Here is a 57,671-nt window from a genome sequence, read left to right as displayed (position 1 = left end):
AAGCTTCCCAGTTGCCTGCGCAGCTTGTCGTCGGCCACCGCACTGCCCAGCAGCTGACGCAGGGTGAAGCCAGCCAGCGGATCATAATGCACGGCATCGCGCTCGATCTCGGCGATGCGGCTGACCGAGCGTATGCGCGGGCAGGGAATGCCGCGTTTGATCAGCGTTTCACAGTTGTCTGCGAAGCGCTGCGCGTAGGGGTACCAGGCTGCGGAGCTGACAATGCGTTTGCGCCGAAACAACTTCAACATGGAGCCGTCACGCAGACGGAGTACTTTGTCGCCCGTGCCGTCGGCTTCAAGCACTTCGGCACCTTGAACCAGTTCAAGGTAATGGGCGTGGTCAAACGCTTGCATCGATACTCCGGTTTTTACGCCCCAGGGGTTCCTGGTCGTCATACAGAAGCCAGACGTGCAGGCTTCAGGCAGCGATCAGAACCCCCGGGGAATGGACGAGCCGCCTATGTTACCGCAGCAGGCAGCCGCGAAAACTGCTGTGATACAATTCGGCCTCTTTTTAACACGACGGATTCTCATGACAACCTCCGAATCGTCCACAACCTCCAGCGTGAAAATCTATTTCCGCCTGTTGTCTTATGTGCGTCCGTATGTGGGCATTTTCCTGCTCAGCATCATTGGTTTCGTGATCTTCGCCTCGACCCAGCCGATGCTCGCCGGCATCCTGAAATATTTCGTCGACGGCCTGACCAATCCCGAAGCGGTGCTGTTTCCCAATGTCCCTTATCTGCGCGAGTTGCAGCTGTTGCAGGCCGTGCCGCTGCTGATCGTGCTGATCGCCGCATGGCAGGGGCTGGGCTCGTTTCTGGGCAACTATTTCCTGGCCAAGGTTTCCCTCGGGCTGGTGCATGATTTGCGCGTAGAGCTGTTCAACAAGCTGCTGGTGCTGCCCAATCGCTACTTCGACACGACCAATTCCGGCCATCTGATCTCGCGCATCACCTTCAATGTCACGATGGTGACCGGCGCTGCCACCGATGCCATCAAGGTGGTGATTCGCGAAGGCCTGACCGTGGTGTTCCTGTTCATCTATCTGCTGATGATGAACTGGAAGCTGACGCTGGTGATGCTTGCAATTCTGCCGTTGATTGCCGTCATGGTCGGCACCGCGAGCAAGAAATTCCGCAAGCAGAGCAAGAAGATCCAGGTGGCGATGGGCGATGTCACGCATGTTGCCTCGGAAACCATTCAGGGCTATCGCGTAGTCCGCAGCTTCGGTGGCGAGTCCTACGAGCAGGCGCGCTTTGCCCAGGCCAGCAACAGCAACACCAAAAAGCAACTGCGCATGACCAAGACCGGCGCCATCTACACGCCGATGCTGCAACTGGTGATCTACAGCGCCATGGCGGTGCTGATGTTCCTGGTGCTGTTCCTGCGTGGCGACGCGACTGCAGGTGATCTGGTTGCCTATATCACCGCTGCGGGCCTGCTGCCCAAGCCGATTCGTCAGCTGTCGGAAGTCAGTTCGACGATCCAGAAAGGTGTCGCTGGTGCCGAGAGCATTTTCGAACAGCTGGATGTGGAAGAGGAAGTCGATACCGGCACCATCGAGCGTGATCGCGTGACCGGCCACCTCGAGGTGAAGAACCTCAGCTTCTTCTACCCGCAGACTGCGCGTCAGGTGTTGAACGACATCAGTTTCTCCGCTGCGCCGGGGCAGATGATTGCCCTGGTAGGGCGTTCCGGCAGCGGCAAGTCAACCCTGGCCAACCTGATCCCGCGTTTCTACGGGCACGACATGGGCAACATCCTGCTCGATGGCGTTGAAATCAACGATTATCGCTTGCGTAACCTGCGCAGGCACATTGCTCAGGTCAATCAGAATGTCACGCTGTTCAACGACACGATTGCCAACAACATTGCCTACGGCGATCTGGCTGGCGCGCCGCGTGCCGACATCGAAGCGGCTGCCGCTGATGCGTATGCCAAGGAATTCATCGACCAGTTGCCGCAGGGTTTCGATACCCAGGTGGGCGAAAACGGGGTGCTACTGTCCGGCGGTCAACGCCAGCGTCTGGCCATTGCCCGCGCGCTGCTCAAGAACGCTCCTTTGCTGATTCTCGACGAAGCCACCTCGGCGCTGGACACCGAGTCCGAACGGCACATTCAGGCGGCGCTGGATCACGTCATGAAGGGCCGTACCACGCTGGTCATCGCCCACCGCCTTTCGACCATCGAGAAGGCCGACCTGATTCTGGTCATGGATGCCGGGCAGATCGTCGAGCGCGGTACGCACTCTGAGCTGCTGGCGCAGAACGGCTATTACGCCCGCCTGCATGCCATGGGGCTGGACGAGCCTTCGCCTGTCGGCGCTGTCTGACCTGACGTTCACCGGGCGGACCCAGGCGGTCCGCCTGCCTTTTGGGTGGCGTGATTCAACAGCCTGTCGGTTGCAAACCCCTGTGCTAAGATTCCGCCCCTGTCCATTTTTCAAGTACGGGTTGTTCCATGAAGCTATCCATGCCGCGCTTTGATCAGGCCCCTGTCCTGGTGGTTGGCGATGTCATGCTCGACAGATACTGGCATGGTGGTACCTCGCGTATTTCCCCCGAAGCGCCAGTGCCTGTGGTCAAGGTCGATCAGATCGAGGACCGTCCGGGCGGTGCTGCCAACGTGGCCTTGAATATCGCTGCGCTGGGCGCCCCCGCTTCGCTGGTCGGTGTGACGGGGGATGACGAGGCGGCTGAAAGTCTGACCAACAGCCTGAAGGCTGCTGGTGTGCTGGCGCGCTTTCAGCGCATCGCCGATCAGCCGACCATCGTCAAACTGCGTGTCATGAGTCGCCACCAGCAATTGTTGCGCATCGATTTCGAAGAACCGTTCAGGACCGACCCGCTGGCCCTGAGCGCAGAGGTTTACAGCTTGCTGGACGGCATCAAGGTGCTGGTCCTGTCCGACTACGGCAAGGGCGCACTGAAAAACCATCAGGCGCTGATTCAGGCCGCCCGCAAGCGCGGCATTCCGGTGCTGGCCGATCCCAAGGGCAAGGATTTCGCGATCTATCGCGGCGCGAGCCTGATCACGCCGAACCTCAGCGAATTCGAGGCCATCGTCGGTCATTGTGTCGATGAGGCACAACTGGTCACCAAGGGTGCGCAGTTGATGCAAAAGCTCGATCTCGGCGCGCTGCTGGTGACCCGTGGCGAACATGGCATGACCCTGTTGCGTCCTGATCAGCACGCGCTGCACCTGCCGGCCCGTGCCCGCGAAGTGTTCGATGTGACCGGCGCTGGTGATACGGTGATCTCTACCCTGGCGGCAGCGATTGCTGCCGGCGAGGAGCTGCCACATGCGGTGGCGCTGGCCAATCTGGCGGCGGGCATCGTGGTCGGCAAGCTGGGCACTGCGGCCATCAGCGCCCCCGAGCTGCGCCGGGCGATTCAGCGCGAAGAGGGCTCCGAGCGCGGCGTGCTGGGGCTGGAGCAACTGCTGCTGGCGGTCGATGATGCGCGCGCGCACAAGGAAAAGATCGTCTTCACCAATGGCTGCTTCGACATTCTCCACGCAGGTCATGTGACCTACCTGGAGCAGGCGCGTGCCTTGGGTGATCGCCTGATCGTTGCGGTCAACGACGATGCGTCTGTCAGCCGCCTGAAAGGGCCGGGCCGACCGATCAACAGCGTTGACCGGCGCATGGCGGTGCTGGCAGGTCTGGGGGCCGTGGACTGGGTGATCAGCTTCCCGGAAGGAACCCCGGAAAACCTGCTGACCCACGTCAAGCCCGACGTGCTGGTCAAGGGCGGTGATTACGGTGTCGATCAGGTGGTCGGTGCCGATATCGTTCAGGCTTACGGCGGCGAGGTACGTGTGCTGGGGCTGGTGGAAAACAGCTCCACCACCGCGATTGTCGAGAAGATTCGCGCCCAGTAACCGCAACGTTGCCGTTTGAATGCCGGCGCGCTCAAGGTTTCAGTGCCTTGCAGCCGCTGGCCGACTTACTTGCTCAGGCTGCCACGCGCCATCTGCAGCAGCTCCCGGGCCTTGCCGGTCAGGCGTTTGAGCCCTGACTTCTTCGCCGGTGGGGCCATGCCCTGCTGACGCAGCCAGTCCTTCCAGCGAATCCGCTCTTCACGCACCACCCAGCCATCCTGCGCAGCGAAGCTCTCGGCCAGGTACAGCCCTCTCGTGCCGGCCGGACTCAGCTTGTCACGCTTGAGCGTGTACAGCTCGGGCAGAGGGGCGCCGTTCTCCAGCGGCATCAGGTACAAGTCAGGTTTGCTACGGTTGAGGCGGGCGACCAGTTGATCGTTTTCCAGAGCTTCGTCGACATGGAAAAGGCTGACCGGGCGCGCTTCCTTGGGGATTTCCAGGCGCATGTCGTAAATCAGCTGCAAGGACGCCGTGGGCAAATGCACATAGGCCCGTGGACGTTCCAGCAGGGTCAGGCTGCCGGTTCGCACCGGTCTCGCGGCGCCGGAGAGCGGGCTCAGGCGAAAGGGCATAGCCTCGCGATAATGCAGCGCGGCGGCGTAGGGCGCAGGCAGCCAGGTCTCCTTGAACAGCCCGCTGAGCCAGCCCTGCGGTGTTTCGATCAGGCACTCTTCGGCCACTTCCTGAATCGCGGTGTGCAGCGGCAGCGTCAGCTCATGGGCCGGGACATAACCCGAGATCAGCTTGAGCACGACGTCGCCGCGATCCTGACGACGCTGGCGGACCAGCACCCAGTAGTCGCGGTTCTGCCAACTGACGGTCAGGCGAACGGAGACCCCCAGATTGGCCAGCTCGGTGGCGAAATGTTCGGTGTCCGGCACGTCGATCTTGCGCCGCCGCTGCAAGGTCTGCGCGAAGTTCATCGGCATGCCGACGCTCTGGTAGCTCAGACTTTCCGCAGTGGCCTCGACAAACAGCGGCAGGGTCTTGAAGTTGCTGGGATTCTTCCGGATCAGTGTTCGCGGCATAACGGCTCCTTCTTGCGTTGGGGTCGGCCGCCTTAATCAGGCTTGACGGCAAATCACGGCAGCGGCAGTTGCAACGTTGTGTGCCAGGTGCAACGGGTTGATGGTGCCGACAATAGCACTGGCAACCGCCGGATGTTCAAACAGTAGCTGGAAACTGGCGTGGACCGGATCCATGCCGGGTGTCAGGCAGACATGACCACTGGCCAGTGCCTTCTTCACCAGAATGCCTTTGCCATGAGCCTGCGCGTAATCCAGTACCGGCTTTTCATCCTGTTCGTTGAGATTGTAAGTGACCATTGCGCAGTCACCCTCACGCAGCGCCAGCAGGCCGCCTTCGACGGTCTTGCCGGAAAAGCCGAAGCTGCGAATCTTGCCTTCGCGCTTGAGATCAGCGAGTGTCTGGTACACCTCGGCGTCGTTGAGAATCGCCAGATCGTTGCCGTCCGAATGCACCAAGACCAGATCGAGAAAGTCGGTTTCAAGACGTTTCAGGCTGCGCTCGACCGATGTGCGTGTATGGGTGGCGCTGAAGTCATGGCTCGACTGGCCGTTGACGAACTCCTCGCCAACCTTGCTGACGATCACCCAGTCCTGGCGCTGACCGCGCAGCAGCGGTCCCAGGCGCTCTTCGCTGTTGCCATAGGCAGGTGCCGTGTCGATCAGGTTGATGCCCATGTCGCGGGCCATGCGCAGCAGCATCTGCGCCTGCTGGTCATCGGGAATCTTGAAGCCGCTGGGGTATTTGACGCCCTGGTCGCGCCCCAGTTTGACGGTGCCCAGCCCCAGCGGCGATACGTTCAGGCCGGTACTGCCCAGCGGGCGATGCAGATCGTGCAGGGTTTTCAGGCTCATGGCAGCAGCTCATCCCAGACAGGTATGGCCATTGGAGGCCGTGGCACATCACTCAGCGGAGCTTGCGGGGTCGGGTGGATACCGTCTCTGGACAGCTGCGACAGGACTCGGTCGGCGAAGTCCGGAGCCAGGGCCAGCTTGGTCGGCCAGCCGATCATCAGACGTTGTTGGCTGTCGAGGAAGGCGTTGTCCGGGCGCACCAGTCCTGATTGAGCAGGCTCGGCACGATCAACACGCAGGGTCGCCCACTGCGCCTGACTCAGATCGACCCACGGCAGCAGCGCCTCGAGCTCTTTGCGCGCAACGGCGATCTGCTCGTCCGGTTGGCGCGCCACACCATCGGCTTCGGCCAGGTCGCCGCCCAGATACCACACCCACTGGCCATCTGCTGCCGGATGCGTGGTCACGGTGATGCGTGGCTTTGGCCCGCCGCCCAGGCAGTGAGCGAACAGCGGCTTCAGGGTCGGCCCCTTGACCAGCACCATGTGCAACGGGCGGCGCTGCATCTGCGGTTGCGATACGCCAAGCGCGTTCAGCAGGTCGGCATTACCGCCGCCGGCACTGAGTACGATGCGCTGCGCATGGATATCGCGACCGTCGACGCGCAGACCGATCAGTTCATCGCCCTCGAAGAGCGGCTCGATGTGCTGACCGGCCAGCAGGCTGTCACCGGCCAGTTCGGCGAGACGCCCGATCAGACTGGGTACATCGACCACCAGCTCGGCAAGTCGATAGACCTTGCCTTTGAATTTGGGGTTTTGCAGGGCTGGCGGCAGTTGCTCGCCCTTGACCTGATCCACGCGACCGCGCACGGCCTTGCTGGCGAAGAAACTGGTGAGATTGCCGGCGATGGTGCCTGGCGACCACAGGTAATGGGCCTCGGACAGCAGGCGTACACCGGAAAGATCCAGCTCGCCCTTGCCATCGAGGGCCTCACGCCAGCGACGCGGCATGTCGGCAATGGCTTCGGAGGCGCCGGACAGCGCGCCGTGCAGCGCGTACTTGGCGCCGCCGTGGATGATCCCCTGAGACTTGAGGCTTTGCCCGCCACCCAGGCTGGCGCTTTCTACCAGCACTGTCGAGAACCCTTGACGACGCAACCGGGCATTGAGCCAGAGACCGGCGACGCCAGCCCCGACAATCAGCACGTCAGTGGAAATAACCGATGGCATGAGCACCTCAGTGAGCGAAAAGTACGAGCATTATAAAGGATCGGGTTTTCAATGCCCGGCGGTTTTCGAGAACAGCTGAATGACCGCCACGCCTGCCACGATCATGCCCATGCCCAGCAGCGCGGGCAGGTCGAGTTTCTGGCCGTAGATGAAGAACGCGGCGATGCTGACCATGACGATGCCCATGCCCGACCAGATGGCGTAGGTGATGCCCACCGGGATCGTGCGCATTACCAGAATCAGCATCCAGAACGCGATCGCATAGCCGGTAATCAGTAGCAACAGGGGCAGCGGGGTACTGAATCCCTTCACGGCTTTCATGGACGTGGTAGCGATGACTTCCGCGCAAACGGCGATAGCCAGTAGGTAATAAGCGTTCATGGTGCATTCCTTTTCGTCAGGCTGCGCATTCTAGCGGCTTGTGATGGCGGGCTGATAAACTCCGCGCCCATGAATAGAACTCTTTATACCGTACTGTTTCATCTCGGCCTGCCGCTGGTTGCCCTGCGTCTGTGGTTGCGTGCGCGCAAGGCTCCGGCGTATCGCCAGCGCATCGGCGAGCGCTTCGCCCGCGGCTTGCCGGTCATGCAGCGGGGCGGTATCTGGGTGCATGCGGTGTCGGTGGGTGAAAGCATCGCCGCAGCGCCGATGATTCGGTCGCTGCTGGTGCAATATCCGCAGTTGCCGATCACTGTGACTTGCATGACGCCCACAGGTTCGGAGCGAATCAAGGCGCTGTTCGCCAGTGAGCCGCGAATTCAGCATTGCTACCTGCCCTACGACCTGCCGTGGGCGGCTGCTGGTTTTCTCGATCAGGTACAGCCACGGCTGGGGATCATCATGGAAACCGAGCTGTGGCCCAACCACATCCATCAGTGTTCCCTGCGCGGGATTCCTGTGGTGCTTGCCAACGCCCGGCTGTCGGAGCGTTCGGCGCGGGGTTACGCACGCTTTGCCGGGCTGACGCGACCGATGCTGGCGGAAATGGCCTGGTTTGCGGTGCAGACTGAAGCTGAGGCGCAGCGCTTTCGTGATCTGGGCGCACGTCCCGAGTGCGTGGCGGTGACCGGCTCGATCAAGTTCGACCTGAGCATCGACCCGCAGCTTCTGCAGCGTGCCGCCCACCAGCGCGAACAATGGCAGACCACGCAGCGGCCTGTCTGGATCGCGGCCAGCACACATGCGGGCGAGGATGAAAGCGTGCTGGCGGCTCATCGCACGTTACTGACCAGTCACCCCGATGCGCTGCTGATTCTGGTGCCGCGTCACCCCGAGCGTTTCGACAGTGTGCATGCGTTGTGTCAGCAGCAGGGCTTTGCGACGGTAAGGCGCTCATCCGCGCAGGCTGTCACGTCTGACGTCTCGGTGCTGATGGGCGATACCATGGGGGAATTGCTGTTTCTCTATGCACTGGCTGACATCGCTTTCGTTGGCGGCAGCCTGGTGCCCAATGGCGGACACAACCTGCTGGAGCCTGCGGCACTGGCCAAGCCGGTGCTCGGCGGCCCGCACCTGTTCAACTTCCTCGAGATCGCCGCCATGCTGCGCAAGGCTGGTGCGTTGCAAGAGGTCAACGATGCAGCAGCGCTGGCCACCGCCGTGCAGGGTCTTTTCGACCAGCCGCAGCAGGCACGCAACATGGCCGATGCCGGGCTTGAGGTGATGAAGGCCAATCAGGGCGCACTGCAACGCCTGCTCGACGGGATCGGGCGGTTGATGGGCAGGCGCTGAATCGGGGAGGACGCATAGCGTCCAGAACGGCATGCCGACGCAGAGCGTCGGCACGATAGTTGAGCTCGTCCAGACGCCTATCGTTCCTCACGCTCCAGCGTGGGAATGCCTTGGGTGACGCTCCGCGTCACAAATCTGCGTCGCGCTGCATGACTTGAAGTCGGGCGCAGAGCATCCAGATCGGTCAGCAATCTCAGCGCTTTGCAGGTCGCTCGAAGTTCTTCTGCGCGGCAGTCGCCAGGTCCGGCGGCAGGAAGTCCTTGTCCGGGTTGTAGTCGGCCTTCAGGTAGCGCGACAGGTCCTGCAGGTCGCCCGGGTTCAGGGTGCCTGCTGCCTGCTTGAGACGCAGGTTGTCGAGGATGTAGTCGTAACGCGTGTTGTTGTAGTCACGCACCGAGGCATATAGCTGGCGTTGCGCATCCAGCACGTCGACGATGTTGCGGGTGCCGACCTGATAACCGATTTCCGTGGCTTCCAGCGCGCTCTGGTTGGAGATGATCGACTGCTTGCGGGCCTGGACCTGCTCCACATCGGTATTCACCGCGCGATGCAGGTTGCGCGTGTTTTCCACCACCTGACGACGTAGGCTTTCACGGCGTTGCTCGCTCTGGCTCAGGCGCGCATAGGCTTCGCGTACCTGTGAACTGGTCAGGCCGCCGCTGTAGATCGGGATATTCAGCTGCACGCCGATGCTGCGCTGCTCGACGTCGCCGCCGTAGTTGCGGCCGGTGTAGTTGGGGTTGCTGAAACCCAGTGCATCGTTATCGCCACGCTGATAGGTCGCCACGGCATCGAGCGTCGGCGCGTGCCCGGCCTTGCGCTGACGCAGGGTTTCTTCGGCGGCACTGACTGCGTAGTTGCTGGCCAGCAGATTGAGGTTCTGCTGCGCGGCAGTATCGACCCAGGCCTTGGCGTCATTGGGCGTCGGCGCCAGCACCGGCAGGGTATGTACGATGCCTTCGATCGAGTTGTATTCGCGGTTGGTCAGCGTCACCAGCGCCTGAAAGGCGTCGTCGACCTGACGCTGGGCAATCAGTCGGCTGGCGCGTGACGTGTCATAGCTGGCCTGCGCCTGCAGCACATCGGTCTTGTCCGACAGGCCGACATCGAAGCGCTCGTTGGCCTGATCCAGCTGGCGCTTGAAGGCCGCTTCCTCGGCTTTGGTCGAGGCCAGATTGTCCTGTGCACGCAATACGCTGAAATAGCTTTGCGCCGATTGCAGGATCAGATTCTGCTCGGTAGCCGACAGTTCCAGTGCTGCCTGTTCGTTGCTCGCTTCGGCAGCCTGCAACTGGAACCAGCGGTCAGCGCGGAAGATCGGCTGGCTCAGCGTGGCCTGATAGAGGTTGCCGCTGCGGGTGGCCACGGCTCTGGGCTGATCGATGCTGGTGCGGGTGCTGCTGTTCTGGGCGCTGCCGGAAATATTCGGCAGCAAACCGGCGCGGGCCTGCGGCACGGCTTCCTTGCGCGCATCGTAATCGGCGCGCGAGGCTGCGAGGTCGGCGTTGTTGTCCACAGCCTGCTGATAAACGCTCAACAGCCCTGTCTGCGTTGGCATTGGCAATTCGGCTGCCCAGGTCAACCCGCTGGACGCAAACGAAACAGCCACGACCAACGAAAGTTTGCGCAACATGAGGCATTCCCTGTTCATGAAGAAAATAATTACAGTTCGGGTTGAAGAGAAACCGGGCTAGGGAGTGTAGAGCCAGACGCTTTTGGCAACAATCGTCGATTTGCGCCATTTATCGAACCCCGTGCAAATAGGCTGGCGTTGCGACGGCACCCCGTCATAGACTGGCGGCGTTCTTGTCGGGGTGCCTTGCTATGAGGCTGAGATCGGTTAAACCGGATCCCGTTGAACCTGATCAGGTTAGCGCCTGCGTAGGGAACAAGATTTCTCGTCTCCCGGCGAGTCCTCTTGAGTGCCGTCCGGGGTCGATTGTTCAAATAATGAACAGTTTCGCCTCCTTTCGATACTCAGCACCAGCACTGGTGCACCCGTCCGTCATGTCAGGTCACTCCGACAATAAATCCGCAACTGGATGTCTGGAGAGCCGTGATGAGTATAAAAGCAAAAAACGCAGCCCATTTGAGCGAGTCGGCGCAAGTCGATTCCGGATCGGTACAGCCGTTTACCCGTTCGCAGAAAATCTACGTTCAGGGTTCGCGCCCGGACATCCGCGTGCCCATGCGCGAAATCACCCTGGACGTCACCCCGACCGACTTTGGCGGCGAGATCAACGCCCCGGTCACGGTCTATGACACCTCCGGCCCCTACACCGACCCCAATGTGATCATCGACGTGCGCAAAGGCCTGGCTGACGTGCGTTCGCCATGGATCGACTCGCGCAATGACACCGAGCGTCTGCCGGGCCTGAGTTCCAGCTTCGGCCAGCAACGCCTGAGCGATGCCGAACTCACCGCGCTGCGTTTTGCCCATGTGCGCAACCCGCGCCGGGCCAAGGCCGGCGCCAACGTCAGCCAGATGCACTACGCGCGTCAGGGCATCATCACCGCCGAGATGGAATACGTCGCCATCCGCGAGAACATGAAGCTTCAGGAAGCCCGCGCCGCAGGTCTGCTGACCCAGCAACATGCCGGGCACAGCTTTGGCGCGAGCATCCCGAAGGAAATCACTGCCGAGTTCGTGCGGGAAGAGATTGCCCGGGGCCGCGCGATCATCCCGGCCAACATCAACCACGTCGAGCTTGAGCCGATGATCATTGGCCGCAACTTCCTGGTGAAGATCAACGGCAACATCGGCAACAGCGCATTGGGTTCTTCCATCGAAGAAGAAGTCGCCAAGCTGACCTGGGGTATCCGCTGGGGCTCGGACACGGTCATGGACCTGTCCACTGGCAAGCATATTCACGAAACCCGCGAGTGGATCATCCGCAATTCGCCGGTGCCGATCGGTACGGTGCCGATCTATCAGGCGCTGGAAAAGGTGGGCGGTGCAGCCGAGGACCTGACCTGGGAGCTGTTCCGCGACACGTTGATCGAGCAGGCCGAGCAGGGCGTCGATTACTTCACCATCCACGCCGGTGTGTTGCTGCGTTACGTGCCGCTGACCGCCAAGCGTGTCACCGGTATCGTCAGCCGTGGCGGTTCGATCATGGCCAAATGGTGCCTGGCGCACCACAAGGAAAACTTCCTTTACACCCATTTCGAAGAAATCTGCGAAATCATGAAGGCCTACGACGTCAGCTTCTCGCTGGGCGACGGCCTGCGTCCAGGCTCGATTGCCGATGCCAACGATGCGGCGCAGTTCGGTGAGCTGGAAACGCTGGGCGAACTGACCAAGATCGCCTGGAAGCATGATGTGCAGACCATGATCGAAGGCCCTGGCCATGTGCCGATGCAGTTGATCAAGGAGAACATGGACAAGCAACTGGAGTGCTGCGATGAAGCGCCGTTCTACACACTGGGCCCGCTGACCACCGACATCGCGCCGGGTTACGACCACATCACCTCGGGCATCGGTGCCGCCATGATCGGCTGGTTCGGCTGCGCCATGCTGTGTTACGTCACGCCCAAGGAGCATCTGGGGCTGCCGAACAAGGATGATGTCAAAACCGGGATCATCACCTACAAGATCGCGGCTCATGCGGCGGATCTTGCCAAAGGCCATCCGGGTGCGCAGATCCGCGACAACGCCTTGAGCAAAGCGCGTTTCGAGTTCCGCTGGGAAGACCAGTTCAACCTCGGCCTGGACCCGGACACCGCGCGTTCGTACCACGACGAAACCCTGCCCAAGGATTCGGCCAAGGTCGCGCATTTCTGCTCCATGTGCGGGCCTAAATTCTGCTCGATGAAGATCACTCAGGAAGTCCGCGAGTACGCCGCCAATCAGCGCATCGAGGCGGTAGACGTCGATGTTGCTAAAGGCCTGGCCGAGCAGGCCGAGCGCTTCAAGCAGGAAGGCAGCCAGTTGTACAAGAGGGTGTAGGGGGCGACAGGTGCACGACAGAGCACCGCTAGCGGTTATCGCTACGCTCCAGCATTGGGCTTTACGACTCGGAGCGTCGCACGATAGTTGAGATTATCGTTCCGCACGCGCCAGCGTGGGAATGAAGTTCTCGACGCTCTGCGTCGTCAAGAGGACGCGGAGCGTCCAGAACGGCATGCGACGCAGAGCGCCGCACGATAATTGCGATGATCCCACGCTCTGCGTGGTGGCGCTGTTCTGGAAGCTCCGCGTCCGATCCCGAATCACCGATCAACACCCCATACGAGACACAAACGTGAACACACCCGGCACCTATTCTCCTGACACCCCTGTACCCGCCAGCCAGCGGGTGTTCGGCGCGCGGGATCTGTTTTCCCTGTGGTTTTCCCTCGGCATCGGTCTGATGGTGTTGCAGACCGGGGCCTTGCTGGCGCCGGGGCTGGGCATGTCCGGCTCGATGCTGGCGATTTTCCTCGGCACGCTGGTGGGCGTCTTGCTGCTCGCCAGCGTTGGTGTGATCGGCAGCGATACCGGCCTGTCGTCCATGGCCGCGCTCAAGCTCAGCCTGGGCAGCAAGGGCGCGTCGCTGCCAGCGGTATTGAACCTGCTGCAACTGATCGGTTGGGGCTCGTTCGAGATCATCGTCATGCGCGACGCAGCCAGTCTGCTCGGCGCGCGGGCTTTTGCAGAGGGCAGCCCGTGGAGCAGTCCGCTGCTCTGGACGCTGTTGTTCGGCGCACTGGCCACGCTGCTGGCAGTCAGCGGGCCATTGACCTTCGTGCGCCGTTTTCTGCGCAAGTGGGGCCTGTGGATACTGCTGACGGCGTGTGCATGGCTGACCTGGAATCTGCTGGCCAAGGCTGATCTGACCGCGCTGTGGGCAACCTCCGGCGATGGTTCGTTGCCGTTTGCCTCGGGGTTCGACATTGCCATCGCCATGCCGCTGTCCTGGCTGCCGCTGATTGCCGACTACTCACGTTTCGGGCAACGCGCGAAAAGCGTCTTCGGCGGTACGGCTGCAGGCTTTTTCATCGGCAACTTCTGGTTGATGAGCCTGGGTGTCGCCTACACCCTGGCGTTCGCCCCGAGCGGTGAGGCCAATGCTTTGCTGCTGGCACTGGCCGGCGCAGGTCTGGGGATCCCGCTGCTGCTGATTCTGCTGGACGAAACGGAAAACGCGTTCGCCGATATTCACTCGGCTGCGGTCTCCACTGCTCTGCTGTCACGCATCAAGGTCGAGCATCTGGCGTTGGTGATTGGCGTGATCTGTACGCTGATTGCCTGTCTGGCACCGCTGGCGCAGTATCAGAACTTTCTGTTATTGATCGGCTCGGTATTCGCGCCACTGTTCGGCGTCGTGCTGGTTGACCATTTCATTCTGCGTGGTCGCAGTGGTCAGGCAACGGAGGGCGGTTTGCGCTGGATGAGCCTGCTGGCGTGGCTCGGCGGGCTCAGCACCTATCATCTGCTGGCCAATCTTTATCCCGAAGTGGGCGCAACACTGCCAGCGCTCATTGTCGCTGGCGTGTTGCAGCTGCTGATCGGCGGTGCGATCAGCCGCGGCCGGGGAACAGTTCCGGCTTGAGGATGCCATTGAGCTGAGGATAAGGAATCTTCAGCTCGATGTGGCCCATCGAATACGGCGCGATGGTGTCGACCGAGTACTTGAGGATCACTGCGCCGTAGGTCAGCGCAATATGCGGCGTGCGCTTGAACGGCCAGGTCTTCATGAACTCGCTGTCTTCATTCATCTTGGTCGATACCAGCCAGCCCTGGTGGGCCAGTTGGGCTTTCTGCCAGAACTCGCTTTCCTTGCCCGGGATGATCATGTCAGCCAGGGTCAGGACTTTCTGCTGCTGACGCGAATAGTTGATGAACGCCCGGCCAGGGTTGCCGTGGGCACCGCCGGTATCCAGATAGCTGGACAGTTCGACCACTACGATACCGTCATGCTGTTCGCGTACCTTGGCCTGCAGATAGCTGCTGTTGCGACCCTGGGCCTGGCTCAGGAACTGTTCCTGATAGGCTTTGATCGACGCAGGCGGCGATGCGCTGCTGTCGGCAACGGTCAGTTGCAGCAACGTCTTCTGAACGATGGCGTCCAGTCGCGGCTCATCGGGGAAGTGCACGGTATCGATGTTCACCAACGGGCAGTCGGCCGTGGTGCAGCCCGGCTTGATCAGCTCGGAAGCATCGCGCTGGACTTGCAGCGGTGTGCGCATGTTGGGCGTGAAGAGGCTTTGGCAGGCGCCGAGCAACAGGGCCAGGCAAGCCAGTGAAGTGATCCTCAATAACGACATGTTGATCCTTGGCAGTGTCAGTAAAGGCGGTTGCGTTGTACGTATGCAGGCTGGTTGGACTGTAAACAACGTCTTCGGTTCGATCATGGCAGATTAGAATTGTTTTAAGCCCCGGCCGTCTACCCTGCATGTTCAAGGGGGCTGCATCTGACTGCCGATGCGCGTTAGGATGGCCCGATGTCAAAAACGGCGGCAAGCGAGAAACCCATGACCCAGACCACACGATCTGCACCAAGCGCTTTTGAAACCATAAAGCGTGAAAACTGCTTCAAGGGCTTCTATAAGCTGGACAAGCTGCATGTGCGCCACGAATTGTTCGCGGGCGGGATGAGCAAGGAAATCAGCCGCGAACTGTTCGTTCGCCACGACGCCGTCTGCGTGCTGCCTTATGACGCCAAACGTGACGAAGTCGTGCTCATCGAGCAGTTCCGCGTAGGCGCCATGAAAAAGACCAACAACCCCTGGCTGATCGAGCTGGTCGCAGGTCTGATCGACAAGGATGAACAGCCGGAAGAAGTTGCTCATCGCGAGGCAGAAGAGGAAGCTGGGCTGAAGTTCGAGGCATTGTGGCCAATCACCAAATACTTTCCCTCGCCGGGTGGCAGCGACGAGTTCGTTCACCTGTTTCTGGGGCGTTGCAGCAGTGAAGGGGCGGGCGGATTGCACGGGCTTGAGGCCGAAGGTGAAGACATCCGGGTAACAGTCTGGTCATTCGATGACGCATTGCAGGCGATGAAAGACGGAACAATCAAGAACGCATCAACGATCATCGCCTTGCAATGGCTGGCGCTGAATCGTGCAGAGATAAGGGGTTTATGGTCGTGAATCCAGTGCGCGAACGCTACCGTGTCGATCTTGCCGGACTGCAGGCTGCGTGCGAGGCCAACTACGCGCGCCTGATGCGCCTGCTGCCCGACATGCGCAACGAACAGCGCTCCCGCCGCGTCGCCGTTACCCAGGGTGATCAGATGCTGGGCGTGCTGGCAGTCGAAGTGTTGCTTGACTGCCCGTACACCACCACCTTGCAGGTCTGCCAGGAGCACAGCCTGCCTTGGCTGCCGGTGCCCAAGCTCGAAGTACAGGTCTACCACGACGCCCGCATGGCCGAAGTCATCGGCGCCGAACATGCGCGGCGCTTCCGGGGCATCTATCCCTACCCCAACGCCGACATGCACCAACCAGACGAAAAGGCCCAGCTCAACCTGTTTCTCGGTGAATGGCTGAGCCACTGCCTGGCGTGTGGGCATGAGTTTGAAGCGGTGCGCTGATCGCCCCCCGATACACTGATGGTTCTTGCCACCCAGGACCGTGAATCAGCAAATGTGACCAAATGCTCGTCTGCACGCACTTTCCCGGTTTACCCGCCCGTTGCCACATCACATAATCGCGCTGAATCCTCTCTGGGAGACGGTCTTGCCGAGCGCAGCCCTTTCATCGTCAGTTTTGCTGGTGCAGATATCCGACAGTCACCTGTTCGCCGAGGCGGACGAGGCGTTGTTGGGCATGAGCACGCGGGACAGTCTGGAAAAAGTCGTTGATCAGGTGCTGGCCGAGCAGCCGCACATTGATCTTGTGGTCGCCAGCGGCGATATCTCGCAGGACGGCAGTGTCGAGTCTTACGAAGCGTTTCGTCGGATAAGCGGGCGGATCGACGCGCCTGCGCGCTGGTTCGCCGGTAATCACGACGAACTGCCGCAGATGGAGCAGGTTGCGCAGCCTAATGGGTTGCTCGACCCAGTGGTGGATATCGGCCAGTGGCGGGTGACGCTGCTGGATTCGGCAGTGCCCGGTTCGGTGCCTGGTTTTCTCGCGGCTACGCAATTGCAGTTGCTGGAGCAGTCGCTGAGCGAAGCGCCTGAGCGGCATCACCTGATCTGCCTGCACCATCACCCGGTGGCGATTGGTTGTGAGTGGATGGCGCCGATCGGCTTGCGCAATGCCGATGCGTTGTTTGACGTGCTCGATCGTTTTCCGCAGGTTCGCGCCATACTGTGGGGCCATGTGCATCAGGAATTCGATCAGATGCGTAACGGCGTGCGCCTGCTGGCGTCGCCTTCGACCTGCATTCAGTTCGCCCCGGGCAGCGTGGATTTCAAGGTCGACACCACGGCGCCGGGCTATCGCTGGCTACGACTGCATGACGACGGGCGGCTGGAAACGGCTGTTTCCCGAGTGGTCGGCCTGGAGTTCGAGGTCGATTACGGCGGCACCGGTTATTGATTGGTCTGGCGGATACGTTTCCGGTGAGGTGTTGTAGCGTAAGTCCCTGTAAACTACACGGCTTTGCCTTGCACTCGGGAGCGACAGCGTGACGAGCGACACACCTTCACTGCTATACATCCATGGCTTGAACAGCTCGGCCCTGTCGAGAAAGGCCTGTCAGTTGAGTGCGCTGATGAAGTCTCTGGGTCTGGCTGATCGTCTGCAAGTCCCTGAACTGCATCACCATCCGCGCCAGGCCATGCTCCAGCTTGAAGCGGCTATCACGGCGCTGGGACGGCCATTACTGGTCGGCAGCTCCCTCGGCGGCTACTATGCGACTCATTTGGCGCAGCGGCACGGCCTCAAGGCGGTGCTGATCAACCCGGCAGTCAATCCGCATCAGCTGTTCGACGGGTTTCTCGGCGTGCAACAGAACCTGTACACCGGCGAGCAGTGGCAGTTGACCGAAGACCATATTCGGGCGCTGGCCGAGCTGGAAGTACCCGCGCCGCAGGACCCGCAGCAGTTTCAGGTGTGGCTGCAGACCGGTGACGAGACGCTCGATTATCGTCGCGCCGAGAAGTTTTACCGGGCCTGTGCCTTGCGCATTCAGGCGGGCGGCGACCACAGTTTTCAGGGCTTTGCCGAGCGCATGCCGGCACTGCTGACGTTTGCCGGATTTGCTCCCGATCTGTTGCAGAAGATCGACCTGTCGGCGCTGTAAGTGCGGCAGGTGATGGATGCCCGGTCACATGAATGCAAGAACATTGAACCCCCGAAATTCCATGAAAGATTGATAACGAGAACCCATGGCCAATCCCAGCGCTAGCTCTTATAACGCAGACGCCATCGAAGTCCTCTCGGGCCTCGATCCGGTTCGCAAACGTCCGGGCATGTACACCGACACCTCGCGGCCCAACCACCTGGCTCAGGAAGTCATCGACAACAGCGTCGACGAAGCCTTGGCCGGTCACGCGCGTTCGGTACAGGTCATCCTTCATGCCGACAATTCGCTCGAAGTGTCGGACGACGGCCGCGGCATGCCGGTGGACATACACCCGGAAGAAGGCGTGTCCGGCGTCGAGCTGATCCTCACCAAGCTTCACGCAGGCGGCAAGTTCTCCAACAAGAACTATCAGTTCTCCGGCGGCCTGCACGGCGTGGGCATTTCCGTCGTCAACGCGCTGTCCACCCAGGTTCGGGTGCGGGTCAAGCGTGATGGCAACGAATATGAAATGACCTTCGCTGACGGCTACAAGGCCACCGAGCTGGCGGTCGTCGGCACTGTCGGCAAGCGCAACACCGGGACCAGCGTCTATTTCGCCCCCGATCCGAAGTATTTCGATACGCCGAAGTTTTCCGTCAGCCGTCTCAAGCATGTGCTCAAGGCCAAGGCGGTTCTGTGCCCGGGCCTGCTGGTCAGCTTCGAAGACAAATCCAGCGGCGAGAAAGTCGAGTGGCATTACGAAGATGGCCTGCGCTCCTACCTGCAGGACTCGGTCACCGAATTCCTGCGCCTGCCGGACGAGCCGTTCTGCGGCAGCTTCACCGGTAACAAGGAAGCGGTCGACTGGGCGCTGCTCTGGCTGCCCGAAGGGGGCGACAGCGTTCAGGAAAGTTACGTCAACCTGATCCCGACTGCGCAGGGCGGCACCCACGTGAACGGCTTGCGCCAGGGCCTGCTGGATGCCATGCGCGAGTTCTGCGAGTTCCGCAACCTGTTACCGCGTGGCGTGAAGCTGGCCCCGGAAGACGTCTGGGAACGCATTGCCTTCGTCCTGTCGATGAAAATGCAGGAGCCGCAGTTCTCCGGGCAGACCAAAGAACGTCTGTCGTCCCGTGAAGCGGCGGCCTTCGTCTCCGGTGTGGTCAAGGACGCATTCAGCCTGTGGCTCAACACGCACTCCGAACTGGGGTTGCAACTGGCCGATCTGGCGATCAACAACGCCGGTCGGCGCCTCAAGGCGAGCAAAAAGGTCGAGCGCAAGCGCATCACTCAAGGGCCGGCGTTGCCGGGCAAGCTGGCCGACTGTGCCGGGCAGGACCCGGCGCGCTCCGAACTGTTTCTGGTCGAGGGTGATTCTGCCGGCGGTTCCGCCAAACAGGCGCGCGACAAGGAATTCCAGGCGATCCTGCCGCTGCGCGGCAAAATCCTCAACACCTGGGAAGTGGACGGCGGCGAAGTGCTTGCCAGTCAGGAAGTCCACAACATTGCCGTGGCCATCGGGGTTGACCCGGGCGCAGCCGATATCAGCCAGTTGCGTTACGGCAAGATCTGCATCCTGGCGGACGCTGACTCGGACGGTCTGCACATTGCAACGCTGCTGTGTGCGTTGTTTGTGCAGCACTTCCGCCTGCTGGTCGACGCCGGGCATGTGTATGTCGCCATGCCGCCGCTGTACCGGATCGACCTGGGCAAGGAAATCTACTACGCGCTGGACGAAGCCGAGCGTGACGGGATTCTGGACCGTCTGGTCGCTGAAAAGAAACGTGGCAAGCCGCAGGTCACCCGATTCAAGGGCCTGGGTGAGATGAACCCGCCGCAGTTGCGCGAAACCACCATGGACCCGAACACGCGTCGTCTGGTGCAACTCACGCTGGATGATTTCGCGGCCACCTCGGAAATGATGGACATGCTGCTGGCGAAGAAGCGTGCAGGTGATCGCAAGTCCTGGCTCGAGTCGAAGGGCAACCTTGCCGAGGTTCTGACTTGATACGAGCCTGGCTCGCCGCCCTGATCCTGGTTGCCACGCCGGTTGTCGCTGCGCCACTCGAGGCCCTGAAGCTGCAATCCGAGCACCCGGTAGACGATATGGCCGGTGGCAATCTGTCAGGTCTGGCGATGTGCAACGGCCAACTGTGGACCGTGTCCGACCGTGACGATGATGTGCTGTACAGCCTGGATGTGTCGCAAGACATCTGGAAGGCTCAGTCACATCACATTGACGCACCTGCGCCACAAAGCTATCTGCCGTTGAAGTTGCGTTTCATGGCGGGTCTTTCCGCGCTGATACGCGGTGGCAGTCTGGATTTCGAAGGTGTCAGCTGTGACGCCGCTGGCAATCGCTACCTGGTCAGCGAGGCCTACGGCACGGTGCTCAAGGTTCCGGTCAGCGGTAAACCGGTCTGGCTGGATTTGCCGCAAGCGCTGGTGGATCAGGCGCGCGCTCAGGGCATGTTGCAGCGCTTCAACGCGATTTTCGAAGGGATTGCCGTGAGTCCTGCGGGCGACCGTCTCTGGCTGGCGGCCGAACGCGAGAAGCGTGGCTTGCTGGTGGTGCAACGCGACAAGCAGCAGTGGACCTGCGGGCAAAGCTGCGTGCTGCTGTCCGAGTCCGGTCTGGACGCGTTGCCGCCGGAGCAGGGCAGCAAAAAGGTGTCCACGGATTTTTCCGATGTGTCGCTGTACAACGGCAAGCTGTTCACGCTGGAACGCGCGGTGTACCGCATCTGTCGGCGTGATCTTGAGACAGGGCAGGTCGAGCGTTGCTGGTCGTTCGCCAAAGAGGCGATGGTGCCGTCGCGTCGTTACGATCAACCCTACGGCCTGACCGAGGCACTGGTGGTCGACGAGAAGGGCGCATGGATCGGCATCGACAATAACTTCGGTGCACGCGCCGACGGTGAGAAACGCCCGATCGTCTGGCGCTTCGCTGCACCTGAGGCGGGCTGGAGTGCTGGGCAATGAGCGACGTGCAGCCCGGCAAGCGCGCCGGCAAGGTGTTGATGATCGTGGCCTGGGCGGCCGGTCTGTTTCTCGCGACGCGCTTTTTCGGCGATTGGGAAGACCGGCAGCAGAACCCCAACACCGTGGTCACCTCGCAACACGGTGACGGCTATATAGAGGTGCAGCTGGCAGGCAATCGTCAGGGGCACTTCGTCACGACCGGCCAGATCAACGGCCGGACAGTGGAATTCATGATCGACACCGGGGCGACCGATGTGGCCGTACCCGGTGACATGGCTGACCGCCTGGGGCTCAAACGTGGCTATCCGGTCACGGTCAGCACGGCCAATGGCACCAGTCAGGGTTTTCGGACCACGCTTGAGCGCTTGCAACTGGGCGATATCGTCCTGACCAATGTGCGTGCCCTGGTGGCACCCGGCCTGGACGGTGAGCAGGTGCTGCTCGGTATGAGCGCAATGAAACAACTCGAATTCACACAGCGTGGCGGCAATTTGCTGCTGCGCCAGTCAACGAAATGATGAGGCCCGCATGAGCGACTCCCTTGACCTCAGCCTGGATGGTGTAGAACGCCGATCATTGGCTGACTTCACCGAACAGGCCTACCTCAACTACTCCATGTACGTGATCATGGACCGTGCCTTGCCGCATATCGGTGACGGCCTGAAGCCTGTTCAGCGACGTATCATCTACGCGATGAGCGAACTGGGCCTGGGTGCCGACGCCAAGCACAAGAAGTCGGCGCGTACCGTCGGCGATGTGCTCGGCAAGTTCCACCCGCACGGTGACTCGGCCTGTTACGAGGCGATGGTGCTGATGGCGCAGCCGTTCAGCTACCGCTACACGCTGGTAGACGGGCAGGGCAACTGGGGTGCGCCGGATGATCCCAAATCCTTTGCGGCCATGCGCTACACCGAGGCGCGCCTGTCGCGTTACTCGGAAGTCCTGCTCAGCGAGCTGGGCCAAGGCACTGCTGACTGGGTGCCGAACTTCGACGGCACCCTGGATGAACCTGCGGTGTTGCCGGCACGTTTGCCGAACATCCTGCTCAATGGCACCACCGGCATCGCCGTTGGTATGGCCACCGATGTGCCGCCGCATAACCTGCGCGAAGTCGCCAGTGCCTGCGTTCGTCTGCTGGACGATCCCAAGGCCACGGTTCCCGAGCTGTGCGAGCACATTCTGGGGCCGGACTATCCGACCGAAGCGGAAATCATCACGCCGCGTGCCGACCTGCTGAAAATCTACGAGACCGGGCGTGGCTCGGTGCGTATGCGCGCGGTTTACCGCATCGAAGATGGCGACATTATCGTCACTTCACTGCCGCATCAGGTATCCGGTGCCAAGGTGCTGGAACAGATCGCCGCGCAGATGCAGGCCAAGAAGCTGCCGATGGTTGCCGACCTGCGCGATGAGTCGGACCACGAGAACCCTTGCCGTATCGTGATCATCCCGCGCTCCAACCGGGTTGAGCTGGACGAACTGATGCAGCATCTGTTCGCGACCACCGAGCTGGAATCCAGTTACCGGGTGAACATCAACATCATCGGCCTGGATGGCAAGCCGCAGCTCAAAAACCTCAAGACATTGCTCGGCGAATGGCTGACGTTCCGTATCGGTACGGTGCGTCGCCGTCTGCAATTCCGTCTGGACAAGGTCGAGCACCGTCTGCACCTGTTGGACGGTTTGCTCACGGCGTACCTGAACCTCGATGAAGTGATTCACATCATCCGTACCGCCGAGCACCCGAAGGCGGAGCTGATCGCGCGTTTCGATCTGTCGGAAATTCAGGCCGATTACATCCTCGACACCCGTTTGCGTCAGTTGGCGCGTCTGGAAGAGATGAAGCTGCGCAGCGAGCAGGATGCCTTGCGCAAAGAGCAGGCCAAGCTTCTGGCGCTGCTGAGCAGCGAGTCCAAGCTGCGCAAGCTGGTGCGTGCCGAACTGATTGCCGACGCTGAAACCTATGGCGACGACCGTCGTTCGCCCATCGTTGCCCGTGCCGAAGCCAAGGCGCTGTCTGAAAATGAACTAATGCCCACCGAGCCGGTGACTGTCGTCCTGTCGGAAAAAGGCTGGGTACGCTGTGCCAAGGGGCACGACATCGATGCGACCGGGCTTTCCTATAAAGCCGGGGACGGTTTCAAGACCTCGTCCATTGGCCGCTCCAATCAGTTCGCCGTGTTCATCGACTCGACCGGGCGCAGCTATTCGGTTGCCGCCCACACCCTGCCCTCCGCGCGAGGCCAGGGCGAGCCACTGACGGGCAAGCTGCAACCGCCACCGGGTGCGACCTTCGAGTGCGTATTGTTGCCGGAAGACGATGCGCTGTACGTGATCGCGTCGGATGCCGGTTATGGTTTTGTCGTCAAAGGCGAAGACCTGCAAGCCAAGAACAAGGCGGGTAAGGCGCTGCTGAGCCTGCCGGCCGGGGCGAAAGTCATCCTGCCTCGCCCTGTGCCTGATCGTGAGCAGAACTGGCTGGCAGCCGTAACCACCGAAGGCCGTCTGCTGGTGTTCAAGATCAGCGATCTGCCGCAGTTGGGCAAAGGCAAGGGCAACAAGATCATCGGTATTCCGGGCGAGCGAGTAGCCAGCCGTGAAGAGTATGTGACTGATCTTGCGGTGATCGGGCAAGGCGCTACGCTGGTACTTCAGGCGGGCAAACGAACGCTGTCGCTGAAACCTGAAGACCTCGAACATTACAAGGGCGAGCGTGGCAGACGTGGCAATAAACTGCCAAGGGGCTTCCAGAGGGTCGATGCATTATTGGTGGAAAATAGCTGAAAACATTGATCTGGCACCAAGGTTCTTCGTTTTGCCATGAAGTACGATGCATAATCGCTGGAGTCATGGTGCATATTCACGGATGATATGGGGTCTTGGGGTGCATGCGTGGCTCAGTGCCTGCATGGGTCTTGAAAGTACTAATACTGTGGCCTGTCTCTGGACGGCCACCTGGATGGGATGATGAATTTTCTACGCCTTCCCTTGATCCTGCTGATGACTGGCGTTCTGGGTCTGGCTGGTTGCAGTGTGCGCCAGCCGACCGCGCTTTATCAGCTCGATAGTGGTGAGCCTGGTCAGCCGAAACAGAGTAGTGGTCTGGCAGTATTGCTGGGTCCTGTTTCGGTGGCCGACTATCTGCAACGCGAAACACTGCTGCAACGCCAGCCTGACGGCACCTTGACCGCTTCGTCCGATGGGCGCTGGGCGGGCAACCTGTCTTCGGATATCGACCAGTTGCTCTTGCGTCAGCTGGCCTGGAAGCTGGACAGCCAGCGCGTCGTCATGGCGCCTGCGACGGCCAGCTTCACGCCCGATGTTCAGGTCGTGCTGTCCATCACCCGCCTGGACTCCGGTGCCAAACAGCCCGCGGTACTGGACGCGCAATGGCGACTTCTGGACCGCAAGGGTCACGTCCGGGACAGCCGGCTGGTGCACCTGGAACAAGTCCATGCCGGCAGCTCTGCCGATCAGGTCAAGGCTCAGGGCGTGCTGTTGCAGCGCCTGGCTGATCAGGTCAGCACTGCGATCAAACCGATTTCCTGGCAGGCGCTCGACGAGCCGAAAAAAACGCCTGTCGCCAAGGCCAAAGAGCCGGACAAGCCAAGAATTCCACTGGCGTCCCCTATACGCACCGATCTTGAAGTGTTCCGCTTCTAGGGTCGGCCCAACAAAAAGCCCGCAGCGATGCGGGCTTTTTGTTGGGCGCTCATCTGGTTCTCACACTCCGGCGTTCCTGACGCGCTGCACAGTCAGGATAGGACGCAGAGCGTCCAGAACGGCATGCCCACGCTGGAGCATGGGCACGATGGTGGTCTTGCGGACGCCTATCGCGCCTTACGCTCCGGAACGGCATGCCTGCGCTGGCGCAGGGGTACGATGGTGGTCTTGCGGGCACCTATCGTTCCTCACGCTCCGCGTGGGAATGCAGGTCGTGACGCTCTGCGTCACCTGATTGCGCCGGACCAGGTCGGTCAGGATCGGACGTCGAGATCCCAGAACGGCGTGCCCATGCAGAGCATGGGCACGAGAGGAGAGTGAGCGGAGGAGAAAATCAGGCCTTGTTGGATTCGTGCATGCGCGCCAACTGGCGTTCGAGCATCGAAGGGTAAGGCTCCATCAGGCGTTCTACGCAGCAGGCACCTTCAGGGCTGGCGATCGGGCGGATGCGGGCGCGTTGACGGATCAACGGGTCGTCGTTGATGCGGCGTTCGACCAGCAGCAGGTTGCGGCTGTGCTGAGACAGCGCCAGTGCATCCTGCGCGGTTTCGGTCAGCAACAGATCGATCTGGCTCAGACCGCTCAAGCCTTCGCCCAGCGTCAGGCCCAGTTGCAGTTGCAAGGTGATGCCGCTGTCGGCCACCTCGATCTGCAAGGCATGGCTGAGTGCGCGTAACAGCTCACCGCAGCAGATCGCGTTGGTCAGGTAGTCATCACCGCTTTCGTGGCTGTGGAACAGCATCAGCGTGCTGCCGTCATTCAGCGTGTGCAGCTCGCTTTCATACAGCGAGGCGGCCTGATCGAGGCAGTCGCGGTAGCGTTGCAGCAATTCGGTCAGGCGTGCGCGCGGCAGGCGGCGCAATTGATCCTGCGCGCCCAGTTGCACGGCCAGCACTGCACTGTTGTGCGGTTCGACCGGCGCTACCGAGGCAGCCGCCGGGCGAACGGCTGGCGAGTTGTCCGAGTGGTCGCGCAGATCGGCGAACGGATCCTCCTCATCGTCGTCTTCATCTTCCTCGGCAACGATGCGGCGCTGCACCGGTGGTGCCGGCAGGCGCGGTTTTGCTTCGCTGCTGCGTGCCGAAACCTTTGGTGCGGGCTTCTCTTCCGGCTCCAGATAAGGATCTTCGCTGTCGTCTTCCTCGCCGTCATACTCGGGCTCGGGCAGCGGTTCTGGCTCCGGCACCGGCGGCGCGAACGAGGTGCGCAGCTGGCGCGCCAGATCGCCGATTTCATCCTGGCGATCAGTGGCTGGTGTATACGGGTCAATATCCCGCAGCCAGATACGCATCTGCATCAGTGGCGTGGAGATGTGGCGGCCAAGACGCAGGCTCAGCGCCAGCGCCAGGGCCAGCAGGATACCGGCCAGAATGCCCATGCTCTGCAGGCTGATGGTCATCGGCTGCTGGAACTGCGACATGTCGAGGCTGATGCGCAGATGGCCCGCCATCACGTCCTGGAACGTGATCTTGATTTCATACAGACCCTGAGCTTCCCCCAGCAGACCGTTTTTCGGACGCTGGCCGGCCTCCGCGAGGATGCGGTTATCCACACTGTAGATAGCGGCATGCGCTACCAGCGGGTTCTTGACCAGATTGCCCAGCAGCACGTTGAGACTGAGGATGTCGTTGGACACCAACAGCTCGGTAGCCGAGGTGGCGGTCTGGGTGGTCAGGGCCTGCCCCAGCGCATCGGCCTGTTCATGCATGGCCTGCTTGAACTGCAGGCCCATGACACCGGCGTAGATCACCAGCGCCAAAGCGACCAGGATCACGTTATGGCTGGCAATGCGCAAAGCGATCGGTACACGGCGATGACGCAGGGCACGAAAGATGAGCAGGAAGAAATTATCGGTTTTAACGGGCGTGGGCCGGTTCACAGAGCACGGCTCTTTCGGTGAAGTTGTCGCGCAGTATAACGAGCGACCCAGTGGCGGCAAAGCGCTGCCTGTGCCCGGTGGTCACTGAATGTGGTTAGAATGCGGTTTTTTTCCACTGCGGGGGTGCGCCTTGCGCGAAATCGTCCTGATTAACATCACTGGTGTCGACCGTCCCGGTCTCACTGCAGCCATCACCGGCGTCCTCGCCCAGGGTGGCGTGAACATTCTCGATATTGGTCAGGCGGTGATCCACGACACCCTGTCGTTCGGCATCCTGGTTGAAATTCCGGATACGGTGCAGGGATCCTCGGTGCTCAAGGACATCCTGTTCACCGCCTACGAACTGGATCAGCAAGTCCGTTTCACTGCGGTGTCCGAAACCGACTATCAACACTGGGTCGAAGGCCAGGGCAAGGCGCGTCACATCGTTACGCTGCTGACCCGTAAGGTCACGGCCGAGCAATTGCAGTGCGTCAGCGCCATTACTGCCAAGTACGGGCTGAATATCGATCAGATCGATCGGTTGTCCGGTCGTATGCCGCTCGACACCCCGGCCGACAAAGGCAAGGGCTGCATCGAGTTCACCGTGCGCGGCGAGCCTGCCGACCCGAAAGCCATGCAGGCCGAATTTCTCGCGGTTGCCCAGGATCTCAACGTCGATATCGCGTTCCAGCAGGATTCGCTGTTCCGTCGTAACCGGCGCCTGGCGGTGTTCGACATGGATTCGACCCTCATCGAGGCCGAAGTCATCGATGAACTGGCCAAGGCAGCAGGCGTCGGCGAGCAGGTTTCCGAGATTACCGAGCGTGCCATGCGCGGCGAACTGGATTTCAGCGAAAGCTTCAAAGAGCGTCTGGCCCTGCTAAAGGGGCTCGATGTGAGCGTGCTGGATGAAATCGGCGCGTCTCTGCGCTTGACCGAAGGCGCTGAAACGCTGTTCTCCGAGCTCAAGCGGCTGGGTTACAAGACGGCGATTCTGTCGGGTGGCTTCACCTATTTCGCCAAGCAGTTGCAAGCAAAGCTGGGCATCGATTACGTCTTTGCCAATGAACTGGAAGTGGTTGACGGCAAGGTCACCGGCGTAGCGGTCGAGCCGATTGTCAATGCGCAGCGCAAGGCCGACCTGTTGCGCGAACTGGCTCACAAGGAAGGGTTGAGCCTGGAGCAGACCATCGCGGTCGGCGACGGTGCCAATGACCTGCCGATGCTGGCGATTGCCGGGCTGGGTGTAGCGTTCCGTGCCAAGCCACTGGTCAAGCAATCGGCCAAACAGGCCATTTCGACGCTGGGACTCGATGGCGTGCTGTATCTGCTGGGTTTCCGCGACCGCGAAGGAAAGCGCTGACGCTCAGGCCGTGGTGGTTTGCCCCTGATGGCGAGGAGCCAATCGCGACGGCTGTCGCAGTGATCGCTACAGCGTGCCCCACAAGGAATCGAATTCCTGATCCGGCCTGGCCTTTTCGGTTTCGGTCGCTTTCGGGGCGTCGTACATCTGATACTCGAACTGATTGTAACTGGCGCTACTGACCTGCCGGTTGCTCAGTGACGCGCGGCGTTCTTCACCGGCGACGTTGATCATCACCTTGTTGCCCTCCTGAAAAGGCAGACGCGGTGCGAGCACGGTGGGCGGTTTTTCCATGGCGCGTACTTCCGGCAGCATCAGGGTTCGCAGGTACTGGCTGTTCTGCTGTTCGCGAATCAGCTGCATGCCGCATGGCTGGGCAAACGGGGCGATCAGTTCGATCCCCATCTGTGTGCCGCCGCTGCGTACCTGGCGGATCCAGCGCACGATGGCAATGCTCCAGCCCTGGCCGGCGTCATCCTGAATACCCACCAGTTCGCCAGCCTGCAACTGCTGAGGTACGTCCTTCTGCCACGCCAGGCAGTATCCGCCCGGGCTGTGGTTGACAATATTCAGGTCGAAGGTCGGAAACGTATGCTGGTTGTTGGAAAGCGAGTCGCTGTCGCCGTCGTTTTTCGGGTATTCGATCTCTTCGTAGGGCAGCAGAACGGATGAAGTCTTGCCGCGCTGAGTGTCGAAGGCAGACGCCCACGGATCGTCCGCGTCATCATTGGCCATCTTCAACGAAAAGCTCGCTGCACTGGTGGCGCTGTTCAACTGCAACAGCTCGCTGAACGACTTCTGGCCAGCGACATAGAAATGCAGCGCGCTCATGCCGATGCACAGTTTCAGCGTGCCCTGACCGGGCGTGCGTTGAAAGGTGCGTTCGGCCACATCACCCCAGGCGACCGCCAGATGTTGCAGCAGGTCGGTGTTGATACCGGTTGGAATCAGCAACGGCGAAGGGGTGCGCTGGTCATCCGGCAGGGCCAGGTACTGATTGATCGCTTCAGCCAGCGCGTAGGTATTGATACCCAGCAGCCGAGGAGATTGTTCGTCGCTGAACAGGGTGCGGTACAGCGGCGGTTTGTCGACCGTCGGGTCCAGGGCGAAGAGGCTGCTTTCAGTGGCCGGCAATTGCAGCTTTACCAGAGGGCTCCAAGCCTCCAGCGCATCGGCCAGTTTGCCGATGTTCAACTGACGCATCTGGTTGCAGCGTGAGCAACCCATCAGCAGCGCGATCACGTAGGTCTGTTCCACGCTCAGCACTTTGCTGTGATGGGCCAGGGGCTCTTCGACCGGCGTGTTGTGCAACTGGTACTGACGGGCAATCTGGTAGATCTGATGCAGCTCGAGCCACAGGCCGTCCTGAACCGGACAGTAAAGCTGGTTGGCGCGTATCAGTGGCCCGTTGAGACCATGCAGTGCGCGTTGCAGCGCAGTGCTGAACAGCCCGGCCTGGTCTCGGGTATAGCGCGGGGCGACCTGCTGAATGATCTGCTTGTAACCGGTTGCGAGATGGTTTTGCAGCGCCTGGCAAAGGTTGGCCACCTTGCGTGGTCGCTCGTCCAGCACAATGGCCTGATTGAGAAAGTGACGTTCAAGGTGCTTGCAGACGAAGTACACCTCGGGCCGCAGCAACTCAAGCAATTGCAGGCGGTTCTCGCTCGGGGTGATCAACTGGTTCAGCTCGGTCAGCCCTTGATAGAGCTGGCGCGCCATTTCTCCGAGGTTCGCCTTGGGCAATCTGGAGATCCAGCGTTTGAGGTCGCGGGGGTTGGCTTCACTGAATGTCAGGCTCGACTGCGTCGGCGTGGGGGCACGCAATAGCAGAGGGAGGCTAAAATTACTCATGTGACAGGCAAGCTCCAACAACTCACTGGCGCGGACGATGGCTTCAGATGGGGGGCCGAGGTTATCGCGCACCCGCGATGTGCCGAGCATACGCCCATGAAAGTGAGAAGTATCCTACAGCATCGATGTAACGACTTTACCAGTATCGACATCACCCCGCAGCAACTATGGCCTCATGCTATTACCGTCCGGCGGCACGTTGCATGAGCGCCAATATCCATCATCGGACGCTCATGCAGCGAGGCTCAGGCCGCGATCATGCCTGGGCAGGAACAGCCAGTGCCTGTCCCATTTGAACCTTGGAACCCGCCGTCAGTTGTTCGGCCCATTTCACCTGACCTGGACCGAACAGCACGATGGCGGTAGAGCCCAGCTTGAACCGACCCAATTCGGCACCTTTTTCCAGGTGGATCGGCGCGCGCGCCGCTTCGTCGTACCTGAACGTTTTCAGTTCACGCTTGGGCGGTGTGACCAGCCCGGCCCATACCGTTTCGACAGACGCCACGATCATCGCGCCGACCAGCACCACTGCCATTGGTCCGCGCTCGGTGTCGAACAGGCAGACCACTCGCTCGTTACGGGCGAACAGCTCGGGTACGTTTTCAGCCGTGGTCTGGTTGACCGAGAAGATGCGGCCCGGCACGTAGACCATTTCACGCAGCGTGCCAGCCAGTGGCATGTGGACGCGGTGATAGTCCTTCGGCGACAGGTAGACGGTTGCGAACTCGCCGCCCATGAAGGGCGCTGACAGCTTGGGGTCACCGCCGAGCAGTTCCAGTACGCTGAAGCTGTGGCCCTTAGCCTGGAAGATCCGGCCGTGGTCGATAGAGCCCAACTGGCTGATGGCGCCGTCGGCTGGCGAAAGAATCGCGCCCGGCGTGGTATCGAGCGGGCGGGCGTCGGCTTTCAATGCGCGGGTGAAGAACGCATTGAAGTGCTCGTAGGACGTCAGGTCTTCGACCATGGCCTGCGACATGTCCACTTGATAACGGCGGGCAAACCACGCGGTGAAAGCGTTTTTGAACCAGCGTACGCGGCATTCGGCAACGCAGCCTGCCAGTCGGGACAGCAGGTGGTGCGGCAGCAGGTACTGGCTGATGATGAACAAGCGGTCTTTCATTGAGGGTCCTGAGGATGAGTGTCCTGAATATTTCTGCGAGGCCTGTCGCGGCTCGCTAGAGCGGACAGGTTCGACGGTTTCGGCTGGTGCTGGCTGCGCAGGCGCGACGGGTTGCGCAACCTCGACTGACTCGGCGGGCGCGGCGGCCACTTCCGGAAGTTCTACCGGTGTCTCCGGGTGATTGCCCCATTCACCCCACGAGCCGGCATAGGCCTTGACCCTTGGGTAGCCCAGCGCCTTGGCCACCAGGTAGGTGAAGCCCGAGCGGTGATGGGTCTGGCAATGCGTGATGATTTCCTTGTCGGGCGGGATGCCCAGGTCGCGAAGGATCTCCGGCATGTCCTGGCGAATACGCAGGTTGCGCGCCTTGTCCATGCCCGCCGTCCACTCGAAATTGACGGCGCCGGGTATATGCCCGCCTTTGGCCGCGACCACTTTTTCGCCCGAATACTCGGTCGGTGCACGAGCATCCCAGATCGCCAGATCGGCGGCGCCCAGACGGCTTTGCAGGTACTCGAGTGTGGCGGTAGGTTCGTCGTGCAGCGTCAGCGTTACCGGGGTATCGGCAGCAGGCGGAACGTCGGTGCTCAGTGGCAGCAATTGCGCTTCCCAGGCCAGCAGTCCACCGTCCAGATAGTGATAACGGCTGTGGCCGATGACATCCAGCAACCAGATGAAACGCCCGGCCCAGCCGCCGCCTTCGTCATCGTAGACGACATACACGGCATCGGGGTTGTGGCCCAGTTCGCCGAACAATTGCTCAAGGCTGGCAGTGTCGGGCAGCAGGCCGGGGGCCGGAGGCTTGCCCAGTTGCGTACGTTTCGGATCGACGAAGCGGGCACCGCGAATGTGCCCGGCTTCGTAGCGAGCGCTGCTGGTCAGATCCACGAGGATCAGTTCCGGGGCGTCTAGACGCTCAAGCAGATCGTTGGGTTCGATGACCAGCGACAAGCCAGTGAATGCGGACATTTGCAGCCTCCGATGAAAGGAAAGGGGCGAATTGTACGCCAGGCCTCATGCTTTGCGATGACTAAAGATGCCCAGTGCCCGTTCAATACATTGCGCGGTTTTTCCGAATGCCTGGACGGAAATTTCCGACAAGGCCCCGCCGCCCTGGTCGGCGACCACCAGCAGCATGACTTTGCCGTTGTTGCTCAGAGAGCGAATCAGCCAGTGCTGACCACTGAACAGGGTTTTCAGCGGCGGGGGCAGCAGGGCGGCAAATTGCGCACTGTTGGCGGGGGGCATGCGTAACTGTGTCGGCTGTGTGAGCAGGCGCTGCAGTACGGTGCTTTCCTTGATGAACAACTGCAAGGTTGCGGCGTCCTTCGGCAGCCCGGCAGTCTGATTGACGCGCAGCACCGTTGACGTCTTGTCCAGCATCAGCAGCATGACCCGCTCCATGCCACACGAGATAAATGCATCGCGCGCCGACGTGGTCAGGTGCATGGCGTTGATGAACGGGCTGGGATCCTGCAGCAGCTCGGCACACTGCTTGCGCCACAGTTGCAGGGCGTCTGCCGATGGCGGCGGTGCAGGTTCATTGTCGCGCCTTACGCGGCGTGCGTCCCACGGCCAAATCAGCGATTCGGCCGGGTGCCAGAGGTCTTTTTCCGCATGGATGCGGGCGCTGCTCGCGGCATTCTGGTGCGCCTGTTGCTGTACTTCGCCGATCGACTGTTGCAGGTAAAGGCTGGTCAGCCGTTCCCAGCGCAGGCAGTGCGGGCTGTTCCAGGCATTTTGCGCCGCCAGCGCCAGGCCATTGCCCAGCAACACGGTATTGGCGGGCTGGTTCAGCCAGCGCCGCAGGTTGGGGTCGTCGTCCATGAGTTGTTGCTGGTGCAGCGGGCTGTGTTCTTCGCGGGCGATACGCAACGCCTTGGCCAGATCGCGTCGCTCGTTGATCAACAGTTTATAGCCGCGCGTGACCCAGATCGGCAGGCGCCAGAACTCGGCGAGTGCCAGGCATAATTCCAGCAGGTTGACGCCGAACAGCTCTTTTTCCACGGCAACGCTGGAATGGCCCTTGTGGATAACCCGCAGTTCCAGTTCTTCGAGCAGCTTCGGATAGGCCAACGCCATCGGCCAGAGCGGTGACAGAAACAGCAGGCTGCCCATGTGGATGTCCTGCCAGAGTCGCGCAAGGCGGCTGGCAAACAGGCCGTTGGCCTGTTGCGTGGCGTGCTGACTGACCAGAATCAGCTGGCGATAGGCCGCAGGAATTTCTTCAGGCGGCTTGGCCGGCAAACGGCCCAGAAGGACTTCGGTGCGCGCCAGACCCAGACGATTGATCGCAATCTCAAGGCTCTCGGCCTGCTCGGTCAAACCGTGCGTGTGGTGATTGGCCTCGCGCATCACGCTCAGCACCAGCGCAGGACTTTCCTGCATCATTTCAGCGATTTCACGCAGTGAGCGACGACTGTCGTTCAAGGCGGAGCGGACGTGTCCATGATTGACGGCAGGGACCGGCAACGCGATACCGTCAAGCAGTTTGACCCAGGCATCCAGCGTCTTCGGAACGAGGTGATGTGCTGCGTGTACTGTCGGCATTCGAGGGCCTGTGCTGCTGATTATCTGAGCTGGAAAACCGCCAGCGTACGGGGCGCTGAGGCCAGTTTCCTCCTTTTATGGAGGCGCATAAATGGGTTTTTCAAAAGAACCGGCTATAGTCTGGCCCAGTTAGGCCGATAAGGAGAAGAAGAGATTCAACAACTTCCGGACTGTCCCTGAACCCGACTCAGTAAAGTATTTTTTCCTATGGCTAAAATCATCGGCATCATTGTCGTTCTCGCAAGTGTCATCGGCGGATATGTGCTGTCCCATGGCAAGGTCATGGCGCTGTTCCAACCTTACGAGGTCTTGATTATCGGCGGTGCTGCACTGGGCGCGTTCCTTCAGGCCAACCCTGGCTACATGTTCATGCACGTGTTCAAGAAGTCGCTGAAGATGTTCGGTTCGCGCTTCACGCATGCCTATTACCTCGAAGTGCTGGGCCTGGTTTATGAAATCCTCAACAAGAGCCGCCGTGAAGGCATGATGGCGATTGAAGGGGATATCGAAGACGCTGCTTCCAGCCCGATCTTCGCCAAATACCCGGGTGTCCTCAAGGATGAACGCATGACTGCGTACATCTGCGACTACCTGCGGATCATGTCGTCCGGCAACATGGCTCCCCACGAGCTGGAAGGTCTGTTCGACATGGAACTGCTGAGCATGAAAGAAGACCTTGAGCATCCATCCCATGCTATTACCGGTATCGCCGACGGTATGCCCGGCTTCGGTATCGTGGCTGCGGTACTGGGTATCGTGGTGACCATGGCGTCGCTGGGTTCCGGCGACAAGGCTGCGATCGGTATGCACGTAGGTGCGGCGCTGGTCGGTACGTTCTTCGGTATTCTCGCGGCTTACGGTTTCTTCGGTCCTCTGGCCACCAGCCTTGCGCATGATGCCAAGGAAGAAATGAACGTTTACGAGGCCATCAAGGCGTCCCTGGTGGCCTCGGCCTCCGGCATGCCGCCTTCGCTGGCTGTCGAGTTCGGCCGCAAGGTTCTCTATCCGCTGCATCGCCCCAGCTTCAGCGAGCTGGAACAAGCGGTTCGCGGTCGCTAAGTCATGGAAAATAATCAGCCGATTATCATCAAGCGCGTAAAGCGCTTTGGTGGCGGACATCATGGCGGTGCCTGGAAAATCGCGTTTGCCGACTTCGCGACGGCGATGATGGCGTTCTTTCTGGTGCTGTGGCTGATGTCGTCCGCCACCCCCGAGCAATTGCTCGCGGTCGCCGGTTATTTCAAGGACCCTGTCGGCTTTTCGGACAGCGGTTCGCCGTATGTGATCGATCTGGGCGGTTCGCCGGAGATGTCGCCGAACCAGACGCTGAACCCCGAGGTAAAGACCACGCCTTCGCCGGACACCGTGCCGCTTGAGGCGGAAACTGCCGAGACCAAGGCTGAAGAGGTAGAGCAGGAGCGTCTGGAGATGCTGCTCCAGGAATTGCAGAACAAGGTCGAGGAAAACCCGCAACTGCAAAAATTCAAGGATCAGATTCTGTTCGAGATCACTCAGGACGGCTTGCGTATCCAGATCATGGATGCGGAAAATCGACCGATGTTCGACTCGGGCAGCGCGCGTCTCAAGCCTTATTTCGAAGACATTCTGCTGGCTCTGGCTGACACCATCAAAAGTGTGCCGAACAAGATCAGCATCAGCGGTCATACCGATGCAACGCCTTTCGTGGGCAGCGGCGGGTTCGGCAACTGGGAGCTGTCGGCCAACCGTGCCAATGCTGCACGCCGCGCACTGGTAGCGGGGACCTATCCGGACTCACAGGTGGCCAGAGTGGTAGGGTACGCGTCGTCTGCTCTTTATGATCACCAGAACCCGACCAACCCGGTCAATCGCCGCATCGATATCGTGGTGCTGACCAAAAAAGCCCAGCAGCGTATCGAGGGCGATCAGAACTCCGGCGGCGCGCCAGCCACGCCAGCCACGCCTGGCGCGCCGGCAGCACCCGCACCAGCTCCGGCGGCACCGGCCTTGCCCGCTGCTCCGGGGGCTTCGACAGCGGCGCCGCCAGACCCGCAGGCCTACGCCCAGCCGCGCGAGATCCGGCAGAAGCTGAATATCTTTGACGATGGCAAGTTGCGGGTCGAGCCAGCCCAGAACTGAGCGGCAACCGATACAAAAACGCCGCGATCATCGCGGCGTTTTTGCGTGTGGCGTTCGGTGCTCAGTAACTGTCTTGCGGCAGGCTGGCAATGATCGAGCGATAGCTGTTCATGCGCTGCTGTTGCACGCGGCCGTCCTCAAGCCCCTTGAGCAGGGCGCAGCCCGGTTCGCGGTCATGCTTGCAGTCACGAAAGCGGCAGGTGCCGATCAGGTCGTTGAACTCGATGAAGCCTGCCTCTACGTCAGCACGACTGACGTGCCCCAGGCCGAACTCACGGATACCCGGCGAGTCGATCAGATCGCCGCCACGCGGGAAGTGGAACAGGCGTGCGGTGGTCGTGGTATGCGTGCCCTGACCGGAAACTTCGGACAGCGGGCCGACCCGAGTGTCGGTTTCCGGCAACAGGCTGTTGACCAGCGAGGACTTGCCGACGCCGGACTGGCCGACGAACACGCTGATGTGCCCGTCAAGCTGGCTTTGCAGGCTCTGCATGCCGTCACCGTGGTGCGCGGACACTTCCAGCACCGGATAACTCAGCGTGCGGTAGACCGCCAGCAGGGCGTTGAGCGCGGGTGCATTCTGCTCGTCGATCAGGTCTGCCTTGTTGAGCAGCAGCAAAGGACGAATCCCGGCATGCTCGGCGGCCACCAGATAACGGTCGATCAGGTTGGCATGCGGCTCGGGCATCGGCGCGAAGACGATCACGATCAGGTCGACGTTGGCAGCCACAGGCTTGAGCTGGCCGCGTGAATCCGGGCGGCGCAGTTCGGTGGTGCGGGGCAGTTGCGCGACGATGACGCCAATGCCCTGATTGCCGGCGCGCCATACGACGCGATCACCGGTCACCAGTGCAGGCAGGTTGGCGCGCAGGTGGCAACGGAAGACCTGACCGGTCACTTCGCCTTCCTGGGCCTCGACTTCGACTTGCACGCCGAAGTGAGCGATGACCAGCCCCGTCTGCTCAGGGCCGAGGTCGCCACCCTCGAGTGTTTCAAGCGTAGCGGACTCGCGTTTTGCCGCGCGGGCAGCACGCTCGCCCTGAATTTTTTCGATGCGCCAGTTTTGACGACGATTGAGTTGGCGTTTGGCCATGGGTGTTCCGATGTGATGTAACCGATGAATTAGGCAGTACGATGGATCGGCAGGAGTCTAGCACGGCAGGGTGAGCTAAACTGCGCGCCTACGCTGAGGAGTCGACACATGCAGAACAAGCAGAACCTGATCTGGATCGATCTGGAAATGACCGGTCTTGACCCTGATACCGATGTCATTATCGAAATGGCCACGATCATCACCGATAGCGAGCTGAACACCCTGGCTGAAGGCCCGGTGATCGCTGTGCATCAGAGCGACGAGACGTTGGCGAAGATGGATGAGTGGAACACTCGCCAGCACGGCGGTTCGGGCCTGACCCAGCGCGTGCGGGAAAGTACCGTCAGCATGGCTGAAGCCGAGACGCAGACCCTTGAGTTCATCAAGCTGTGGGTCCCCGAGCGCAGTTCGCCGATCTGCGGCAACAGCATCTGCCAGGATCGCCGCTTCCTGTACCGCCACATGCCGACGCTGGAAAACTACTTCCACTACCGCAATCTGGATGTCTCGACCCTCAAGGAACTGGCTGCGCGCTGGTCCCCCGAGCTGAAATTCAAGAAAGGCAGCACCCACCTGGCGCTCGATGACATCCGCGAGTCGATTGCCGAGCTGCGCTTTTATCGTGAGCACTTCATCAAGGCCTGATCGAGACGCGCGTGCAGTGAATAATCTTCGCTGCACTCTTTCAGTGCGTTGGTCGGCTGGTTAGACTGCGCGCCTTTGTCGCAGAGTCGCCGCCATGTTGCTGATGCTTTATCTGATCGCTATCACTGCCGAAGCCATGACGGGAGCCCTGTCTGCGGGGCGGCGCGGGATGGACTGGTTCGGCGTGGTGCTGATCGCCTGCGTCACGGCGCTGGGTGGCGGGTCGGTGCGCGACGTGCTGATCGGTCATTACCCGCTGACCTGGGTGAAGCACCCGGAATACCTGGTCCTGACCAGTGTGGCGGCGCTGGTGACGATCTTCATTGCGCCACTGATGCGCCACCTGCGCTCACTGTTTCTGGTGCTCGACGCACTGGGGCTGGTGGCCTTTACCCTGATCGGCTGCATGACCGCGCTCGAGGCCGGGCACGGTCTGCTGATCGCGTCAGTGTGCGGCGTGATCACCGGGGTCTTCGGTGGCATCCTGCGCGACATCTTTTGCAACGACATCCCGCTGATCTTCCGCCGCGAGCTTTACGCCAGTGTGTCTTTTCTGGCTGCATGGTGTTTTCTGCTGTGTCAGTACCTGCAACTGCCCAATGAACAAGCGGTGCTGATCACCCTGTTCGGCGGCCTGCTGCTGCGCCTGCTAGCGATTCGTTTCCGCTGGGAAATGCCCAAGTTTGTCTACAAGGACGAGCCCTGAGGCGTACGCAGGGCGCAGGCACAATAGTTGAAAAATTATCGTTCCTCACGCTCCAGCGTGGGAATGCCTTTCGTGACGCTCCGCGTCACACGCCTGCAGGTTTAAAGCGGCGCCACGCCATGCCTCTGCAGCGCCCATTCCACATGCTCCCTGACCAGTTCCGAGGGATAGTCGCGCCGTGCGTGCAGGGCTTCGATCACCGGGATGGTGGAGGGCGCGTTGCCCAGCCCCACGGCCAGGTTGCGTAGCCAGCGCTCATAACCCGCCCGGCGCAGTGGTGAACCTTCGGTGCTGCCGAGGAATTTCTCTTCGTCCCACAGGAACAGTTCGGCCAGCCCTGCATTGTCCAGATTGTGGCGCGGCTGAAAGTCGCTCTGCTCGGTTGGCCGGGCGAAGCGGTTCCACGGGCAGACGATCTGGCAATCGTCGCAACCGAACACCCGGTTGCCGATCAGTGGCCGCAGCTCTTCTGGGATCGCGGTCTTCAGCTCGATGGTCAGATAAGAAATGCAGCGTCGCGCGTCCAGCACGTAAGGCCCGATAAACGCCGCCGTCGGACAGATGTCCAGGCAGGCCGTGCAGCGCCCGCAATGCTCGGTTGCATGAGGTGCGTCGACCGGCAACGGGATATCGACAAACAGCTCGCCAAGAAAGAAGAAACTGCCCGCCTTACGGTTGAGCACCAGCGTGTTTTTGCCGATCCAGCCGAGCCCGGCCTGTTCGGCGATGGCTTTTTCCAGCACTGGCGCGCTGTCCACGAAGGCTCGAAAGCCAAACGGCCCTACGGCCTGCTGAATACGCTCGGCCAGTTGTTGCAGGCGCTTGCGGATGAGTTTGTGATAATCACGGCCCAGCGCGTAACGTGAGACGTAGGCTTTTTCCGGCTCGGTCAGGCGCTGCGCCATTTCGGTGTCGCCCGGCAGATAATCCATGCGCAGCGACACCACGCGCAACGTTCCCGGGACCAGCTCAGCGGGGTGGGAACGTTTGCTGCCATGGGCTGCCATATAGTCCATTTCCCCGTGATAGCCTGCATCGAGCCAGCGTTGCAGATGCTGTTCGTGCTCTGCCAGGTCAAGGCCGCTGATCCCGACTTCCTGAAAGCCCAGCTCACGCCCCCACGCCTTGATTGAGACGGCAAGGGCGGCGAGATCATCGGAACTAGGAAGTACAGCAGTAATAGCGGACATGCGCAGAGAGAAACCGGGACCAAGGTGCGTATAATTCTGCCAGACATCGGAGCCCATAGACGCATGTTCGACACTAAACCTCATTTACCCGACGCGCTGTACAGTGCTGCGCAGGTCCGCGACCTCGATGCACGGCTGGTTGCTGCCGGCACACCCGGCCTGGAATTGATGCTGCGCGCTGCGCAGGCGTTATGGCATACGATACTTCGGCGCTGGCCGGAGGCGAATGAACTGACCGTATTGACCGGGCGGGGCAACAACGCCGGTGACGGGTATCTGGTGGCTGCCATGGCGCACAAGGCCGGCTGGCAGGTCAGGGTGCTGGCCGTCGGCGATCCGGCCGCACTGACCGGTGATGCTGCTGCGGCGCATGCTGCGGCTTTCGGTATTCATATTCAGGCATGGGCCGGACAGCCGCTGGCCGGTATCGTACTGGATGCCTTGCTGGGCACCGGTCTCGATGGCGAGGTGCGCGAGCCCTACGTCTCGGCCATCGACGCTATCAACGACAGCGGCCTGCCCGTCGTTGCGGTGGATATTCCATCCGGCTTGAGCGCAGATACTGGCCAGACGTTGGGTGTCGCGGTGCGTGCCGAAGTGACCGTTACGTTCATTGGCCTCAAACTGGGTTTGTTGACGGGCGACGCGGCAGATCTGGTGGGTGAGCTGATGTTCGACGACCTGCACGCAGCCCCGGCGCTGGTGGCGCAGGCGCCGTTCAGCGCGAAGCGCCTCGATAAACATAACCTGCCGCAACTGGCAGCACGCCCGCGAACCGCCCATAAAGGCATGTTTGGCCGGGTTCTGGTTATCGGTGGCGATCACGGTTTTGGCGGCGCAGCGTTGCTCAGCGCCGAAAGCGCCCTGCGCAGCGGTGCAGGCATGCTGACGCTGGCAACGCGGCCCGAGCATGTTCCGGCCGCTCTGACGCGTATGCCGGAAATCATGAGCGCGGCGATCCACTCGGCCAACCAACTGATGGGCTTGATCGAGCCGGCCAGCGTGTTGGTGGTCGGCCCCGGCCTGGGGCAGGCGGCCTGGGGGCGCAGCCTGCTGTCGGCGGCCGCCAACGCGGATCGTCCGCAGGTGTGGGACGCCGATGCGCTGAATATGCTGTCCGCCGGGCTGGTCAGCCTGCCCAAAGGCAGTGTCATCACCCCGCATCCGGGCGAAGCGGCACGCTTGCTGGGTGTGGGCATCAAGGACGTTCAGGCTGACCGGACCGCTGCGGTGCGGGCGTTGGCGCGTAAATTCGACACGGTTTGTGTGCTCAAGGGCTCTGGCAGTCTGATTGCCGATGCACACGGGCAACTGGCGTTGTGCGACCGCGGCCATCCGGCCATGGCCACCGCAGGACTGGGTGATGTGCTGGCCGGATTGATCGGCGCGTTGATGGCGCTGCACCTCAAACCTTTCGACGCGGCCTGTCTTGCCGTGTGGCTGCATGCAAGCGCCGGTCAGAAAGTTGGAGAGGGCGGTCGCGGGCTGGCTGCCAGCGATATTATTCCTGCCATTCGTCAGTTACTGGAGGAGCTGCAACCGTGTCTGATTTAACGCTGCATGTGGTGGGCGAAGAGGCAATGATGGATTTTGGTGCACGCCTGGCCAGGGTGACAGAAGGCCTTGGCGTCATCTTTCTGGATGGCGATCTGGGCGCTGGAAAAACCACGCTTTCGCGGGGATTGATTCGCGGCTTCGGGCATGTCGGGGCCGTCAAGAGTCCTACTTTCACGCTGGTCGAACCATACGAAATCGGTGCAGTAAAGGTGTTCCACTTTGACCTTTATCGGTTGGTGGATCCGGAAGAGCTCGAGTACATGGGGGTGCGTGATTACTTCGACGGCGACGCACTTTGTCTGATTGAATGGCCCCAGCGTGGTGCAGGCTTTTTGCCAAAGCCCGACCTGACCATTACCATTGGGCCGCACGGAGAAGGTCGTTCCGTGATATTGAGCCCGCTGGGCTCGCGTGGCGAACGTTGGTGTGCCACTTTGGCTTTGGAATTCAAATAGATATGGGGTTAGGTATGCGCATGCGCGCGCTGGTTACTGTAGTTGGTCTGCTGTTGATGGCCCTGGCTGTCGAGGCGGTTGCCGCTACGCAAGTACGAAGTGTCCGCTTATGGCGAGCACCGGACAACACGCGTCTGGTATTCGACCTGTCCGGGCCAGTCCAGCACAGCCTGTTTACCCTGACTTCGCCTGACCGTCTGGTGATCGATATCAATGGTGCGACGCTTGGCGGCCCCTTGAACGTACCGACGGCCAATACGCCGATCAGCAGCATGCGTTCTGCGCAGCGCACGCCTACCGACCTGCGCGTGGTCATCGACCTGAAAAAGGGTGTGACCCCGAAGAGCTTCACGCTGGCGCCGAATCAGCAATACGGCAACCGTCTGGTGGTCGACCTGTACGACAACGCCGCCGATGCCAATCCGACACCGGTCATTCCGGATACCGCCGCCAACACCGCGCCTGCTGTCCCGGTCAGCCCGGCTAAGCCTGAAATCAAGCTGACCCCGGTGCCGAACGGCAAGCGCGACATCGTCGTGGTGATTGATGCCGGGCACGGCGGGGAAGACCCCGGTGCCTCGGGCGGTGCCGGTCAGAAAGAGAAAAACGTGGTGCTGTCGATTGCCAAGGAGCTGCAGCGCCAGGTCAATGCCGAGAAAGGCTACCGCGCCGAACTGACGCGGACCGGCGACTACTTTATTCCGCTGCGCAAACGGACTGAGATCGCCCGTTCGAAGGGGGCCGACCTGTTCGTGTCGATCCACGCCGACGCCGCGCCATCCTCTGCGGCGTTCGGCGCATCGGTGTTCGCCCTGTCCGATCGCGGTGCCACTTCCGAAACTGCACGCTGGCTGGCGGACAGTGAAAACCGTTCCGACCTTATCGGTGGTGCTGGCGCTGTCAGCCTGGATGACAAGGACCGCATGCTCGCGGGTGTGTTGCTGGACTTGTCCATGACCGCTTCGCTGTCGTCGAGCCTGAACGTTGGTCAGAAGGTATTGAGCAATATTGGCCGCGTGACCTCGCTGCACAAGTCACGTGTCGAGCAGGCGGGCTTCATGGTGCTCAAGTCGCCGGATATCCCGTCGATTCTGGTGGAAACCGGCTTTATCTCCAATGCCAACGAGGCCAACAAGCTCGGTTCGGCGTCGCATCAACAGGCGTTGGCGCGTTCGATCACGTCGGGCGTCAAGCAGTTCTTCCAGCAGAACCCGCCGCAGGGTACTTATATCGCTTGGCTGCGTGACAACGGCAAGCTGGCCCAAGGGCCGCGCAATCATGTCGTTCGTTCCGGCGAAACCCTGGCCATGCTCGCTGCGCGCTATGACATGAGCATCGCCACCTTGCGCAGCGCCAACAATCTGAAGTCGGATGAATTGAAGATCGGCCAGGACCTGCGTATCCCAAGTTCCGAGGTGGCGACTCAGTAATGACCGATCTCCTGCTCGACGGCGCCGAAGCCGATAACGCTCAGACTGCCCTGAACGCAGCGCGCATTGAACTGCTCAGTCCGCGTCTGGCCAACCAGATTGCGGCGGGCGAAGTCGTCGAGCGCCCGGCTTCCGTGATCAAGGAGCTGCTGGAAAACAGCCTCGATTCCGGCGCGCGGCGCATTGATGTTGACGTCGAGCAGGCCGGTATCAAATTGTTGAAAGTGCGTGACGATGGCAGCGGTATCTCTTCGGACGATCTGCCATTGGCGCTGGCACGTCACGCGACCAGCAAGATTCGCGACCTGGAAGACCTCGAGCGGGTCATGAGCCTTGGGTTTCGCGGCGAAGCGCTGGCTTCGATCAGTTCCGTAGCGCGCCTGACGCTGACCTCCCGCACCCGCGACGCCGATCAGGCATGGCAGGTCGAAACCGAAGGTCGGGACATGGCGCCGCGCGTGCAGCCAGCCGCGCATCCGGTAGGCACCTCCGTTGAAGTGCGCGACCTGTTCTTCAACACGCCGGCCCGGCGCAAGTTTCTGAAAGCCGAAAAAACCGAATTCGATCATTTGCAGGAAGTCATCAAGCGCATGGCGCTGGCGCGTTTCGACGTGGCCTTCCACCTGCGGCACAACGGCAAGACCGTGCTGAGCCTGCATGAAGCGCATGACGACACCGCCAGGGCGCGACGTGTCTCGGCAATCTGCGGGCCTGGCTTTCTGGAGCAGGCGCTGCCCATCGAGATCGAGCGCAATGGTCTGCATCTGTGGGGCTGGGTCGGGCTGCCGACCTTTTCGCGCAGCCAGGCCGACCTGCAATATTTCTTCGTGAATGGCCGCGCAGTGCGCGACAAGCTGGTCGCCCACGCAGTGCGTCAAGCGTATCGCGACGTGCTATTCAATGGCCGTCATCCGACCTTCGTGCTGTTCTTCGAGGTCGATCCGGCCGCTGTGGACGTCAACGTTCACCCGACCAAACACGAAGTGCGCTTCCGCGACGGGCGCATGGTGCACGACTTTCTGTATGGCACCCTCTACCGCGCGCTGGGCGATGTGCGCCCTGAAAATCAGCTGGGTGGCAGCGTGCCGGTTGTCGCCGAGACACGCCCGAGCGGGCCTGAAGCGGGCGAATTCGGGCCGCAGGGTGAAATGCGTCTGGCCAACAATGTGCTGGAACAGCCCCAGGGCGAACCGTTTGCCCGGCCTGCTGCCGGTGGCGGCGCTGGCAGCGGTTATCAGTATCAATACACGCCTCGGCCCACCGCTGGCGTGCCGGTGGCCGAAGCGCAAAGTGCTTATCGTGAATTCTTCGCGCCGCTGCCCAGTGCTGCGCCCGCGTCGCTGCCTGAATCGCCCGGTGACATTCCGCCGCTGGGTTATGCGCTGGCGCAGCTCAAGGGTATCTACATCCTTGCTGAAAACGCTCACGGCCTGGTGCTGGTGGACATGCACGCCGCTCACGAGCGGATCATGTACGAGCGCCTGAAAATAGCCATGGCCAACGAAGGTTTGAGCGGCCAGCCATTGCTGGTGCCCGAGTCCATTGCGGTCAGCCAGCGTGAAGCGGACTGCGCCGAAGAGCATCTTGCGACCTTCCAGCGCCTGGGCTTCGAGCTTCAACGGCTCGGCCCGGAAACCCTGGCGATCCGCCAGATCCCCGCGTTGCTCAAGCAGGCCGAAGCCAACCGGCTGGTCAGCGATGTGCTGGCCGACCTCATGGAATACGGCACCAGCGACCGGGTGCAGGCGCACATGAACGAGTTGCTCGGGACCATGGCCTGCCACGGCGCGATTCGCGCCAATCGGCGTCTGGCCATCCCGGAAATGAACGGCCTGCTGCGTGACATGGAAAACACCGAGCGCAGCGGGCAATGCAACCACGGTCGTCCTACCTGGACCCAGATGGGTCTCAATGATCTGGATAAATTATTCCTGCGCGGTCAATGAATGAACGCTTTACCTCCGGCCATCTTTCTCATGGGGCCTACCGCTGCAGGCAAGACCGACCTTGCGATAGAACTGACCAAAGTGCTGCCCTGCGAGCTGATCAGCGTCGACTCTGCGCTGGTCTATCGCGGCATGGACATCGGTACCGCCAAACCGTCGAAGGCTCAGCTGGCTGAATATCCTCACCGTCTGATCGACATTCTTGACCCGGCGCAAAGCTACTCCGCCGCCGATTTTCGCAGTGATGCCCTGGCGGCCATGGCGGAAATTACTGCGCGCGGAAATATTCCTTTGCTGGTCGGCGGCACTATGTTGTATTTCAAGGCTCTATTGGACGGGCTGGCGGATATGCCGGCGGCCGATGCGCAGGTCAGGGCGCAGCTTGAGGCGGATGCACAGGCCTTCGGCTGGCAGTCATTGCACGATCAACTGGCGGTGGTCGATCCCGTTTCGGCGGCACGTATTCACCCCAATGATCCGCAACGGCTGATCAGGGCACTCGAGGTGTATCGCGTCAGCGGAATGAGCATGACGGCACACCGCGAGCAACAAACTGCGCAAAGTACCGAAGCAGCCGCATCAGGGCGCCAGCAATTGCCCTATACTGTTGCGAACCTTGCCATCGCTCCGGCTGATCGCAAGGTGCTGCACCAACGCATCGCGCTACGTTTCGAGCAAATGCTGGATCAGGGGTTTCTGGACGAAGTACTGGCATTGCGCTCAAGAGGTGATCTGCATTCAGGGTTGCCATCGATAAGAGCTGTCGGTTATCGCCAGGTCTGGGATTACCTGGATGGGAAACTGACGCGGGATGAAATGCAGGAGCGCGGCATCATTGCGACGCGCCAGCTGGCCAAAAGGCAGTTCACCTGGCTACGTAGCTGGGACGACTTGCACTGGCTGGACAGCCTGGCCAGCGACAATCTGTCGCGCGCCTTGAAATACCTGGGATCGGTCTCCATATTGAGCTGAGTCCCTGCAATAGCCGTCTATCCTTGGGGGGTGGCCGGTAAGCCAATCGAATTCGATTTATTATTTTATTGATCCTTAAAGGAGTGCGGCACATGTCAAAAGGGCATTCGCTACAAGACCCTTACCTGAATACCTTGCGTAAAGAGAAGGTCGGGGTATCGATCTATCTGGTCAACGGTATCAAGCTGCAGGGTACGATCGAGTCTTTCGACCAGTTCGTCATTTTGCTGAAGAACACGGTCAGCCAGATGGTCTACAAACACGCTATTTCCACCGTCGTACCGGTTCGCCCGATCCGCCTGCCAAGCGCTACAGACGCTGACGGCGCGGACGCCGAGCCAGGTAACGCCTGATAGGAGTCTGCCTTGTTCTTTGAGCGCCACAGTGGTGGTGAACGTGCAATTCTCGTTCATCTGGATGGTCAGGACCCTGAGGCGCGCGAAGATCCGCAGGAGTTTCAGGAATTGGCCATCTCGGCCGGTGCCGATACCGTTGCGTTTATCAACGTGCCGCGTCATCGGCCTTCGGCCAAGTACCTGATCGGCTCTGGCAAGGTCGAGGAGCTTCGCGATCAGGTCAAGGCCGAGCAGGCCGATCTGGTCATCTTCAATCACACCCTCACGCCCAGTCAGGAACGCAACCTCGAACGCGTTTTCGAGTGTCGTGTGCTTGATCGTACCGGTCTGATTCTCGATATCTTTGCGCAACGGGCGCGTACTCACGAAGGCAAGCTGCAGGTCGAACTGGCCCAGCTTGAGCACATGAGTACCCGTCTGGTCCGTGGCTGGACTCACCTTGAGCGACAGAAAGGTGGTATCGGCCTGCGCGGTCCGGGTGAAACCCAGCTCGAAACCGACCGACGTCTATTGCGGGTTCGCCTGCGGCAGATCAAGGGACGGCTGGAGAAGGTTCGCAGTCAGCGGGATCAGGCCCGTCGCGGGCGTCGTCGCGCGGATATTCCATCGGTTTCACTGGTGGGCTATACCAACGCCGGCAAATCGACCCTGTTCAACTCGGTAACCGATTCGGATGTGTTCGCGGCAGACCAACTGTTCGCCACGCTCGATCCGACCCTGCGTCGTCTGCAGCTCGATGACCTGGGTCCGATCGTGCTGGCCGATACCGTGGGCTTCATTCGCCATCTGCCACACAAACTGGTCGAGGCCTTTCGCGCGACGCTTGAAGAATCGAGCAACTCCGATTTGCTGCTGCATGTGATCGACTCCCACGAGCCGGATCGCATGTCGCAGATCGAGCAGGTCATGGCCGTGCTCGGCGAGATCGGAGCCGAGGGCTTGCCGATCCTCGAGGTCTATAACAAACTCGATCTGCTTGAAGGCGTAGAGCCTCAGATACAGCGCGATGCCGACGGCAAGCCGCAGCGTGTCTGGGTTTCTGCCCGTGATGGTCGGGGGCTTGATCTGCTCAAGCAGGCTATCGCCGAATTGCTCGGCGACGACCTGTTTGTCGGCACGCTGCTTCTGCCTCAAAGTCTCGCCCGGCTGCGTGCACAGTTCTTTGAGCTGGGTGCGGTGCAGAGCGAAACGCATGACGAGGAAGGTGCCAGCGTGTTGGCCGTACGACTGCCGCGCGTTGAACTCAATCGACTGGTGAGTCGCGAAGGATTGCAGCCGCTGGAGTTCATCGAGCAACACACTTTGCAATAAAAGCACGAGAAAGCCGTTGTACGGCTTTCGCGAGCATTCTGTAGCATTGGTCGGCGCGCCGCGGGCGCGTCTTTGCTTTATCAGATGGAGAGCGCTATGGCTTGGAATGAGCCGGGTGGCAACTCGAATAATCAAGATCCCTGGGGTGGCAAACGCCGTGGCGGCGACCGCAAGGGACCACCTGATCTCGACGAGGCCTTCCGTAAGCTGCAGGAAAGCCTGAAGGGGTTGTTCGGCGGCGGTAACAAACGCGGCAGCGATGGCGGCAGCAGTGGCAGTGGTGGCGGCTCAGGCAAGGGCGGTGGCTTCGGCCTGCTCGGCATCGGGCTTGTCGTACTGGTCGCTTTCTGGCTTTACAGCGCTATCTATGTGGTTGACGAGCAAGAGCAGGCTGTCGTGCTGCGTTTCGGTCAGTACCACGAGACCGTGGGCCCGGGCCTTAACATCTACTTCCCGCCGTTCGATCGCAAGTACATGGAGAACGTGACTCGCGAGCGTGCCTACAGCAAGCAGGGCCAGATGCTCACCGAAGACGAGAACATCGTCGAAGTGCCGCTGACCGTGCAGTACAAGATCAGCGACCTTCAGGCGTTCGTGCTGAACGTCGACCAGCCTGAAATCAGCCTGCAGCACGCGACTGAAAGTGCGTTGCGCCATGTCGTGGGTTCCACGGCCATGGATCAGGTGCTGACTGAAGGCCGTGAACTGATGGCCAGCGAAATCAAGGAGCGTCTGCAACGCTTCCTCGATACCTACCGTACCGGCATCACCGTCACTCAGGTCAACGTACAGAGCGCTGCCGCGCCGCGTGAAGTTCAGGAAGCCTTCGATGACGTGATCCGCGCCCGTGAAGACGAGCAGCGTGCGCGTAACCAGGCTGAAAGCTATGCCAACGGTGTGATCCCGGAAGCCCGTGGTCAGGCTCAGCGTATCCTCGAAGATGCCAACGGTTACCGCGATGAAGTGGTTTCGCGCGCCAAGGGTGAGGCGGATCGCTTTACCAAACTGGTTGCCGAGTACCGCAAGGCTCCTGAAGTTACCCGCCAGCGTCTGTATCTGGACACCATGCAGGAAGTCTTCAGCAACACCAGCAAGGTTCTCGTGACCGGCGACAAGGGGCAGAACAATCTGCTTTATCTGCCGCTCGACAAGATGATCGAGAGCAGCCGCAGCAGTAACGGCAATGGCTCCAATTCAGGTACGCCATCGCAGTCGGCTAATGATGCTGCCGCTGCTGCCGCCGCTGCCCGGGCGAATGAGGCTCAGCAGCGTGGTGAAGTACGTACCAGGGAGACTCGCTGATGAGTAACAAATCACTGATCACCCTTATTGTCGGCGTGATACTGGCGGTCATCGCCTGGAACAGCTTTTACATAGTGTCCCAGACCGAGCGCGCGGTTCTGCTGCAATTCGGTCGTGTGGTCCAGGCTGACGTTCAGCCGGGTCTGCATGTGAAGGTTCCTTACGTGAACCAGGTGCGCAAGTTCGACGGTCGTTTGCTGACCCTCGATGCACCGACCCAGCGCTTCCTGACACTGGAAAAGAAAGCGGTCATGGTCGATGCCTACGCCAAGTGGCGTGTGAAGGATGCGGAGCGTTTTTACACCGCGACTTCCGGCCTCAAGCAGATTGCCGACGAGCGTCTTTCGCGTCGTCTGGAATCCGGCCTGCGTGACCAGTTCGGCAAGCGCACCCTGCACGAAGTCGTGTCGGGTGAGCGAGACGCGCTGATGGCGGACATCACCGGTTCGCTGAACCGCATGGCCGAGAAAGAACTGGGTATCGAAGTGGTCGATGTCCGGGTCAAGGCCATCGATCTGCCGAAGGAAGTGAATCGCAGCGTTTTCGAACGCATGAGCACTGAGCGTGAGCGTGAAGCCCGCGAACACCGTGCCAAGGGTAACGAGCTGGCTGAAGGCATCCGTGCCGACGCCGATCGTCAGCGTCGTGTGCTGCTGGCCGAAGCCTATCGCGAGTCGGAAGAAGCGCGTGGTGATGGTGATGCCCAGGCTGCCGCGATCTACTCCAAGGCGTATGGTCAGGACCAGGAGTTCTACGCGTTCTATCGCAGCCTGCGTGCCTACCGCGAAAGCTTTGCGAACAAGAGCGACGTGATGGTGCTTGATCCGAACAGCGAATTCTTTCGCTACATGGAAAAAGCCAAGCCGTAATTAATCACCCGCCGGGCGGCAAAACCGCCCGGTGGGGTGAACGTACGGTGAAACGTGTGTATCATGCGGCAGCCGGGAAATTCCCGGCTTTTTTGCGTCTGCACGATTGATTGGCCGTATCTGAATCGGAACGCGGCAAGATTTTTCGAGGAAAGTGGTCTGCAAGGCCTGTCTCGGGCATTTGTCGTGCCCGTCATACGGCGCACCACTTTCTGCTTCACTCAAGGTCGGCCTGTAGGCTGGCCGCCTGGATCACAGGGGAATGGCGTAATGGCAACGGTCGACCGCTGGCTGCTACCAGATGGCATCGAAGAAGTACTGCCACCGGAAGCGGCGCGCATTGAAGTAGCGCGCCGTCAGGTGTTGGATCTGTTTCAGAGCTGGGGCTATGAGTTTGTCGTCACCCCGCATATCGAGTATCTCGAGTCGCTGCTGACTGGCGCGGGTTCGGATCTGGATCTGCGTACCTTCAAGGTTATTGACCCGCAATCGGGCCGGCAGATGGGCTTTCGCGCCGACATCACGCCACAGGTTGCACGTATCGATGCTCACACCCTGAAACGTGAAGGCCCGAGCCGTCTGTGCTACGCGGGCAGCGTTCTGCACGCTCAGCCGCGCGCGCTGTCGTCCTCGCGCAGCCCGATACAACTGGGTGCCGAACTTTACGGCGATGCGAGCCCGAGCAGCGATGTTGAAGTCATCAGTCTGATGCTGGCCATGCTGCAACTGGCCGATGTGCCGGATGTGCACATGGACCTCGGGCATGTCGGTATCTATCGCGGTCTGGCGCGTGCCGCCGGCCTGTCGGGTGAAGTCGAGCAGCAGCTGTTCGATGCACTGCAGCGCAAGGCCATCGATGAAGTGATTGCCCTCACCGCCGATCTGCCGCCAGAGCTGGCCGCCATGCTGCGCGCACTGGTTGATCTGTGCGGTGGTCGTGAGGTGCTGGACGCCGCACGCGATCGTCTGGCCGGCGCCCCGGCGCCAGTGCTGGCCGCTCTGGACGACCTGCTGTCGATTGCCGAGCGTCTGGCTGCGCGTTTCCCGCAGCTGCCGCTGTACTTTGATCTCGGCGAGCTGCGCGGTTACCACTACCACACCGGTGTGGTGTTCGCGGTGTTCGTGCCGGGCGTGGGCCAGTCGATCGCTCAGGGCGGTCGTTACGATGACATCGGTGCCGACTTCGGTCGTGCCCGTCCGGCGACCGGCTTTTCCACCGACCTGAAAACCCTGGTTACCCTGGGGCAGGCAGAAATCGTCTTACCGTCTGGTGGCATCTGGGTGCCGGACAGTACGGATGCGGCACTCTGGCAGATGGTTTGCCAGTTGCGCAGTGAAGGTCAGCGTGTGGTTCAGGCGTTGCCTGGGCAGCAGGCGAGCGCCGCGCGTGAAGCCGACTGTGACCGGCAATTGATTCAGCATGGCGAGCACTGGCAGGTAATGCCGCTGGCTTCTTGAGTATTCCTGCCGGCCGCCGCCGGCACCAAGTTTGCGTGAATGAGGACAAGTGTTATGGGTAAGAATGTCGTAGTCCTGGGCACTCAATGGGGTGATGAGGGCAAAGGCAAGATCGTTGATCTGCTGACCGAACATGCTACCGCCGTAGTTCGCTATCAGGGTGGCCACAACGCCGGCCACACACTGGTGATCGACGGTGAGAAAACCGTCTTGCACCTGATTCCGTCCGGTGTGCTGCGCGAAGGCGTGCAGTGCCTGATCGGTAACGGTGTGGTGGTTGCTCCCGACGCGCTCCTGCGCGAAATCGTCAAGCTGGAAGAGAAAGGCATTCCGGTGCGTGAGCGTCTGCGCATCAGCCCGTCCTGCCCGCTGATCCTGTCGTACCACGTGGCACTCGACCAGGCGCGTGAAAAAGCCCGCGGCGAGTTCAAGATCGGCACCACCGGTCGTGGTATCGGCCCGGCCTACGAAGACAAGGTCGCACGTCGCGGTCTGCGTATCGGCGACCTGTTCCATCGTGAGCGCTTCGCCGCCAAGCTGGGCGAACTGCTCGACTACCACAACTTCGTGCTGGTCAATTACTACAAAGAGCCTGCCATCGACTTCCAGAAGACGCTCGACGAGTGCATGGAATACGCCGACATGCTCAAGCCGCTGATGCTCGACGTCACCGCTGCGCTGCATGAGATGCGTCGCGACGGCAAGGACATCATGTTCGAAGGTGCCCAGGGTTCGCTGCTGGACATCGACCACGGTACCTACCCGTACGTCACCAGCTCCAACACCACGGCGGGCGGCATTGCCACCGGTTCCGGTTTTGGTCCGATGTACCTGGATTACATCCTGGGCATCACCAAGGCCTACACCACGCGCGTGGGTTCGGGTCCTTTCCCGACTGAGCTGTTCGATGACGTCGGTGCCTTCCTGGCCAAGCGTGGTCATGAGTTCGGTGCCACCACCGGTCGTGCACGCCGTTGCGGCTGGTTCGACGCCGTCATCCTGCGTCGCGCCATCGAAATCAACAGCATCTCGGGCCTGTGCCTGACCAAGCTGGACGTGCTCGACGGTCTGGAAACCATCAATATCTGTGTGGGCTACGAGAACGAAGAGGGTGCCGTCATCGACGCGCCTACCGACGCTGACAGCTATCTGGGCCTGCGTCCGGTCTACGAGCAGATGCCAGGCTGGAGCGAATCCACGCTGGGTGCCAAGACCCTCGAAGAGCTGCCTGCTGCCGCTCGCGCTTACATCAAGCGTGTTGAAGAGCTGGTGGGTGCGCCTATCGACATCATTTCGACCGGTCCTGACCGCAACGAAACCATCGTGCTGCGTCATCCGTTCGGCTGATACGTCACCGAGCTGTGCCAAAAAGGGTCGCATGTGCGGCCCTTTTTTATTGTCGCACCAACGGCAGGGAAGCTCAGAAAAGTGAGACTTGTGTCACGGCACGGCGCTTGCTACAAAGATGACAGAAAAGTGCCATCATTTTAATGGCGCTGAGGGTGGAGGGATTCTCCTGTGTCTGCTGTCTTATCTCTATTGCAAAGCCGTCTGCTGCGCCCGGTCTTCATTGCGCTGGGTATCGCTCTTTTGGTGCAGGTGGTGGTGGCGGTTGCGCTTACCCGGAGCACCGTCACTGCGCTTGAGGCCGATCTCGCCAATCGTCTGGGGGTAGATTCGCAACATCTGTCCTCAGAGCTGGAGTCGGCGAGTAGCGAAGTGACATCGAGCCTCGATGCATTGTCAGCCAGCACTCGACAGCGCCTGAGCGTCGGGCTCTCTACCCGTCTGAAGGAAGAGCAGGCTCAACTGCGTGCCACGCTGGAGAAAGACTTGCGCGAGTCCGCGACCGACATGGCCGAATTGCTGGCTGCCGTTGCTCCGCGCGCCATGTGGGACAACGACACGCCAACGCTTTCTGAATTCGCACGCCGTGCCCAGCGCAATCCCAACGTACTGTTCGTCGTTTATGACGACGCTGCAGGTGAGCACCTCACGCGTTACATGAACCGTGACAATCCGCTGGTCAAGGCTCTTTTGGCCAAGGGGGAGGGCGAGCGGGCGATGGACAAGGTCCTCAATGCGGCGAAAAGCGACCCTTCGGTGTATTACGTCGAGGCATCCATCAGCCCTAACGGCGTAGAGATCGGCAAGGTGCGCATGGGTGTGTCCACGGCAACGGTCGAAGAGAATCTTACTGCCCTGGACAAGCGTTTCGCGACCCTGATCACCAGTGGTGAACAGTTGGTGTCTGACAGCCTTGCCAGTGCCTCGAAGGACAGCTCTGCCGCGCTACGCACGCGCCTGCAGTCGGCTCAGGCGGCGGGAGCGGCAATGACCGCCAACACGCGTGTGGCGGTTCAGGAAGCTGCCGAAACGCTGCGCTGGAGAATCGGCATGGGTCTGGCCCTGGTCGGCCTGGGTGTATTGTTGTTACTGGCGGTGGTGCTCGGGCGTCGGGTCGTCAGCAAGCTGCATCTGCTGATCGCGGCACTCAATGACCTGGCGGCGGGCGAGGGCGATCTGACCAAGCGCGTCAAGCTGGACAGCAACGACGAGATTGGCGACATGTCGGCGGCGGTCAACCGCTTCATCGACAAGTTGCAGCCTATCGTTCGTGAGGCGGGCGAGGTGGCGCAGCGCACCGGGCAGGAAATCGGTGTCATGAGCGAGCGTAACGCCGGTGCCGATGCGGCGGCCGAATTGCAGCGGGACCAAGTGGCGGCCAGTCTGAAAGCGCTGGAGCAGATGGCCGACGAGGCGCAGTCGGAAAGCCAGGCGATGCAGGCAGCCTTGCGTCAGGTGATCGATATCAAACAAGCGACCGATGAAAACACCCGCACGTCCAATCAGGTCGGCGGTTTGATCGAGGCGCTGGCCGGGCAGGTTGAAACCGGTGCGCAGGTCATTGAGCGTCTGGCGCAGCAAAGCCAGCAGATCGAGGTCGTGCTGGAAGTTATCCACGGTATTGCCGAGCAAACCAACTTGCTCGCACTCAACGCAGCCATTGAAGCCGCACGCGCGGGTGAAACGGGCAGGGGCTTTGCCGTGGTGGCTGACGAAGTGCGGGCGCTGGCCAGCAAGACGCAAAGCTCGACGGGCGATATCCAGGAGCACATCATCGCCCTGCAGCGTGGAGCGAAAGAGGCGGTCGCCGCCATCGGCATCGCCGGACGCCAGGCCAAGGAAGGTCTGGAAGTACTGCGAGACAGTGCCAAGCGCCAGCAGACCGTGCAGGTATCTGTCGAGCAGGTACACGCGGCCATTGGTCTGGCGACCAAGGCGGCTGTACATCAGGCTGAAGGCGCGCAGGCCGTTCGCGGTCGGGTAGAGGTGATTCACGCTCAGGCCGAGAAAGCCGCAAAAGCGGTGGTTGAGACGACCGCTAGCGGCAAAGTGCTAAACGGGCTGGCTGCGCAGTTGAAGTCGAGCCTGGGGCAGTTTCGGGCTTGAGGTATAGAACGTTTTCGGGAAAAGGCCTTCGTTTACACCTTAGTCTGTGAGGCACCCAGCACGATGTCTAGCACGTGCTGGCAGCGAAGCGAATAATCGAGCGCTAACTTTCAAGGACGCGAGGTTGGCTGTGTCTGGATAATCGCAGGAAGTTTTTTGAAATGCCTACCTGTCAGTTCTGATAGTAACCCTATGGGCAATGACCCCCTACAGTGAGCAAGAGCTCATGATCGCGAATGAGCACTTTGTACTGTGCTTACCTCAGAGCGCACAGCCAGATATTTAACTTTATTTCTATGGATGGAATGAATATGACTGCCTTATTGGAAAGTCCCCTTGCCCCGGTAGGTGTTGGGGGCGTCTGGAGAACTGATGCGGTTACAGGAGTAAAATATGTTCAGTTAGGCTACCCCGACAAGCCGTCATCGCCCCCCTCGCCGTCGGATATGTCCTACCTTGCAGGGCGGGGGCTCGGAGTCAGGCTGCCGTCGATATGGAACAACTATTACTTGAGTTTTGCTCCTGGCGAGCACGTTCATATTAATTTCAAGGGTAAGTCTCAGAGTGGAACGCTGATTAGTTGGAGTACGACTTACCTAGCGCTATCTGTCGTGGGTGGTGATGTACGCACCGTGACGATTCCGTCTGATATTGTGAAAGCGCTCGCCGGTCAAACGGCGACTGTTCAGTATGTCGTCAGGCCCGCAAGTTCCAACAAGACTGGCAAGGTTCGCACATCGCAATCTCTTGAGTTTCAGATTCGAGGTCTTTATCTGCCGGCGCCCGAACTGTTGGAGGCCGTCAACGACTCTATCGACCCGGATCACATCAGTGCCAAGGCTACAGTCAACTTTGTCACTGTCAGTCTCGATTACCCTGGTATTCAGCTTGGGGACACCGTAAAACTGGTCAGGGAGGGCGTGAACGCCAAGCAGAATGCAATTAACTTTACTGACAAAGACCGCCCCATCAGTGCAAGTAATCTACAGCGGCGTCCAATGAAAATTACCTGGACAGATGCTGATATCAAGCCGCTGGTCAATGGCATCATGAGTATCTACTACAAGGTGTATAGAGAGGGCGTCTGGTATACCTCGCCCAGGCGCAATATCTATGTAGGACCCAGCCTTGCGGGTTTGCCGCCATTTATCAACGAAGTTTCTGATAATCGTCTCGATCCGGACAAAATTGCTGACTCTATCAATGTTCATATTCCTTCCGCTGGAACCTTGGTAAAAGACAAGATCACGCTGTTCTGGAGTGACTCGTCAAAACAGAAGACGTTTACCGATGAGGGGCTTGTTACCCAGCAGAATGTCGATGGCGACATGTCATTTGATGTGTATCTGGATAATCCCATTGAATTCAACCGGGGCAAGGTTGTGACGGTTTTTTACCTGCTTGAGCGCGTTCTGCCAGATGGCCGGAAAGTCAGCTTTCGTTCTGCTGACTATCAGTTTTTCGTCGGCAGTCAGAAGGATCAGGAGGCTGCAGATTCCAGGGTTTTGACCGGCGCTGTGGTGGACGGTGTCAAAGATGGCAAGATGGATGCTGCTCTTGCGAGCGTTGGAACAAAACTCACCGTACCTTACGCCGAGACTCAGGTGGGAGACAGTGTTACGGCTTATTGGCAGCCGGTCGAGGGTGGTGATCCGGTCGCACTGGGTGTTCAGGCTGTTGATGCGGCCAACGTGAATATCGACCTGGTATTCAATGTTCCCGCGGCCTCCGTCAGTACAGCGCTCAACAAAAAGGCCATTGTCTATTACGTTATTGAGCGAAAAGGGCTTGGCGGCAAGACTCAGAAGTTCAGGTCTCAGGAAGAACTGTTTTCGGTAGGCACTCAGGTGGCTGGTCTATTGCTTCCTGCTCCTGAGGTTCCGGCGTCTGTTGACTGGGTTCTTGATCCGATGGCCGTGCAAAATGGCACAACAGTGGTTGTTCAGCCTTACCCCGCTATTGCTGTCGGCGACAAGGTTCGGCTCTTCTGGATTGGTACTGACGGCCCCGGGACGCCAGCTATAGCCGAACAAACTGTCGGCAGTGTGAGCAAGGCATTAGAGTTCGTTATTCCAGCCTCGGCAATTGGTTCCAATACCGGGGCAGAGGTCTGGGTCTATTATCAGGTCACGCGCAACGGGCTGATCAATCCGATAGATTCTGACGACACCATCATTGAGGTCGATACACTTGGTGGGGATAACCTGTCTCTGCCAGTGGTCGGCCAGGCACCCACAGATCTGCTGGATCTGGCCTCGGTAAAAACCGACATCGTGGTGACGCTCAAGAAGTGGCCATTCATGGCAGCCGGTCAACGGGTGTGGTTGCGCCTGGAGGGTACTGCCCAGGATGGTAGTGCGGTGGAGATCAACGTCTGGACAGCCAGAATATTGACCGATGCCGATGCAAAGCAGGACTTGGCTATTACTATCACTCGGGCCCAGTTCGATAATTTGGCAGCGGGCAGTCAGTTGCAGGTATTTGCAAAGGTTACGTTCGATGGTGACTTCAGTGACACCTACGCTGAAGACTTTCCTACGCTGAGTTTGACAATCAAACCGCAAGGCAGCTTGCTGAGTGTCAAGTTTTCAGATGTTTCTTTGAGCGCTGCGTATCCGAAGCCAGGCAGCACTGCTGCAGTGCCGCCCGATTCAAGTCAGTTAATGGTTGTTAGTGGCGGTAAAGGTCCCTATACGTTCGTGTCTGGAGATTCGTCTATCGTCGAGGTCGATGCTAAAGGCCTGCTGATGGCCAGGAAGAACGGATCTGTATATGTTCAGGTGCGAGATTCCCTAGGCCAGGTTGTATACGTAACGGTCACTGTCCAAGGTATTTCCACGTTGGAGTACCTGAATTTCGATACTTACACGGAGTGCAAGAAAATTGCCGACAGCAGAGGTCTTGTCATTCCGGATCTGGCTACTTGGCGCAAGCTCCGTGCCGAGGGTAGCGGAAAGTTGAGTATCGACCTCACGGCAGCGCCTGCGGGGCAGCAGTGGGACAGACGGCTCTGGGCAAGTGATAATGGTAGTCTTCCGTTTACCAGAAAGAGCTATTTCCCGGATGATGACAAGGATAAGGATCTGAGAGACATCGTGATAGGTGGCGATGCAGCCTATGGCTTTGGTTTGAAGATATAAGCTGGATGCGGTCTGCTGAGTTGAAGTAAATGACTTTGCAATTCCCAAAAAAAAACCGAGCCATTGGCTCGGTTTTTTTGAATTGGTGCCCAGAAGAAGACTCGAACTTCCACGACCTTGCGGTCACCAGCACCTGAAGCTGGCGTGTCTACCAATTTCACCATCTGGGCAGCATCAGCAGCGTGTACGCCGTTGATGGGGCGCACTATACGGCGATCGTTTTACTCTGTAAACCCCTGTTTTGATTTAATAATCGAAACCCTGAAAATGCAAAAACCCGCTTTCGCGGGTTTTTGTGAGGCTTGAGTCTGTTGCCTGAATTGGTGCCCAGAAGAAGACTCGAACTTCCACGACCTTGCGGTCACCAGCACCTGAAGCTGGCGTGTCTACCAA

General features: G+C 60.3%; 44 protein-coding genes, 1 tRNA gene, 2 pseudogenes and 1 riboswitch (1 of these 48 running past the window's edge). Of the genes and pseudogenes, 32 read left to right on the top strand and 15 right to left on the bottom strand.

Annotated elements, in window-relative coordinates:
- Nucleotides 1-356, bottom strand: partial view of a BUD32 family EKC/KEOPS complex subunit gene (locus ACW55A_RS13370; protein ID WP_003366239.1) — the 5' portion only. 283 nt of this gene lie to the left of the window's left edge; the window shows 356 of its 639 coding nt (coding positions 1-356); its start codon is at nt 354-356; its stop codon lies off the left edge, out of view.
- A 178-nt stretch (nt 357-534) separates the two neighbouring features.
- Here ACW55A_RS13370 and msbA point away from each other — a divergent pair, with 178 nt between their 5' ends.
- Together msbA and hldE are read left to right on the top strand one after the other, a co-directional pair.
- Nucleotides 535-2,337 carry a lipid A export permease/ATP-binding protein MsbA gene (gene msbA, locus ACW55A_RS13365; RefSeq protein WP_003431965.1) on the top strand — a complete coding sequence of 601 codons (1,803 nt, stop codon included), beginning with the start codon at nt 535-537 and terminating at the stop codon, nt 2,335-2,337.
- Nucleotides 2,338-2,465: 128 nt separating this feature from the next.
- Nucleotides 2,466-3,887: a bifunctional D-glycero-beta-D-manno-heptose-7-phosphate kinase/D-glycero-beta-D-manno-heptose 1-phosphate adenylyltransferase HldE gene (hldE, locus tag ACW55A_RS13360; RefSeq protein ID WP_498811328.1), complete on the top strand. Its 1,422-nt coding sequence runs from the start codon at nt 2,466-2,468 to the stop codon at nt 3,885-3,887.
- A gap of 65 nt (nt 3,888-3,952) precedes the next feature.
- On the opposite strand, the gene ACW55A_RS13355 is transcribed toward hldE, so the two are convergent.
- The 4 genes from ACW55A_RS13355 to ACW55A_RS13340 are packed head-to-tail and all read right to left on the bottom strand — an operon-like array spanning nt 3,953 to nt 7,320.
- Nucleotides 3,953-4,915 carry a hypothetical protein gene (locus ACW55A_RS13355; protein ID WP_003366246.1) on the bottom strand — a complete coding sequence of 321 codons (963 nt, stop codon included), beginning with the start codon at nt 4,913-4,915 and terminating at the stop codon, nt 3,953-3,955.
- A 36-nt stretch (nt 4,916-4,951) separates the two neighbouring features.
- The gene (locus tag ACW55A_RS13350; RefSeq protein WP_455808238.1) at nt 4,952-5,767 is read right to left on the bottom strand and encodes an aldo/keto reductase; all 816 of its coding nucleotides are present in this window, start codon (nt 5,765-5,767) and stop codon (nt 4,952-4,954) included.
- Complete coding sequence (locus ACW55A_RS13345; protein ID WP_003431962.1) at nt 5,764-6,939, bottom strand: NAD(P)/FAD-dependent oxidoreductase; 1,176 nt, start codon at nt 6,937-6,939, stop codon at nt 5,764-5,766. The genes ACW55A_RS13350 and ACW55A_RS13345 overlap by 4 nt, the downstream gene beginning before the upstream one ends.
- Before the next feature lie 48 nt (nt 6,940-6,987).
- Nucleotides 6,988-7,320 carry an SMR family transporter gene (locus ACW55A_RS13340; RefSeq protein WP_002551789.1) on the bottom strand — a complete coding sequence of 111 codons (333 nt, stop codon included), beginning with the start codon at nt 7,318-7,320 and terminating at the stop codon, nt 6,988-6,990.
- Between the two features lie 69 nt (nt 7,321-7,389).
- Between ACW55A_RS13340 and waaA the strand changes: the two genes are divergently transcribed.
- Entirely contained in the window at nt 7,390-8,670 is a 1,281-nt protein-coding gene (gene waaA / locus ACW55A_RS13335) for a lipid IV(A) 3-deoxy-D-manno-octulosonic acid transferase (RefSeq protein WP_455808237.1), read from the top strand.
- 193 nt (nt 8,671-8,863) lie between these two features.
- Here waaA and ACW55A_RS13330 read toward each other — a convergent pair whose 3' ends face one another.
- Nucleotides 8,864-10,303 (bottom strand): TolC family outer membrane protein, encoded by a 1,440-nt coding sequence (locus ACW55A_RS13330; protein ID WP_003366255.1) that lies wholly within the window; start codon nt 10,301-10,303, stop codon nt 8,864-8,866.
- A 167-nt stretch (nt 10,304-10,470) separates the two neighbouring features.
- Nucleotides 10,471-10,575: riboswitch (TPP riboswitch) on the top strand.
- Nucleotides 10,576-10,729: 154 nt separating this feature from the next.
- Here ACW55A_RS13330 and thiC point away from each other — a divergent pair.
- Complete coding sequence (gene thiC, locus ACW55A_RS13325) at nt 10,730-12,619, top strand: phosphomethylpyrimidine synthase ThiC (protein WP_060708598.1); 1,890 nt, start codon at nt 10,730-10,732, stop codon at nt 12,617-12,619.
- 295 nt (nt 12,620-12,914) lie between these two features.
- On the top strand, nt 12,915-14,204 hold the full coding sequence (gene cytX / locus ACW55A_RS13320) for a putative hydroxymethylpyrimidine transporter CytX (RefSeq protein ID WP_096137199.1): 1,290 nt from the start codon (nt 12,915-12,917) through the stop codon (nt 14,202-14,204).
- On the opposite strand, the gene ACW55A_RS13315 is transcribed toward cytX, so the two are convergent.
- Nucleotides 14,173-14,919 (bottom strand): RsiV family protein, encoded by a 747-nt coding sequence (locus tag ACW55A_RS13315; protein WP_004654549.1) that lies wholly within the window; start codon nt 14,917-14,919, stop codon nt 14,173-14,175. The genes cytX and ACW55A_RS13315 overlap by 32 nt on opposite strands.
- A 207-nt stretch (nt 14,920-15,126) precedes the next feature.
- On the opposite strand from ACW55A_RS13315, the gene ACW55A_RS13310 reads away from it, so the two are divergent.
- The 9 genes from ACW55A_RS13310 to ACW55A_RS13270 all read left to right on the top strand — a co-directional run bounded on the left by ACW55A_RS13310 (nt 15,127) and on the right by ACW55A_RS13270 (nt 24,472).
- A complete protein-coding gene (locus ACW55A_RS13310; RefSeq protein WP_003366260.1) occupies nt 15,127-15,744 on the top strand; it encodes an NUDIX domain-containing protein in 618 nt (205 codons plus the stop codon).
- Nucleotides 15,741-16,187 (top strand): DUF1249 domain-containing protein, encoded by a 447-nt coding sequence (locus tag ACW55A_RS13305; RefSeq protein WP_498811327.1) that lies wholly within the window; start codon nt 15,741-15,743, stop codon nt 16,185-16,187. The genes ACW55A_RS13310 and ACW55A_RS13305 overlap by 4 nt, the downstream gene beginning before the upstream one ends.
- Nucleotides 16,188-16,332: 145 nt before the next feature.
- Entirely contained in the window at nt 16,333-17,139 is an 807-nt protein-coding gene (gene cpdA, locus ACW55A_RS13300; protein WP_080336584.1) for a 3',5'-cyclic-AMP phosphodiesterase, read from the top strand.
- 88 nt (nt 17,140-17,227) lie between these two features.
- On the top strand, nt 17,228-17,845 hold the full coding sequence (locus ACW55A_RS13295) for a YqiA/YcfP family alpha/beta fold hydrolase (protein ID WP_003366268.1): 618 nt from the start codon (nt 17,228-17,230) through the stop codon (nt 17,843-17,845).
- An 85-nt stretch (nt 17,846-17,930) separates the two neighbouring features.
- Nucleotides 17,931-19,835 carry a DNA topoisomerase IV subunit B gene (gene parE / locus ACW55A_RS13290; protein WP_498811326.1) on the top strand — a complete coding sequence of 635 codons (1,905 nt, stop codon included), beginning with the start codon at nt 17,931-17,933 and terminating at the stop codon, nt 19,833-19,835.
- The gene (locus ACW55A_RS13285) at nt 19,832-20,809 is read left to right on the top strand and encodes an esterase-like activity of phytase family protein (protein WP_455808235.1); all 978 of its coding nucleotides are present in this window, start codon (nt 19,832-19,834) and stop codon (nt 20,807-20,809) included. The genes parE and ACW55A_RS13285 overlap by 4 nt, the downstream gene beginning before the upstream one ends.
- A complete protein-coding gene (locus ACW55A_RS13280; RefSeq protein ID WP_455808234.1) occupies nt 20,806-21,327 on the top strand; it encodes a retropepsin-like aspartic protease family protein in 522 nt (173 codons plus the stop codon). The genes ACW55A_RS13285 and ACW55A_RS13280 overlap by 4 nt, the downstream gene beginning before the upstream one ends.
- A 10-nt stretch (nt 21,328-21,337) precedes the next feature.
- A complete protein-coding gene (gene parC / locus ACW55A_RS13275) occupies nt 21,338-23,593 on the top strand; it encodes a DNA topoisomerase IV subunit A (RefSeq protein ID WP_010439406.1) in 2,256 nt (751 codons plus the stop codon).
- Between the two features lie 183 nt (nt 23,594-23,776).
- Nucleotides 23,777-24,472 (top strand): PqiC family protein, encoded by a 696-nt coding sequence (locus tag ACW55A_RS13270; protein ID WP_024661443.1) that lies wholly within the window; start codon nt 23,777-23,779, stop codon nt 24,470-24,472.
- A gap of 394 nt (nt 24,473-24,866) precedes the next feature.
- Here the strand turns inward: ACW55A_RS13270 and ACW55A_RS13265 are convergent, their stop codons facing one another.
- On the bottom strand, nt 24,867-26,411 hold the full coding sequence (locus tag ACW55A_RS13265; RefSeq protein WP_003431947.1) for a HAMP domain-containing protein: 1,545 nt from the start codon (nt 26,409-26,411) through the stop codon (nt 24,867-24,869).
- 130 nt (nt 26,412-26,541) lie between these two features.
- Between ACW55A_RS13265 and serB the strand changes: the two genes are divergently transcribed.
- Nucleotides 26,542-27,756: a phosphoserine phosphatase SerB gene (gene serB / locus ACW55A_RS13260; RefSeq protein ID WP_003431946.1), complete on the top strand. Its 1,215-nt coding sequence runs from the start codon at nt 26,542-26,544 to the stop codon at nt 27,754-27,756.
- 66 nt (nt 27,757-27,822) lie between these two features.
- Here the strand turns inward: serB and ACW55A_RS13255 are convergent, their stop codons facing one another.
- From ACW55A_RS13255 to ACW55A_RS13240, 4 genes and pseudogenes are all read right to left on the bottom strand, one after another.
- Nucleotides 27,823-29,607, bottom strand: a complete 1,785-nt coding sequence (locus tag ACW55A_RS13255; protein WP_455808233.1) for a cyclic-di-GMP receptor FimW-related protein — start codon at nt 29,605-29,607, stop codon at nt 27,823-27,825.
- A 256-nt stretch (nt 29,608-29,863) separates the two neighbouring features.
- A pseudogene (asd, locus tag ACW55A_RS13250) lies at nt 29,864-30,703 on the bottom strand (archaetidylserine decarboxylase); the annotation flags it as partial.
- Nucleotides 30,704-30,883: 180 nt separating this feature from the next.
- Nucleotides 30,884-31,696, bottom strand: a pseudogene (locus ACW55A_RS13245) (rhodanese-like domain-containing protein); the annotation flags it as partial.
- Nucleotides 31,697-31,741: 45 nt separating this feature from the next.
- Nucleotides 31,742-33,277: an HDOD domain-containing protein gene (locus tag ACW55A_RS13240; protein WP_498811325.1), complete on the bottom strand. Its 1,536-nt coding sequence runs from the start codon at nt 33,275-33,277 to the stop codon at nt 31,742-31,744.
- A gap of 207 nt (nt 33,278-33,484) precedes the next feature.
- On the opposite strand from ACW55A_RS13240, the gene motA reads away from it, so the two are divergent.
- Nucleotides 33,485-34,336, top strand: a complete 852-nt coding sequence (gene motA, locus ACW55A_RS13235) for a flagellar motor stator protein MotA (protein ID WP_003342993.1) — start codon at nt 33,485-33,487, stop codon at nt 34,334-34,336.
- A gap of 3 nt (nt 34,337-34,339) precedes the next feature.
- A complete protein-coding gene (gene motB, locus ACW55A_RS13230) occupies nt 34,340-35,395 on the top strand; it encodes a flagellar motor protein MotB (RefSeq protein ID WP_080480006.1) in 1,056 nt (351 codons plus the stop codon).
- A gap of 61 nt (nt 35,396-35,456) precedes the next feature.
- On the opposite strand, the gene rsgA is transcribed toward motB, so the two are convergent.
- Nucleotides 35,457-36,488, bottom strand: a complete 1,032-nt coding sequence (rsgA, locus tag ACW55A_RS13225; RefSeq protein WP_498811324.1) for a small ribosomal subunit biogenesis GTPase RsgA — start codon at nt 36,486-36,488, stop codon at nt 35,457-35,459.
- Nucleotides 36,489-36,596: 108 nt separating this feature from the next.
- Between rsgA and orn the strand changes: the two genes are divergently transcribed.
- Both orn and ACW55A_RS13215 read left to right on the top strand, forming a co-directional pair.
- Nucleotides 36,597-37,133, top strand: a complete 537-nt coding sequence (gene orn, locus ACW55A_RS13220; protein WP_003366297.1) for an oligoribonuclease — start codon at nt 36,597-36,599, stop codon at nt 37,131-37,133.
- Between the two features lie 94 nt (nt 37,134-37,227).
- Nucleotides 37,228-37,839, top strand: a complete 612-nt coding sequence (locus ACW55A_RS13215) for a trimeric intracellular cation channel family protein (RefSeq protein WP_003343002.1) — start codon at nt 37,228-37,230, stop codon at nt 37,837-37,839.
- 101 nt (nt 37,840-37,940) lie between these two features.
- On the opposite strand, the gene queG is transcribed toward ACW55A_RS13215, so the two are convergent.
- Complete coding sequence (gene queG, locus ACW55A_RS13210) at nt 37,941-39,029, bottom strand: tRNA epoxyqueuosine(34) reductase QueG (RefSeq protein ID WP_065351107.1); 1,089 nt, start codon at nt 39,027-39,029, stop codon at nt 37,941-37,943.
- Nucleotides 39,030-39,092: 63 nt separating this feature from the next.
- On the opposite strand from queG, the gene ACW55A_RS13205 reads away from it, so the two are divergent.
- The 13 genes from ACW55A_RS13205 (at nt 39,093) to ACW55A_RS13145 (ending at nt 57,278) form a co-directional block, all read left to right on the top strand.
- Nucleotides 39,093-40,583: an NAD(P)H-hydrate dehydratase gene (locus tag ACW55A_RS13205; RefSeq protein ID WP_498811323.1), complete on the top strand. Its 1,491-nt coding sequence runs from the start codon at nt 39,093-39,095 to the stop codon at nt 40,581-40,583.
- Nucleotides 40,571-41,041, top strand: a complete 471-nt coding sequence (gene tsaE, locus ACW55A_RS13200) for a tRNA (adenosine(37)-N6)-threonylcarbamoyltransferase complex ATPase subunit type 1 TsaE (protein WP_044309292.1) — start codon at nt 40,571-40,573, stop codon at nt 41,039-41,041. Before ACW55A_RS13205 ends, tsaE begins: the two co-directional genes overlap by 13 nt.
- A gap of 2 nt (nt 41,042-41,043) precedes the next feature.
- Nucleotides 41,044-42,471 (top strand): N-acetylmuramoyl-L-alanine amidase, encoded by a 1,428-nt coding sequence (locus ACW55A_RS13195; RefSeq protein ID WP_197676929.1) that lies wholly within the window; start codon nt 41,044-41,046, stop codon nt 42,469-42,471.
- Entirely contained in the window at nt 42,471-44,417 is a 1,947-nt protein-coding gene (gene mutL, locus ACW55A_RS13190) for a DNA mismatch repair endonuclease MutL (RefSeq protein WP_004409488.1), read from the top strand. The genes ACW55A_RS13195 and mutL overlap by 1 nt, the downstream gene beginning before the upstream one ends.
- Nucleotides 44,418-45,389 (top strand): tRNA (adenosine(37)-N6)-dimethylallyltransferase MiaA, encoded by a 972-nt coding sequence (miaA, locus tag ACW55A_RS13185; RefSeq protein WP_455808229.1) that lies wholly within the window; start codon nt 44,418-44,420, stop codon nt 45,387-45,389.
- 92 nt (nt 45,390-45,481) lie between these two features.
- Nucleotides 45,482-45,742, top strand: a complete 261-nt coding sequence (gene hfq, locus ACW55A_RS13180) for an RNA chaperone Hfq (protein ID WP_002551819.1) — start codon at nt 45,482-45,484, stop codon at nt 45,740-45,742.
- Between the two features lie 12 nt (nt 45,743-45,754).
- A complete protein-coding gene (hflX, locus tag ACW55A_RS13175; RefSeq protein WP_002551820.1) occupies nt 45,755-47,056 on the top strand; it encodes a ribosome rescue GTPase HflX in 1,302 nt (433 codons plus the stop codon).
- 96 nt (nt 47,057-47,152) lie between these two features.
- Nucleotides 47,153-48,358 carry an FtsH protease activity modulator HflK gene (gene hflK, locus ACW55A_RS13170; RefSeq protein ID WP_003366313.1) on the top strand — a complete coding sequence of 402 codons (1,206 nt, stop codon included), beginning with the start codon at nt 47,153-47,155 and terminating at the stop codon, nt 48,356-48,358.
- Nucleotides 48,358-49,227, top strand: coding sequence for a protease modulator HflC (gene hflC / locus ACW55A_RS13165; RefSeq protein ID WP_003431937.1), 870 nt, complete (start codon nt 48,358-48,360; stop codon nt 49,225-49,227). Before hflK ends, hflC begins: the two co-directional genes overlap by 1 nt.
- Before the next feature lie 270 nt (nt 49,228-49,497).
- Nucleotides 49,498-50,685: an ATP phosphoribosyltransferase regulatory subunit gene (locus ACW55A_RS13160; protein WP_003431936.1), complete on the top strand. Its 1,188-nt coding sequence runs from the start codon at nt 49,498-49,500 to the stop codon at nt 50,683-50,685.
- Nucleotides 50,686-50,739: 54 nt separating this feature from the next.
- Nucleotides 50,740-52,032 (top strand): adenylosuccinate synthase, encoded by a 1,293-nt coding sequence (locus ACW55A_RS13155; RefSeq protein WP_003366319.1) that lies wholly within the window; start codon nt 50,740-50,742, stop codon nt 52,030-52,032.
- Nucleotides 52,033-52,203: 171 nt separating this feature from the next.
- On the top strand, nt 52,204-54,138 hold the full coding sequence (locus ACW55A_RS13150) for a methyl-accepting chemotaxis protein (RefSeq protein ID WP_024663640.1): 1,935 nt from the start codon (nt 52,204-52,206) through the stop codon (nt 54,136-54,138).
- A gap of 236 nt (nt 54,139-54,374) precedes the next feature.
- Nucleotides 54,375-57,278: an Ig-like domain-containing protein gene (locus ACW55A_RS13145; protein ID WP_498811322.1), complete on the top strand. Its 2,904-nt coding sequence runs from the start codon at nt 54,375-54,377 to the stop codon at nt 57,276-57,278.
- An 83-nt stretch (nt 57,279-57,361) separates the two neighbouring features.
- Here the strand turns inward: ACW55A_RS13145 and ACW55A_RS13140 are convergent.
- Nucleotides 57,362-57,448: transfer RNA gene (locus ACW55A_RS13140), tRNA-Leu, on the bottom strand.
- Between the last annotated feature and the right edge of the window lie 223 nt (nt 57,449-57,671).

The sequence above is a fragment of the Plantibacter cousiniae (nom. nud.) genome, assembly GCF_977070315.1.
The sequence above is the reverse complement of the archived record's forward strand: the minus strand, read 5'-3'. Positions and strand labels throughout refer to the sequence as shown.

Excerpts from the sequence above, each read along its gene's own strand:
- msbA (WP_003431965.1), top strand. The coding sequence starts at position 535 with ATGACAACCTCCGAATCGTCCACAACCTCCAGCGTGAAAATCTATTTC.
- hldE (WP_498811328.1), top strand. The coding sequence starts at position 2,466 with ATGAAGCTATCCATGCCGCGCTTTGATCAGGCCCCTGTCCTGGTGGTT.
- ACW55A_RS13355 (WP_003366246.1), bottom strand. The coding sequence starts at position 4,915 with ATGCCGCGAACACTGATCCGGAAGAATCCCAGCAACTTCAAGACCCTG.
- ACW55A_RS13350 (WP_455808238.1), bottom strand. The coding sequence starts at position 5,767 with ATGAGCCTGAAAACCCTGCACGATCTGCATCGCCCGCTGGGCAGTACC.
- ACW55A_RS13345 (WP_003431962.1), bottom strand. The coding sequence starts at position 6,939 with ATGCCATCGGTTATTTCCACTGACGTGCTGATTGTCGGGGCTGGCGTC.
- ACW55A_RS13340 (WP_002551789.1), bottom strand. The coding sequence starts at position 7,320 with ATGAACGCTTATTACCTACTGGCTATCGCCGTTTGCGCGGAAGTCATC.
- waaA (WP_455808237.1), top strand. The coding sequence starts at position 7,390 with ATGAATAGAACTCTTTATACCGTACTGTTTCATCTCGGCCTGCCGCTG.
- ACW55A_RS13330 (WP_003366255.1), bottom strand. The coding sequence starts at position 10,303 with ATGTTGCGCAAACTTTCGTTGGTCGTGGCTGTTTCGTTTGCGTCCAGC.
- thiC (WP_060708598.1), top strand. The coding sequence starts at position 10,730 with ATGAGTATAAAAGCAAAAAACGCAGCCCATTTGAGCGAGTCGGCGCAA.
- ACW55A_RS13315 (WP_004654549.1), bottom strand. The coding sequence starts at position 14,919 with ATGTCGTTATTGAGGATCACTTCACTGGCTTGCCTGGCCCTGTTGCTC.
- ACW55A_RS13310 (WP_003366260.1), top strand. The coding sequence starts at position 15,127 with ATGACCCAGACCACACGATCTGCACCAAGCGCTTTTGAAACCATAAAG.
- parE (WP_498811326.1), top strand. The coding sequence starts at position 17,931 with ATGGCCAATCCCAGCGCTAGCTCTTATAACGCAGACGCCATCGAAGTC.
- ACW55A_RS13280 (WP_455808234.1), top strand. The coding sequence starts at position 20,806 with ATGAGCGACGTGCAGCCCGGCAAGCGCGCCGGCAAGGTGTTGATGATC.
- parC (WP_010439406.1), top strand. The coding sequence starts at position 21,338 with ATGAGCGACTCCCTTGACCTCAGCCTGGATGGTGTAGAACGCCGATCA.
- ACW55A_RS13270 (WP_024661443.1), top strand. The coding sequence starts at position 23,777 with ATGAATTTTCTACGCCTTCCCTTGATCCTGCTGATGACTGGCGTTCTG.
- ACW55A_RS13255 (WP_455808233.1), bottom strand. The coding sequence starts at position 29,607 with ATGAGTAATTTTAGCCTCCCTCTGCTATTGCGTGCCCCCACGCCGACG.
- ACW55A_RS13240 (WP_498811325.1), bottom strand. The coding sequence starts at position 33,277 with ATGCCGACAGTACACGCAGCACATCACCTCGTTCCGAAGACGCTGGAT.
- motA (WP_003342993.1), top strand. The coding sequence starts at position 33,485 with ATGGCTAAAATCATCGGCATCATTGTCGTTCTCGCAAGTGTCATCGGC.
- motB (WP_080480006.1), top strand. The coding sequence starts at position 34,340 with ATGGAAAATAATCAGCCGATTATCATCAAGCGCGTAAAGCGCTTTGGT.
- rsgA (WP_498811324.1), bottom strand. The coding sequence starts at position 36,488 with ATGGCCAAACGCCAACTCAATCGTCGTCAAAACTGGCGCATCGAAAAA.
- orn (WP_003366297.1), top strand. The coding sequence starts at position 36,597 with ATGCAGAACAAGCAGAACCTGATCTGGATCGATCTGGAAATGACCGGT.
- ACW55A_RS13215 (WP_003343002.1), top strand. The coding sequence starts at position 37,228 with ATGTTGCTGATGCTTTATCTGATCGCTATCACTGCCGAAGCCATGACG.
- queG (WP_065351107.1), bottom strand. The coding sequence starts at position 39,029 with ATGTCCGCTATTACTGCTGTACTTCCTAGTTCCGATGATCTCGCCGCC.
- ACW55A_RS13205 (WP_498811323.1), top strand. The coding sequence starts at position 39,093 with ATGTTCGACACTAAACCTCATTTACCCGACGCGCTGTACAGTGCTGCG.
- ACW55A_RS13195 (WP_197676929.1), top strand. The coding sequence starts at position 41,044 with ATGGGGTTAGGTATGCGCATGCGCGCGCTGGTTACTGTAGTTGGTCTG.
- mutL (WP_004409488.1), top strand. The coding sequence starts at position 42,471 with ATGACCGATCTCCTGCTCGACGGCGCCGAAGCCGATAACGCTCAGACT.
- miaA (WP_455808229.1), top strand. The coding sequence starts at position 44,418 with ATGAACGCTTTACCTCCGGCCATCTTTCTCATGGGGCCTACCGCTGCA.
- hfq (WP_002551819.1), top strand. The coding sequence starts at position 45,482 with ATGTCAAAAGGGCATTCGCTACAAGACCCTTACCTGAATACCTTGCGT.
- hflK (WP_003366313.1), top strand. The coding sequence starts at position 47,153 with ATGGCTTGGAATGAGCCGGGTGGCAACTCGAATAATCAAGATCCCTGG.
- hflC (WP_003431937.1), top strand. The coding sequence starts at position 48,358 with ATGAGTAACAAATCACTGATCACCCTTATTGTCGGCGTGATACTGGCG.
- ACW55A_RS13160 (WP_003431936.1), top strand. The coding sequence starts at position 49,498 with ATGGCAACGGTCGACCGCTGGCTGCTACCAGATGGCATCGAAGAAGTA.
- ACW55A_RS13155 (WP_003366319.1), top strand. The coding sequence starts at position 50,740 with ATGGGTAAGAATGTCGTAGTCCTGGGCACTCAATGGGGTGATGAGGGC.
- ACW55A_RS13145 (WP_498811322.1), top strand. The coding sequence starts at position 54,375 with ATGAGCACTTTGTACTGTGCTTACCTCAGAGCGCACAGCCAGATATTT.